This window comes from Bacillus sp. FSL L8-0358 (genome assembly GCF_038593095.1).
Taxonomy (GTDB): Bacteria; Bacillota; Bacilli; order Bacillales; family Bacillaceae; genus Bacillus; species Bacillus subtilis.
Map to the genome: position 1 here is coordinate 3,851,495 of NZ_CP151962.1, position 57,428 is coordinate 3,908,922.

Genomic DNA, 57,428 nt, shown 5'->3' on the forward strand with positions numbered 1-57,428 from the left:
GAGCGTTTTCCGAAAGCGAAGATTTTTAATACGTACGGCCCGACTGAAGCGACAGTGGCTGTCACATCGGTTGAAATTACGGATGACGTCATCAGCCGCAGCGAATCGCTTCCAGTGGGCTTCGCCAAACCAGATATGAATATTTTCATTATGGATGAAGAGGGACAGCCGCTTCCTGATGGAGAAAAAGGAGAAATCGTCATTGCAGGGCCGAGTGTAAGCCGAGGCTACCTTGGTGAGCCAGAGCTGACGGAAAAAGCGTTTTTCTCCCATGAAGGCCAGTGGGCATACCGAACTGGCGATGCCGGCTTTATTCAAGACGGTCAGATTTTCTGCCAGGGACGTTTGGATTTTCAGATTAAACTTCACGGCTATCGAATGGAGCTGGAGGAAATCGAGTTCCATGTCAGACAGTCACAGTACGTTCGCTCTGCTGTCGTGATTCCTTATCAGCCAAACGGAACAGTTGAGTACCTGATCGCTGCTATTGTGCCTGAGGAGCATGAGTTCGAGAAGGAATTCCAGCTGACAAGCGCTATTAAAAAAGAGCTTGCCGCTTCTCTTCCGGCATATATGATCCCAAGAAAATTTATCTATCAGGATCACATTCAAATGACGGCTAACGGCAAAATTGACCGAAAACGCATTGGCGAAGAGGTTCTTGTATGACGCCTTACAGCTCGTTTTTATTCTTTATACTGCTTGGCATTCTTCTTCTGCCGACGATCATTCTCGGCTTAAACGGAAAAAGATTTCAAGCATACAACATGTTCATATCTATCATTATATTGGCTTTAATTTTTTCGCACGACTTACACGGGGTCATCGCGCTGTGCCTGTTTACAATATGGCAGGTGCTCCTGATCAGCGGCTATCTGGCATACCGGCAGAAAGCGAACAGCGGCTTTGTCTTTTGCGGAGCTGTTATCGCGTCTATTCTGCCTTTATTTCTGTCAAAAATATGGCCGTTTCTTTCACACCCGCAGCCGCATCATCCGCCGCATAACCTGATCAGCTTTTTAGGTATTTCATATTTAACCTTTAAAGGCGTTCAGCTGATTATGGAAGCAAGAGACGGACTGCTGAAAGAACAGCTGCCATTGCACCGCCTGCTGTATTTCATCCTGTTTTTCCCGACGATTTCCTCCGGCCCGATCGACAGATACCGCCGGTTCGTCAAGGATGAACAGAAGGCTTGGACGAAAGAAGAATACGCCGACCTGCTGTATACGGGAATCCATAAAATCTTCATCGGTTTCCTGTATAAATTTATTATCGGCTACGCGATCAATACGTACTTCATCATGAATCTTCCCGCAATCACGCACAATAAGATTCTTGGGAACCTGCTGTACATGTACGGCTACAGCATGTATTTATTCTTTGATTTCGCCGGCTACACGATGTTTGCCGTCGGGGTCAGCTACATTATGGGCATTAAATCACCAGAAAACTTTAATAAACCATTTATCAGTAAAAATATTAAAGATTTCTGGAATCGCTGGCATATGTCTCTGTCATTTTGGTTCAGAGATTATGTGTTTATGAGATTCGTATTTTGGATGACTAAGAAAAAGTGGATCAAAAACCGTATGGCCGTCTCAAACATCGGGTATTTCCTGCTGTTTATGCTGATGGGGGTTTGGCACGGGCTCGCGCCGCAATATATCATTTACGGCCTCTATCATGCCGTTCTGATGACGTGTTACAACTTTTTCGAGAAGTGGAATAAGAAATATAAATGGCTGCCGTCCAACCGCTGGACAACCATTCTCGCGATTGTGATCACATTCCATTTCGTTTGCTTCGGGTTTTATATTTTCTCAGGAAAACCATTTCATCACCACCATTAAAGGAGATTAGAAAGCTATGGATTTTAAACAAGAGGTATTAGACGTTTTAGCAGAGGTTTGCCAGGATGACATCGTAAAGGAAAATCCTGATATTGAAATTTTTGAAGAAGGTTTGCTTGATTCTTTTGGAACAGTAGAATTGCTGCTTGCGATTGAAAACCGTTTTGATATTTTAGTGCCGATCACTGAATTTGACCGGGACGTTTGGAATACACCTAACAACATTGTAAATCAGCTGTCTGAGTTGAAATAATGAAAAAGCGTTTTTTCGGTCCAATTATTTTGGCGTTTATTCTATTCGCAGGCGCCATCGCAATTCCATCTTCATGGCTGACAGGCTTCATCACCGATAAGCGTGTGAAAGAGTCAGCAACAGCCTTGAATCCGAGTATGTTTCAAGGGCTATATTTACAAGATCAGATGCTCAAAGATCCGACATATCTTCCGATTTACGGGTCTTCTGAGCTTTCTCGGCTGGACGAGTTCCACCCATCTAATTATTTTCAGGTAAACAATGAGGGATTCACGCCATACCTTGTCGGCAAAGGCGGATCCCAGTCATTGATTCATTCTTTAAACTTCGCTGCCCATATGGATCAGCTGAAGGGCAAAAAAATCGTATTCATCGTGTCTCCGCAATGGTTTATTAAGCGCGGGTCTGATGAACAGCATTTCGCGCCGAACTATTCTGCGCTGCAAGGGCTTGATTTGGCATTTAACGATCAGATCGACCCTGAAATTAAAAAGAAAATGATGAAACGCATGCTGCGCTTCAAGGCTGTGCAAAACGATGCCATTCTTTCTGAGCTGTACAAAGCAATGGTAAACGGCCAGACGTGGAAAGTGAACGCGCTGAAACCGGCGGCGAAAGTGTATTACAGCATGCTGGAAAAGAAAGATCTGTATTATTCAACGACAGAATCATCCGGGCCAAAGCGCTATATCTCGCAGTCAGTAAAGGATAAGTCATGGTCTGAATTGAATAAACTAGCGGATCAATCAGGCAAACGCCACTCCGGTTCTAACGATTTTCACATCGACAACCCTGTCTATAAAAAGCTGAAGCCGAAAGTGCCTAAGCTAAAAGGGAAAAACAAAGGAAGATCGTATGGGGTGTCACCGGAATATGGCGACTTTGAAATGATGCTCGATATCCTGAAGGATGCGGGCGCAGAGCCTATGTTTGTCACCATTCCTGTTAACGGGAAATGGTACGATTACACAGGCTTCCCGAAAAAAGGACGCACTGACTATTACAAAAAGGTAAATAAACAAATCAGAGCGAAGGGCTTCCAGGTTGCTGATTTCTCAGGGCATGAATATGACCCGTATTTCATGAAAGACACCATCCACATCGGCTGGAAAGGCTGGGTGTATGTCGATAAAGCAATTGACGAATTTTATAAAACCGGAAAAGTCACTTCATCCTGAGCATCTCATAGGACGCGGCTGCATATTTCCTGCTAAGATTTGAAATAGTAAAGGAATCACAGCCAACTTAATTAAGAGGTGTTACATCCAATGAAGATGACAGGCAATACGGTTTTAATCACAGGGGGTTCTGCTGGCATTGGGCTTGAACTTGCCAAGCGCCTGCTGGAGCTCGGCAATGAAGTTATCATTTGCGGACGCAGCGAAGCACGTCTTGCAGAAGCGAAGCAGCAGCTCCCAAACATCCATACAAAGCAATGTGATGTTGCAGACCGTTCGCAGCGGGAAGCATTGTATGAATGGGCTTTAAAGGAATATCCGAACTTGAATATTCTCGTCAACAACGCCGGCATTCAAAAGGAAATTGACTTTAAAAAAGGGACAGAGGAGCTTTTTGTGGACGGCGATGAAATTGAACTTAATTTCCAAGCTCCTGTCCATTTATCCGCCCTTTTCACACCTCATTTGATGAAGCAGCCTGAGGCGGCAATCGTTCAGGTCACATCCGGGCTTGCGTTTAACCCGTTAGCTGTTTATCCGGTGTACTGCGCAACAAAAGCAGCACTTCACTCGTTCTCGCTTACGCTCAGACACCAGCTCCGCGACACGAGCGTGGAAGTGATTGAAATGGCACCGCCTATGGTGGACACGGGCTTAAACCAAAAATCACGCGATAAACAAGGCCTGACGTACCGGGGCATTTCATCTGAAGAATATGTTCAATATTTCTTGGACGGCTTGAAGGAAGGCAAACAGGAGATTACAAATGAACGTGTTGAAGGTCTTCGGGATGCCACTCGCGCCGATTATGACAGGTTATTCGAGCAAATGAACACGCAGGAGAATTAATTTCTCCTGCTTTTTTCATATGAATTTCTTACAAATTTGAGCAAACCTATTGCGATTATTTGTTGAAGGTATACAATAGAATATAATTATTTTCAAATAAGTTTGATAATATAAACAATTTAACAGCAGGGAGATTGACCATGACTAAACAAACGATTCGCGTTGAATTGACATCAACAAAAAAACCGAAACCAGACCCAAATCAGCTTTCGTTCGGAAGAGTGTTTACAGACCACATGTTTGTAATGGACTATGCGGCAGATAAAGGTTGGTACGATCCAAGAATCATTCCTTATCAGCCCTTATCAATGGATCCGGCCGCAATGGTCTATCACTACGGCCAAACCGTGTTTGAAGGGTTAAAGGCTTACGTGTCAGAGGATGACCATGTTCTGCTTTTCAGACCGGAAAAAAATATGGAACGCCTGAATCAATCAAACGACCGCCTCTGCATCCCGCAAATTGATGAAGAACAGGTTCTTGAAGGCTTAAAGCAGCTTGTCGCAATTGATAAAGACTGGATTCCAAATGCGGAGGGCACGTCCCTTTACATCCGTCCGTTCATCATCGCAACCGAGCCTTTCCTTGGTGTTGCGGCATCTCATACGTATAAGCTCTTGATCATTCTTTCTCCGGTCGGCTCTTATTACAAAGAAGGCATTAAGCCGGTCAAAATCGCTGTTGAAAGTGAATTTGTCCGTGCGGTAAAAGGCGGAACAGGAAATGCTAAAACCGCAGGGAACTACGCTTCAAGCTTAAAAGCGCAGCAGGTCGCCGAAGAGAAAGGATTTTCCCAAGTGCTTTGGCTGGACGGCATTGAGAAGAAATACATCGAAGAAGTCGGAAGCATGAACATCTTCTTCAAAATCAACGGTGAAATCGTAACGCCGATGCTGAACGGAACCATCCTGGAAGGCATTACGCGCAATTCAGTCATCGCCTTGCTTAAGCATTGGGGCCTTCAAGTTTCAGAACGAAAAATTGCGATCGATGAGGTCATCCAAGCCCATAAAGACGGCATCCTGGAAGAAGCCTTCGGAACTGGTACAGCAGCAGTTATTTCCCCAGTAGGCGAGCTGATTTGGCAGGATGAAACACTGTCAATTAACAATGGCGAAACAGGGGAAATCGCAAAAAAACTATATGACACGATTACAGGCATTCAAAAAGGCGCTGTCGCAGACGAATTCGGATGGACGACCGAAGTCGCAGCGCTGACTGAAAGCAAGTAAAAAAAAGCCGGCCCATTACAGGCCGGCTTTTTTCACGCTTCAATTTTGTTGAAAAACTGCGGCAGATACGCTTTGTGCGCCTCCAGCATTTCGTCTAAAATCTGTTTGGCCACAGTATCGGACGGGACAAGCGGGTTAATCGTCATGGCAAGGAGTGCAGTTTGATAGTCACCTGTAACTGCCGCTTCTGCCGCGACACGTTCAAAGGATTTGATTTGCTGGACAAGGCCGCGGACAGACACCGGCAAGTCGCCGACAGCAATTGGCTTAGGGCCGGTTTTCGTCATCACACAGTTCACTTCAACTGCGGAATCGTCTGGAATACTCGCTATTGCACCATTATTGATCGTGTTCACCGGCTGAATGTCATGTTTATCATTATAAATGGAGCTGATTAAGTTACATGCTGCATCACTGTAGTAAGCTCCGCCCCGTTTTTCCAGCTGCGGCGGTTTGATCGCAAGGTTTGGATCTTTATAAAGCTCGAACAGCTCTTTTTCGACCTTCTGTACGACTTCAGCGCGGGTGCCCTCCGTTTGTGATGCTTCCAGTTCGTGCTCCAGCATCTCTTTTGTTTTGAAATAGTAACGGTGATAGCCGCAAGGGATGACATTAAGCGCTTTCAAGAAATCCGGTTCCCATTCGGCGCCCGAGATATTTTTCATCGTCATCGCGTTTTTCGGGTCGCCCATCGCCTCGATGACTTGCTCCTTCACACTTACGCCGTCCAAGAAAACTTCCAGCCCAAATACCATATGGTTCAGTCCGGCGAATTGGACTTCTACGCGGTCCACATCTACATCAAGCGCTTTGGCTACGCCCATTTTGATGCCGATTGGAACATTACAGAGACCGACGACTTTCTTCAGGTTGGAGTAGCGAAGCAAGGCTTCTGTTACCATGCCGGCAGGGTTTGTGAAGTTAACAAGCCAAGCGTTCGGGCAAAGCTCTTCTATGTCCTTTGCGATCTCAAGGATGACCGGAATTGTGCGCAATCCTTTAAACAGGCCTCCCGGGCCGTTTGTTTCCTGGCCAATCACTCCGTATTTTAGTGGAATGCGCTCATCCTTTGCTCTTGCCTGCAAAAGTCCGACGCGAAATTGAGTCGTGACAAAGTCTGCGTCTTTCAGCGCTTTTCTCCGGTCGAGCGTAAGATGAATGTCAATCGGGACGCCAGCTTTTTCAACCATCCGTTTGGCGAGTGTGCCGACAATATTCAGCTTTTCTTCGCCCTCAGGGATATCGACGAGCCATAATTCGCGCACAGGCAGCTCATCATACCGTTTAATAAACCCTTCCACTAGCTCGGGCGTATAGCTTGAACCTCCGCCAATCGTTACAATCTTCAATCCTTTTGTCATATGCTTGCTCCCCTTTGCTCGGTGATTTTTTCATATAACTCAATGATCTCTGCAGCCATATCCTTCACTGTCATTGCATTCATTAAATGATCCTGTGCATGAACCATCAGAAGCGTCATTTCCGTCTTTTCTCCGCCCGCTTCATTTTGGATCAGCTCTGTCTGATAATGATGGGCTTTTGACAATTCTTCAGCAGCGTCTTGAAGCTTTTTCCGCGCTTCTTCTGCGTCACCGCTTTTCGCAGCGCCAATGGCCTCCATTGCGGAGCTCCTACCGTTTCCTCCGTGAAGGATGATTTGAAAAATGATTTGTTCCATTTCCTCATTCACGCGATTCACTTCCTTTCTCTACAGAGCCGCTTCTTTGTCATCTGATGCTGCAGGCGTTTGGACCAGCTCCAGATCGTTTTCTTCTTTCAGCTTCTGCTTATCCCACATTCTGAAGAATGGATAGTAGACAACAAAGGACACGGCAATATTAATGGCTTGCATGACCGCGCCTGAGACTTTTCCTCCTGTCGCCAAGTAGCCTGAAAAGATCGGCGGCATGGTCCACGGCACTGCGATACCCGCCGGTTTGGCGACAAGGCCGGTGCTCATTCCGATGTACGTGAGTGTCACTGTGACAAGCGGCGTGATGATAAACGGAAGTAAGAGCATTGGGTTCATGACGATCGGCATTCCGAATATAATCGGTTCGTTAATATTGAAGATGGCCGGGCCGACCGCAAGCTTCCCGAGCTGCTTCATTTGTTTGCTTCGGGCGCGCAGGAACATCGTGACAACCAGTGCCAATGTGGCGCCGCTTCCGCCGATATTGACCCAGATATCGAAAAATTGCTGGGTGAAAATCTTAGGAAGCTCCTCACCGGCTTGGAATGCGATCCGGTTGGCATCCATTGCGCCGTACCAAATCGGTGCCATGACGCCGCCGACAATGTTTGCACCGTGAAGGCCGCAGGCCCATAAAAGCATTTTGACGGCTTCGGCGACAAGGCTTCCTCCAAGGCTTCCTCCCAGAATGGAAAGCGGAGTCCCCAATAAAACGCTTACAATATTATGAAGGCTTTCAAACGGTGTCGCTTCAACAATCAGCCGGGCTGCCCAAATCAGGAAGATAACGGCAAAGCCGGGGATTAACGCGACAAATGACTTGCTTACCGCCGGCGGAACACCGTCCGGCATTTTGAAGACTAAATTGCGCTGGATAATGAGGCGGTAAATCTCTGTGGACACCATTGCGATAATCATGGCGACAAACAGGCCTTTGCTTCCCATGAGCGAAAGCGGAATCCCGCCGCCAACCATGATTTCTTTCGTCGCGCCATCCGGCATAAACGGCACTTGATAAGGTGTTGCTAATAAAAATGCCGCAAGGGAGATGGCTCCGGCCGACAAGGCATCAACGCCGTATTTCTCGGCGAGCCGGTAGGCGATGCCGAACGCGGCGACAAGACCCATAATTTCAAAGGTCGCGTCGACTGGGTAGGCCAGCTTTTCAGACCAGGAGCTGCCAAACGTTTTTGCCATAAACTCAGCGTATCCCGGGATCGGGAGGTTGCCAATGATGAGGAAAAAGGAACCGATGATAATCAGGGGCATCGTGAGGATGATACCATCACGCAGCGCCTGCAAATGACGCTGTCCCGCAATTCTTCCCGCTATAGGCATGACCTTTTCTTCTAAGATCTGATTGACTTTATTCACATAGCCCGCCCCTCTCTATGACACATGTCCAAGCTGTTCAGCTGATTTCAGCACTTCCGCCCCGTTGCACGTGCCATAATGGACGGTATTAATGACGTCTACCGGAACCCCCTTTGACTCTCCTAATTTTTTGAGCTGCGGAAGCATGTAACGGACTTGCGGACCGAGAAGCAATACATCCGCTTTATCGATATGATTTTGTACAGAATCGCCTGAAACTGCCCAAATGGTATAGTCTTTTCCCTGTTCCTGCGCACTTTTTTCCATCTTGCTCACCAGTAAACTAGTAGACATGCCTGCTGCACAAACGAGTAATATATTCATGTAAAAGACCCCCTAGAGTTTGATCAATTTTGTAATGTCCTGCTGTTGCTATCATCATATTATGAAATCGCTTTCATAAACACTCAGGGTTTTTCCGCAGGCAACGGAAAAAAGGTATATACAGGCTGTCAGCTCAGCATTTTTTGGTCAAACACATCCGAAAGCTCTTGATACGACCGGCATTTGACCAGCTGGTTCACCGCCGCCGGGTCATCCAAAATGCTGCCAAGCAGTTTATACATGCTTTGCAAATCCGCTTTGTTCTCCTTTTCGACACAAAGCAGACAGACAAATTGAACTCGCTGACTCTCCCAATCGATCGGTTTTTTGAGCGTACAAACGGCCCAAAACGTTGTTTTCGTCTGTGGAACAAGCGGGTGCGGGATGGCAACAAGATTGCCAAAACACGTAGGCGACATGTCTTCTCTTTCAAAAATGGAATCTATGATTTCTTCATCGGCAAAGCCGCATTCGACCGCTTTCTGCCCTAAAAATTGAATCACTTCTTCTTTTGAGCGCAGATCCTCCTGAAAAAAAACGAGTTCTTTTTTTAGGTAGCGATTGGCTTTTTCCTTTTCATCACTCAGAATAGATTCTATTTTTGTAAAGTCAGTTCCGCCTAAGATGGTGTTAACCTTCAGTACTGGTACAGGGAGCTCTTTTTTAATCGGAATGGTGCTGATGACAAAATCAATTGATTCGTAGGACATTTGATCAAGACTATAATATTCAGCCGTTCCAAGAATATCGAGCCGCTTGCCGAAATGGGAACGCAGTTTTTCGCGCAGAAGCTGGGCGCTTCCGGCACCCGATGCGCATACAATGATACAGCGTTTCGGCGGACTTTCTGTTTTTTTTCGTTCAATCGCGGCGCCAAAGTGGAGGGCCAAATATCCAATTTCGTTTTCATGAATCTCAATACCCGTTTGTTCCTTTATCACGATTCCGGCTATGATCCCGGCTTCAAAAGCGAGTGGATAATGTTCCTTGATCGCTGCCAGCATCGGATTTCGAAGATTCATGCCGTATCGGTTGCGGCTGATCGCCGGCTTCATATGCAGGGCCAAGCCGATTTTCAGCTCTTTGTCATGCAGGATGCCAAGCTTCAGTTCACGATCAACAGCTTTGATCATGGCAAGTGTCAGCTGATCGGTTTCTTCTTCTATTGAGAATGTGTCCTCTCCGCATTGTGTCATTCGTTTTGTGCCAAGGAGATGCATGGCGATGTAGGCCGTCTCGTCTTTCGGAAACGTAACGGCAAGCGCTGATTCCAGCTCTTTTACGATGGCTTCTGCAGCCCGGTATTCTTTTTGATGCAAGATATGATCCATATCTTTCGGGAAAAGAGATACATAGTTTTCCGTTCTGATCCGTTTACAGGCGATAGCGATATGGATAATGAGGTTATTCAGTCCCATGTTGGACAGAGGGATGCGGTCGTTTTTCATTTTTTTCAAGATGGCGGAACGGATGATCTCAATTTCTTCTTTTGGCAAAATATCAGCCTTTTCATTCAAAACATCTATCTCCGTTTCTCTTTCATCAACAATGTACTCCGCCATACAGTACCTTATCTGTACCTCGTCCCCGCGCAGCTTGAAGCCGTAATTCGGGCGTGTTTCCATGACAATGCGGTAAGGCAGCAGACGTTTCTTTACTTCCTTTAAATCCGTTTGGAGTGTAGATTTTGAGATAAATAGTTCTTCAGCCAGTTCATCGAGCTTGAGATAATGGTCCGCCAGCAGCAGACGTTTCATAAGATAGGCCATTCTCTCCTCCGGCAATACCGGCAGGCCCTTTTTTTGCTGAAATACATCTTGCAGCAGTGTTCTGAATACTTGCTCGTCATCAATGCGGAGCTTGTAGCCGGAGCCTCTTACAGATTGTACAAAGGCACCGTGGCCGCTTAGCACACCTTGCAGTTCCTTTATATCATTGCGGACTGTCCGCGTCGTTACGTTTAATTGCGCGGCAAAAAACGAACTTGTCACCGGGGCTTCAGCCGCCATCAGCAAGCGCAGAATATCACGAAGTCGCCCATGAAGCATGAGAAAAACCTCCTATCTAGTAGATGCAGGGATTCAGTGAATAGGCAGAAAGGATGATGAAGGGATGCGAAATGTATATAAATTCTATAATGGAGAGAATGGCAAGTCAATGAACATCCGGAGGACTAGAGGGAAAACTGACCTATAAAAAAACAGCCGGGGTCAGCCGGCTGTTCTAGATGCGGACATATTCTTTTGTTTAGACGCCTTTCGGTCCTTCATGATTTTTCGAACAATCGGGTAAATGACCGGCGCCCATTTGATAACGGTTTTGATCATCTTTTTCAAAGCTCCGATTCTCCCTTCTTTTTTCTCAACCATTCCCCTGATTGCCTCTTCCTTAAACATGCTAACGCGACACGTACCTGTTTCCCGTCACCCAGAAACGCCATGGATAATCGCGTGCCTCCCCGCTGTTGTCAATGCCGATGCGCGGGCCGGTTGAAATTGCTTCCGGTGTGTACCCGCTTTCGATGTAAAGCGGCTGTTCCGTGATCCAGCGTCCGTAGTCATTCATCGTGACGCCAAGCGCTTTCGTCAGCTTTCCAGGCCCGTTTGTCCATTCCCTCGGACTCCTGCCCGGCCTTCTCTCCTCCATTAACAGCTGGCCTTCATGCGGCTCAATCGCCCTGATTAATACCGCTTGCGGGACATCCTCTTCCGCGGCAACGACATTCAGCAATGTATGGGTGTGCATCACATATGTATATACCCGCCCAGCTTCTGCAAACATGATCTCAGTCCGCTTCGTCCGGCGGTTGTTAAAACTGTGTGCCGCTCTGTCTCCAGCCCCCATATAGGCCTCTGTTTCCACAATATAGCCTGACGCTGTGCCTTCGTCTGTTTCTTTTACAAGAAGGCAGCCCAGAAGCGATGGGGCAAGCTCAAGAGCGGTTTTTTGATAAAACGTGATGGGCAGAGGATTTTTTTCTCTTGTCACGAATCGACCTCTCCTTTTACCGATTTTTGTACATTGTACCATTCCCGAAGCAGATCAAAAAAAACGGCTGTTTTAAAATCTTTCCATTCAGGGAATATTGTTACCGTTCAAAAAAGGAGGGCCAACCATTGAAAGATGATCATCAAAACAAGCAGCACCAATCAAATGCCCAAGGGAGCGAGGAAGCGCTTTCTCATAAGACATCCGGGAAAAACGAGTCAGAGGATACCTTAACGAATAGGCAGGGGCATCCTGTTACTGACAACCAGAATGTGAGAACCGTCGGGAATAGAGGGCCTACAACACTTGAGAACTATGATTTTCTCGAAAAGATCAGCCACTTCGACCGGGAACGCATCCCAGAGCGGGTTGTTCATGCCAGGGGAGCAGGTGCACATGGATATTTTGAAGCGTACGGAAGCTTCGGAGACGAACCGATTTCAACATACACACGGGCCAAACTCTTTCAGGAAAAAGGCAAGAAAACACCGGCATTTGTCCGTTTTTCAACTGTGAATCATGGAAAACACTCGCCTGAAACATTGAGAGACCCGCGCGGTTTTGCTGTAAAGCTATATACAGAAGACGGAAACTGGGATTTGGTCGGAAATAACCTGAAAATCTTTTTTATCCGCGACCCGCTGAAATTTCCGGATCTTGTACACGCATTTCAGCCTGATCCAGTGACCAACATCCAGGATGGTGAACGTATCTTCGATTTCATTTCTCAATCTCCTGAAGCGACACACATGATCACCTTCTTGTTTTCGCCTTGGGGCATTCCGGCCAACTACCGGCAAATGCAGGGTTCAGGCGTACATGCCTATAAATGGGTGAATGAGGAGGGCAAGGCCGTTCTCGTGAAATACCATTTTGAACCGAAGCAGGGCATCCGCAACCTGACACAGAAGGAAGCAGAAGAGATTCAAGGGAAAAACTTTAACCATGCCACACAGGATTTATATGACGCGATTGAAAATGGCGATTATCCAGAGTGGGAAGTGTATGCTCAAATCATGAGCGATGATGAGCATCCTGAACTGGACTTTGATCCTCTTGATCCGACAAAACTGTGGTATAAAGACGATTTCCCATGGAAACCGATCGGCAAATTGGTGCTGAACAAAAATCCGGAAAACTACCATGCGGAAGTGGAGCAAGCTTCATTTGGAACGGGGGTGCTTGTCGACGGGCTTGATTTTTCCGATGACAAACTGCTTCAGGGACGGACGTTTGCCTACTCTGATACGCAGCGCTACCGTGTAGGCGCAAATTACCTGCAGCTCCCGATCAACTCGCCGAAAAAGCATGTCGCCACCAACCAGGAAGGCGGGCAAATGCAATATCGGGTCGATAGAGCAGAAGGACAAAACCCGCACGTCAACTATGAGCCATCCATTATGGGCGGGCTGAAGGAAGCGAAGCAGGACGGAAAAGACCATACGCCGCATGTCGAAGGTGATGTAAAGCGTGAAGCGATTGACAGAACAAACAACTTCGGACAGGCTGGAGAAACGTACCGGAGATTTACTGAATTTGAGCGGAACGAATTGATTACGAATTTGGTAAATACGCTTTCTACGTGCCGAAAAGAAATTCAGGATCAAATGATTGAGAATTTCACAAAAGCTGATCCTGACTACGGAAAACGCGTAGCAGAAGGGCTAAAAAAGGTTTCCGAGAACAACAGCAACGGGCCGATCGGCACAACTGAAACGGAACAGGCTGCAAAGCAGGCTGAACAGGAGAGCCACCCATCTGATCCGTATTAACAACAGCGAACAGGGCTTTTTTTGAAGCCCTGTTTTTTTATTTTTCTATTGAAACGCTTTCAACAATTGTGTTGTACTGGAAGGAAAGGGGTGGAGAGATACGATGGAATTACAGCAGGACTTGATTCCTCAGAAAAAAACAATCGGCGCTTTAGATCACGCCGTTTTTTTATGCATGGTATTTTGTTTCTGGTTTTCAGGCTATATTTACGTTCCTGTATTCAGTCTGTATTTGGAGGATCTGCACTTTTCATATGGCGCAATCGGCATCATTCTCGGCAGCTACGGGGTCACGCAAATCCTTCTGCGATTCCCGCTCGGCCTTGTGTCAGACATCCTGTTTTCCTTGCGCAAGCAATTGTTAATTGCCGGGTTCGGCTTTTCCGTCCTCAGCAGCCTGCTTTTTCTGATGTTTGATTCTTTCTTCTTCGTGCTGGCCGCCCGGCTTTTCGCGGGAATTACTGCTTCTATGTGGGTGATGGCGACCATTTTATACGCACATTATTTCAACAATGGCAATGCATCAAAAGCAATGGGTATCATGCAGTTTTTTACCGTCATGCCTCAGTTTGCCAGCATTGTGTTCTGCGGGCTTGCGGCAGCCCATTTAGGCAGGCAGGTCCCATTTTGGATGGCGCTGGCAGCCTCGGTCGCAGGTCTGGTGATCTGCTGCTTTATTAAGGATCCGTCTGCTCCTCCCGCAAACCGTGACACCATTCGTGTCAATCAGTACATCAAAGATACATTGCGGCTGCCAAAGCTGAAGCTTTTCACCATCCTGTCTATGACGGCCCATGCCGTATTATTTATCACAGTGTTTGGTTTTACGCCGCTTTACATGAATCAGCTCGGAATGGGCGACGCGGAGCTGCTTTGGGTGATGAGCGCCTTTTTCCTCCCACACGCAGCCGCCACATTAAGCTTTGTTTTTCTGCGGTTCACAAGCAGTATCGCTTACTCCGTGATGCTCATTAGTTTCGCTGTCACCGGGGTCTGTTTGCTATACGTTCCTTTTTCAGCTGCATTGTTCACGGTTTGCATCACACACGCCTGTATCGGGCTGGCGCTCGGCTTCGTTTTTCCTCTGCTGCTAAGCCATGTCGTCGAAGTCAGTTCTGCCCGATTAAAAATGTCAGTGATGGGGTTTTATCAATCATTTTATGCGCTAGGGATCTTCCTCGGGCCCCTTCTTGCCGGAAAAATCGCACAGCTTGTCGGGCTTGCGGGAGTTTTTTATGGAGCCGGGTCTCTGGCATTTGCCGCCTTTTTTGTAATGCTCGCGCAAAAACGTAACATGATCAATTAATAGCTTTCATACCGCCGGAATCGCCACACAGAAAACACTGCCAGAAGTATGATGCACAGAATGGAGAAAGTGAGTGACCATCCGAAAAAATCTGCCCGCTCTCCATGAAGAAGGATATGCTCCGCCTGCTTGCAAATCTCAGCCGGAAGCCACTTCGCACCATCTGGAAATAGTGAAACAGCAAAGGAAACGGCTGCTGTGAGCCCGATCCCGCAAGCGGCAGCTGCTCCGACAGACCGGAATATCGTACTTCCAGCAAGGCCGGCGGTCACAATAAATATCACCCAAAGCGCGTAAAGGCCAAGGCTTGCGGCAAAGCGGCTGAATGATGCGTCCTCAAACAGCAGCCGAACGTAATAATAAGCAAGCCCGTATCCAGCTGCAAACGACGCAATGCTGATCACGCTTTGGGTGAGCCATTTGCTCACGATATAATGGGCTGCCGTCACAGGCCGCGACATGATCAGCGATGTTACGCCTTGATTTCTTTCATTCGCCACGCTGCCCATCACGCTGAAGATGACCAGAGCCATGCCAAGCGTGTTGAATTGAGAAAGCGTGCTGACCATCACTTCAGACCCGGAGGGCATCGTAAAACTAATTTTCATGCCGTCAGGAAGGCTTCCTCCGTGTTCAATGATTTCCGGCATATAATAAATGGTCAGCGGCTGTGTGAGCCCCACGATCATCATCGCAATCGGCAGCCAGATCAGCTTGCCGCTTTTCCACCCTTCCAGCCATTCTTTCTGCAATAACGCCATCATCACCTTCATGCGTGCACCACCTTTAGATAGACGTCTTCAAGAGACTCCGTTTTCTGTTCAAAACGGGTGACGGTCAATCCCTTTCGGATACAGTCACTCAACAATGACCGGCCAGCTTGTATATCTGGCAGTTCGAAAACAGCTTGGGACGGATTCATATAGACAATAGCTGATACGTAAGGCTTCTCTTCAAGCCAGCCTTCCAGCTTCTCTTTCACTGAAAGGGTAAAAACGTTCGTTTGCTGCTGTTGTTTCAGCTCCTGTAACTCGCCTTTCCATGAAATTTCACCGTTTTTCATAATCACCACTTGATCACACACCTGCTCTGCATCGTGCAAAACATGTGTAGAAAACAGAACGGCCATATGCTTTTTCAGCTCCCGCATCATGTCCAGCACCTCGAACCGCCCTGTCGGATCAAGAGCAGACACCGGTTCATCCAATATCAAAAACTTCGGTTTATGGAGCAGTGCCTGTGCCAGACCGAGTCTTTGTTTCATGCCTCCTGAATAGCCCCCGATCCTTTTGTTCGCCGCTTCGTGCAAACCGACAAATTCCAGCATCCCGCCGATTTCCTCTTGGCATTTTCTCTTCGAAAGACCGGACAGTCTCCCCGCAAATGTTAAAAATTCATTTGCGGTCATCCACGAATAAAAAGCTGGATACTGCGGGAGGTACCCAATCAAACGCCGATCCGGCTTTTTCTCTCCTAACAGCTTAATGTTTCCGGAGGTTGGCGAAAGCAGTCCGGCCAGCATTTGCAGAGTCGTGGTTTTGCCGGCTCCATTAGGTCCTAATAGTGCGACACACTCATTTTCATTCACGTGAAAACTGACATTCTTTACAGCTTCATGATGCCTGTACGATTTGCATAATGATTCAATAGACAGCATATCGGCTTACCTTTGCTTTCTGCCGACGGTAAAAAACAAAATCGGCCCGATAATATTGATACATACGATGATTGCAGCCCACATCCACTTTGGCCCGTTCGTCCGCTCTTCTTTTATACAGCTGATGAGGGCAAACACCGCCAAAGCCAGCTGTAATACAATCAGCGGCAAAATCATTTCCCAAGAAATATTCATTGCTTGATCCCCCTTTTCTTCCGATCCGGCCTAATGACAAAAAAGTAATAACAAATCAGAGGCATCGGTGCTTGAATCAATCCGACAATCCCCCAAACCCATGCCATGCGATTACGTTTTTTCGCATCAATAAATAAAAAGATTCCCTGTGACAATACGACGAGACAAGCCGCAACCGTTATGACAATTTCTGTTTGTGTCATCTGCGTTTCACCTCACATTCGCCGAGATGCCTTTTTTTCTCAGCCGCAATCAAAATCGGCAACACCGCAAGCACACAAACCTGAAGCACAATAAACACAGCGGGAGCTTGAGTGAATGCCAGGATTGCCGCACTCACAACCATCAGCGCACAGAATACAAATAAGATGATCTCTTTCATCAGTTTTTTTCTGCGTTCAGCTTTCATTTGTAACAGCTGGTAAAGCAGTTCTTTTTGATCTGGTATAGAGGGATTGGCTGTTTGATCAATTTTCTGCAATTCTGATTTGAAATGAATTGAAAGCTTTTCTTTATTCATCGTTCCACTCCTTTCTGATTTGCTGGAGCCCTTTATGAACTCTGGATTTTACAGTGCCTTCTTTGATTTGAAGCATCACTCCGATTTCGGCGTAGGTATAGCCGTAGTAATGCCTTAATAAAACCGGTGTGCGCAGTTTAGGGTCCAGCTTTGAAAACAGATCAAGCGTCTCGCTCCATTCTGCCCCTTTCACTGACACGTCCCACTTGATCTTGCGGATTGTTTCCTCCGTAACTGTCTGATTCCGTTTCCATTCTCTCTTTCTCTTTTTCTGGTGATCGAGATAGAGCCGCGATGCAATGGAGATCAGCCATGTGGAGAATTTTGAACGGCCCTGAAAGCTTCTTAAATGGATGTACCCTTTCAGAAAGGTTTCCTGAACAAGTTCCTCGCTGAGATCAGGGTGAAGGGAAAGCTTTAACAAGTATTTATATAAGAAAGAATAGTGATAGTGGAAAAGGGCTGTAAACGCCTCGTCGTTTCCCTCTTTCGCCTGCTGGATCAGCCGCTGTTCTTCATGTGTATCCAATGACCGTGATCCCCCCTTTTTTGTTTTTCTGCCTTATGAGACGACACCGGATTCAAAAGCGTTCATCTTTTTTACAATTCTTTTCAGCCATTGACAGATCAAGCTTCCCGGCCGTTTGGCTGCATATCCTTATTTGTAAACCCCCTCATAGTCTGTTAAGCTATGACTTTATGTCGATTTCAAAAAAACATCCAATATGGAGGACGATGCATTGAAAGTAGAAAGGCGAACGATTGAATATATTCCGAATGAAGAAAGACATGGTAAAGCGAAAGATTTATTTCCCGTATGGTTCGGGGCTAATATGCATATCACCACGTTAGTGACTGGCACGATTCCCGTTGCAATGGGACTTAATCTGTTTTGGAGTGTTGCCGCTATTATTTGCGGAACCTTAATCGGTGCCATATTTATGGCGTCTCATTCCGCGCAAGGCCCTCAGCTTGGCATCCCGCAAATGATTCAAAGCCGTGCCCAATTCGGCGTAATCGGAGCGATTCTTCCCCTCTTCTTAGTCATGTTTATCTACCTTGGTTTCTTCGCAAGCAGCACGATTCTGGCGGCCGGAACCTTAAGCAGCTTTGTTCCCATCCCGGGATCATGGAGCATTATAGGCTTAAGCGCCTTATGTTTTTTACTCACCATTTTCGGCCATGATTTGATTCACAAAATGCAAAAAATCCTTTCTTGGACCTCTTTTGCTGTATTTTTTGCTGCAACGATTCTCATTTTTCAATTGCCGATTCCGGCAGGCAGCTGGATTCCCGGAGCGATTGATCTGCCAATTTTCTTGGTGGCAGTCAGCGCAGTTGCGACGTGGCAGCTTGCCTACGCGCCGTATGTTGCCGATTATTCAAGATATCTGCCAGTTAAAACACCGGCTTCAAAAACATTTTGGTACAGCTATGCAGGTACATCTGTCAGCTCCATCTGGATGATGCTGCTCGGCGCATTGCTGACAACCTCACTTCCTGACTTTACGGCAAACTCAGGCAGCCAGATTGTCCAATTGTTCGGTCCCTTCTCGTTTATTATGCTGATCATTGTGTTATTTGGGCAAATGGCGATCAATGTTTTTAACCTGTATGGGGCATTCATGTCCACGACAACAACGCTGGAGCCGTTTCTGAAATTAAAAGTCACGCCCAAAGTCAGAATCATCATGATCCTGGGTGTCACGCTTGTCGGCACAGTCTTAAGCCTACTGGGACAGAGCAATTTTATGGAGCTGTTTTTGAATTTTATCTTTTTCATCAGTTATTTCTTAATTCCGTGGACGGCAATCAATTTAGTCGATTACTACTTCGTCCGCCACGGAAAGTATCAAGTCAAAGCCATGTTCGACGTAAACGGGCCTTATGGAAAGGTCAATTGGATCACCACAATTGCGTTCGTTCTGTCTATCTTGCTGGAAATTCCGTTTATCAACACAAGCTTTTACATCGGACCGCTTGCCAAAGTGTTTGGCGGCGGAGACATTGCATGGATTATCGGCTTGGCCGTGCCTTCTGTGCTTTACTATGTATTAATGAAACCGCGTCTGAAAAAACGGGCGGGGTATCAAGAAAAGCTGTCTTCTCTCTGAAGACAGCTTTTTTATCATTCAAATCGCTTCCACACGCGGGGCAGCATGTCAGATAGCTCATGAGCGAGCAGCGTATGAGCGGAGTGCTCGTCCGTCCAGAGCTCGGCGCACGCACCATGCAAATAGACCGCGTTTAATATGGCGTGCTTTGGATCTTCATGACAGCAGAGCATCCCCAATATCATGCCCGTCAGTGTGTCACCGGTGCCGCCCTTGGCGAGCGCCCCGTTTCCGGTTGGATTGAGCCAGCAGTCTCCATCAGGAAACGCGATGACGGTTTGGTTTCCTTTTAACACAATGACAGTCTGCAGCTGAGCCGCCCATTCCTTTGCATATTCCGCTCTTTTTTTCTGCAATTCGTTCACGGGCATCCCTGTCATTCGGGAAAACTCGCCCGGGTGCGGCGTGAGGATGACGGGTGCCTCCCGTTTCGGATATGTGCGCTTCTCCAGCGCTCCGGCATCCAAAATAACAGGACAATCAGCCGTAAGCACATGATCGACTGCCTGCTGTACGCTTTCCGTTTGCGGAAGGCCCGATCCGATGGCAATGGCCCGGTACGTCTCTTCAAGCTGAGCACCCGCCGCTTTTTTCCAGCCGTCACGCCAATAGGTCGCCTCGGGCAAAACAGGAACAATTAGCGGGATTACGCTTTCTGATGTACCGATGACAAGCTTGCCGAGACCGCTCCGCATGGCCCCAAGCCCTGCAAGCAGCGCTGCGCCCGGCATGTCGTCACTTCCCGCCAGCAGCAAAGCCGTACCGTACGTGCCTTTATGGCTCTCCGCATCTCTTTCAGGAAGCGTGGCCCTTACATGCTCTTCCGTCCAATATGGAACATTCATCTCTATCCCTCCTCTGCTTTCTTTTCCTATTTTTCCTGTCCCTTTTCTTTTTCAAACAAAAAAGACAGCCTTTTAGGGCTGTCTTAGATTGTTGATAAAATCATAAAATGGTTTTCATTTTATGATTATGTCATCTATTCAGCGTGATTGAAAACCCTTGAAGTCTAGGAAGGGCGAGCATCGGAGCAGACTTTCACAGGATGTGATGACAGCGGTGTTTGGGCAGGACGCCTAAGCATTTAGCCGCTGTTCCTTAGTCATTCGTGAGCACCAACGCGCAGGACTGACAACGAATGCGAGGGTTTGTCGACACGATGAAAGACAGCCTCAGGGGCTGTCTTCTATTTTACAGGAACATCAAGGTGATACAGGCGGCTGTACCGTTCGTTTGCCGCCAGAAGCTCCTCATGGGTTCCTTCCATTTCTGTTTTGCCGTTTTCGAGAAATACGATTTTATCAGCCGCTTCCACTCCCGCGAGATGGTGGGTAATCCATAAAATCGTTTTTCCTTTCAGCACCTCAAACACCGTTTCCATCAATTCACGTTCGGTAATAGGATCGAGGCCGACTGTTGGCTCATCGAGGATGATGATCGGTGTATCCTGCAGCAAAATCCTCGCAAGTGCGATCCGCTGGCGCTCTCCACCGGAAAAACGGATGCCCGTTTCCTGTACAGAGGTATGATATCCGTCAGGCAATGACTCAATGTAGTCATGCAGCTTGACCTGCTTTGCGGCGCGGCGCACATCCTCGTCGCTTGCATCTCCGTTTCCGAGCCTGATGTTGTTCAAAATACTTGTATCAAACAGGTGCGGTTTTTGATTTAACACGGCCACCGCATCCGCAATCTGATCCTTTAGCAGCGCTGTCTCCACTCCGTTTAACGTTACAGAACCGGAGTCTGGCTTCAAGGCCCCTTCGATTAATGCAAGCGATGTAGATTTCCCAGAGCCGCTTCGGCCGAGCAGCGCCATTTTTTCTCCTTGGCGCAGCGTAAAGGAAAAGTTGTCAAGCACTTTGCTGCTGTTGTCATAAGAAAACGTCGCATCACGAAAGGCCAAGGTGACATCTTGAAGATCGAGCATTTGATCCCCTGATTCAGTTTGTGACGCCTCCGGCTGAGGAGCCACCTTGTTCATGCGTCTGATAGAATCCTGATAGCCCGACACTTCGCCTAAGGCATCCGAAAGCGGCAAAAAGGCTTCCGTCAACGGAAACACCACTAGCACAAAAGCGGCAATCATCGTTTTAGCGAGCTCGCCGTCCGCTTGCTGTCCCGCTGTCCAAAACAGCATCAGCAAAATAAGGCCGGCGACAAGGCATTGCGCAGCAAAATCCCGCCATCTCGTAAAGCATTGCTTTTTCCGTTCAAGCTCAAACCAATCATGTTCCTCTTTTTCATAGGAATCAATAAACGCATGCCGGCGTCCGCTGAACATCCAGTCGCTGACACCCATCACAGCATCTGTCAGACGGCTGTACAGCACATTCCGTCCGCTTTTCAGCTTCGCATTCTTCGCTCTCGTCACGAGCAAAGACACAACCGGAAACAATACAACAAGAACAAACAAATAAAGCGCAAGCAATATGGCAAACGGCCAAGAGAAGAAGCCGAGCACTATCACTGAGACAGCATACAGGAGCAAGGCTGAGATCGCAGGAAAAATCGTTTTTAAGAAAGCATCCTGCAAATGCTCAATATCCTCAGACAAAATACCGAGCATATCCCCCGTGCGAAAACGGGAACGCAGCATCAAAGCACCCGGCTCAAGCATATTGTAAAGGCGGACGCGCATGTCGGATACGATTTTCAAAATAATGTGATGCCCGACGAGCCGTTCCACATATCGCGATACAGAGCGCGCAATCCCAAAGGTGCGCACAGCGACAATCGGCACATAAATGAGCAGGATGTTTTCCGGCCTTGTCGCCGCCTTAGAGATCAAAAAACCCGAGGTGAACATGAGAAAAGCAGCAGAAAAAATCGTCACCGCGCCCAAAAAGATAACCAGAACAAACAGGCGGGCATTTTGCTTGATATACGGCAAAATCCATTCTTCTTTCTTCATGCTCTTTCCCCCAGTTGTGCCTTCACGAGTTTGGTATACACACCGTTTTTCGCCAGCAATTCATCGTGAGTCCCGACTTCCGCAACCCTGCCTCCGTCCAGCACGATAATTTCGTCCATATCGAGCATCCAGTGAAGGCGGTGAGTCGCGAGAAAGACGAGCTTATCCTCAAATAAATCCAACATCGTTTCTTTTATTTCATATTCTGTTTCGATATCAAGATGGGCGGTCGGCTCATCCAGCAGCAGGATCGGACGGTTTCCCAAAAAGGCGCGGGCCAGCGCGACACGCTGTGCCTGGCCGCCGCTGAGCGCCCGGCCGCCTTCCCCGATGCGCCCCTCTAATCCTTCAGGAAGGCTATCCACCAGCTCCGCCAGTCCCGCCGCAGCAGCAGCACGGGCTGTTTCCTCTGCCGAAGCGCTTGGATGGTAGAAGCGAATGTTGTTCCCAAGCTTATCATCAAAAATGTACGGATGCTGAGGGATGTAAAGAAGGTTCTTCTGCCAGCTGCCGTCCTGCAAATGGGACCGGCTTGTACCATTAACCTCAATCATCCCGCCATCCGGCTCTAAAAATCCGCCGAGAATATCAATTAATGTTGATTTTCCTGCGCCGCTTGCACCGATAATGCCGATTTTTTTCTTGCCTTTGAATGAGAGATGAATATCAGACACCGAACGGCCGACTGACACGCCTGACAGCTTCAGCTCATCCTGATCGGACCAAGCTTCGAGCTGAAGCGGCGTCTCTTCTTTAAAACCAGGCTGTGACAAAATCTCTTGAATGGTTTTTCCTGCTTCCTGGCCGTTCAGCGTTGCATGATAATCATTCCCCACTTCCCGCACCGGCAAAAAATACTCAGGTGCCAGAATAAGCGCCGTTAAAGCAGGGCCAAGCAAAATATCGCCGTCAATAAGGCGCAGGCCCAGAAATACTGCGACTGTCGCCACCGACAGCATCGTGAAAAAATCGAGGGCGAATGATGACAAAAACGCCACCCGGAGTGTGCTCATCGTTGCCTTGCGATACCGCTCACTCACATAGAAAATATTTTTGCTGTGTGACTTGCTCAAACCTAGGAAACGCAATGTCTCCAGCCCGCGAAGAGAATCAACAAAATGATTGGAAAGTCTCTGATAGGATTTCCACTGACGATCCGCTTTTCTCTGCGCGACAAGGCCGAGGAGAATCATAAAGATGATCAGAATCGGCATAGCAGCGACTAAAATGATGGCTGATGTCTGATCCTGAAAAAACACATAAATGACAACTGCCGCAGGCACAATCGCCATGCTGACCATTTTCGGCAGAAACAGCTCCAGGTAACGGCGGAACTGGATGATGCCTTCCATCGCCAGCGTCACCATTTGCCCCGTCCCCTCTTTCTTTGCAAAGCGGGGGCCTAAGCGGAACAGCTGATCGAGAAAGCTTTTCCTCAAATCAGCTCCCGTCCGGGCGGCATAATGATAGACGATTTTCTGACGCGCCACTGTCACCCCGTGCCGCGCGACAAAAGCGATGAGGAAAAAGCCGATCACCGGAAACAGGGAGGCAATGCTCTTCCCGTTGAAAAGCCCGGTTACAGCTTCACTCAGCCACTCTGCCTGCATGATAATAGCGGCTGTCTGAATCAGCGTTAAGCAAGTAATCACGGTGAGAATCCGCTTCATTCCTTTATATCGAAACAGGTCTTTTCCCATTAATAAGTCATAGGCTCCTTATGACTGACGCGCTTCCGGAAGACATAATAGCTCCAGATCTGGCTGCCGATGACGAACGGCAATAGCGTTAATGCTGCAATTGACATGACTTTAAGCGAATAATCTCCGGAAGAAGCGTTAGCTACTGTTAAATCGTATGCGCTATGAAGCGAGCTGACCATTACGCGAGGGAATAGGGAAATAAAGATCATTCCCACGGTCAGCGCCAGACCAGCGCCTGTCATCGCAAATGTCCAGCCGTCTTTTTTCTTACGAATAAATACAGCCGCGAACATAAAGCAGATGACAATCAAAACAGTGAGCGGAATGGTAATCTCGCCGCGGCGTGTAAACATGTCTGTCTGATACGCAGAAAGGGCCGCGAAGGCAAGAACCGCTACAAAAACAACACCCATTATCTTTTGCGCCATTTTCCGGGCGCGGTTTTGCAAATCACCAATCGTACGCAGCGTGATAAACATTAATCCATGCTGGAAGCAAAGAAGTGTTACCGTCACACCGCCAAGTATAGAATATACATTGATATAATCAGATACATGTGCGTGAATGTTCATGTCGGCATCAATCGGCATCCCGCGGAATAATGTCGTGAACAGCACACCAAGCACAAACGGAGGAATCAGACTGCCGAAGAAAACGACCCAGTCCCAAACCTTTACCCATTTTAAATGATCCACCTTGCCGCGGAACTCAAACGCGACCCCGCGGCCCATTAACGCAAGCAGCACTATGACAAACGGAATGTAATAACCGCTCAGCATCGTTGCATACCAGTTTGGGAATGCCGCGAAAATGGCGCCTGCGCCAGTCAAAAGCCACACTTCATTCGCGTCCCAGAACGGCCCGATCGTGTTGATCAGCACTCTGCGTTCTAATTCATTATGGCCAAGAAAACGGGTCGCCATGCCGACCCCGAAATCAAAGCCTTCCAAAAAGAAGAATCCTACAAACAATACAGCAACGAGTATAAACCAAAGATCATGAAGAGATGCCATGGTATACCTCCTGACTAAATGGATCTGTTGATACAGGCACATCATGATGATTATCATGCTCCGCACCTTTTTTAATCTCACGGATAAACAAGAAGACAAGCAGCGCGCCCAGAATCATGTACATCACACCGAATGCGATGATTGAGAATAACAAGGAACCCGCAGTTACGTTAGGCGACACAGATTGAGCCGTTGTCATCAAGCCCATAACCGTCCAAGGCTGACGTCCGATTTCTGTCATAATCCAGCCCGCGGAGTTCGCAAGAAACGGGAAGGAAATCAACGCGATCATGATGCGCAAATACCATTTGCTGTTTTCAAGCTTTTTGCGGCGGTTCAGCCAGAGGCCGCCTAACGCAGCAAGAATCATGACAACGCCTGCGCCAACCATGATGCGGAAGCTCCAGAATGTCGTTTTCACTGGCGGAATGTAGTCGCCTTTTCCGTATATTTTTTCGTACTCAGCCTGAAGGGTTTTCATCCCTTTGACACTTCCGCTGAATTTCTGATAAGCCAAGTAGCTCAAGGCATAAGGAACTTTGATTTCATTTGAGCTTTTTTCATTTTTCGTATCGATCGTCGCAAAAGCAGTCCAAGCAGCAGGGTCACCGCTGTCTTCCCATAGGCCTTCACTGGCAGCCATTTTCATCGGCTGTGATTCCATCAAGTGCTCAGCCTGCATGTGTCCGCTAAGGCCGACGCCAAGACCGGCACAAAGGCCGACGATCATTGCGAGTTTAAAAGATTGTTTAAAGAACGGCACTTCTTTTTTCTTCAGCAGTTTAAAAGCACTCACTCCGGCAATAAAGAAAGCTCCAGTGGCAAGCGCACCGAAAATGACGTGCGGGAATTCAACCCAGAGCTGAGGGTTTGTAATCAACGCGCCAAAATCATTCATTTCCGCGCGGCCGTTTTTAATCGTAAAGCCGACCGGCTCCTGCATAAAGGAGTTTGCTGTTAAAATCCAGAAAGATGACATGATCGTTCCGAATGATACGAGCCATATGCAGAGAGCGTGAATTTTCTTCGGCAGGCGGTCCCAGCCAAAAATCCATAATCCGATAAAAATAGATTCCATGAAAAACGCCAATAATGCTTCAATCGCAAGCGGAGCGCCAAATACATCTCCGACAAAACGGGAGTAATCAGACCAGTTCAGTCCAAACTGGAATTCTTGCAGAATCCCCGTTACAACACCGACTGCGAAATTTATTAAGAATAAGTGTCCCCAAAACTTTGCCATTTTGAGATACAGCTCATTTTTCTTTACAAGATAAAGAGTCTCCATCAACGCAACCATAAACACAAGCCCGATAGACATCGGCACAAACAAGAAGTGAAACAACGTTGTTGATGCAAATTGTATGCGGGCTAATACCAATTCACTCATGCTTTCTCCTCCATTTCCGGTTGAAACTGTTAATTTGCTCACTACTTCACAAATAGAACCAAAACTTTGATCAGTAATTCACAAAATAGACGAAAAAAATATTGTTCAATATTTCACAAATGTGTCAAAAAGTCGTTCAATATGATGCAAGATTGCTAGACTGACCAAATGACACAATCTCTGACTGGTTCATATTAAGTACTTTACAACGATTCATTTCAAAAATAAAGCCTAAAATACCTAAAAAGTCCCGCGCTATGTGACGGATTTTTGTCTATTTTGTTGCTTATTTATGTCGGCTGCTAGGATAAATGACCCTTTATTATCGTACATCAACACATCGTTCCTTGCGAACAAAATGCTTGCCCCGCACCAGCACTCGATTCCCAGCATTCCGTCATAAACCGATTTTAGTCAGAATGCCTCTTTCCAACTAAAACGGCAAGTGGAGAAAAGTTGAATAGTAAATTTTTAATATATTAATAATTTCAATTTTTTAGTATACTTAACATAGTGAACAATTTCACTGCATCAAGAATAGGGGAGGTTTTTCAATGGGAGAGCTTCAAACACACATGCAATTGCAAACGGATACAATTCACGAAGGGGTTCGAAAAGAGAATTGGTTTGCGAAAGCCATGAATATAAAAGTAGGCATCATACCGCTTCCTGTGTATGCCTTGCTGTTTATATTAATCACTGTTTTTGTTATGCATCACGATGTAAAAAGTGACATTTTGACATCCATCGCCGTCATGGCGTTTTTCGGGTTTACCTTTGCCCAAGTCGGCAAATCGTTACCGATAGTTCGTTCTATCGGCGGCCCGGCCATCCTAGCTACTTTTATTCCGTCCGCTATCGTGTACTATCACCTGCTGCCTAATGATATCGTCAAATCCACCACAGAATTTACAGAAAACTCAAACTTTCTATATTTGTTTATCGCCGGTATTGTCGTCGGAAGCATTCTCGGCATGAAAAGAGAAACACTCGTAAAAGCATTCATGAAAATCTTTATTCCGCTTATTGTCGGTTCTGTCACAGCCGCTATTGTCGGACTGGCTGTCGGGACATTGCTCGGACTCGGATTTCAGCATACCCTGCTGTACATTGTCATTCCGATCATGGCTGGAGGAGTCGGAGAAGGCGCTATCCCGCTGTCCATCGGATATTCTGACATCATGCCCATTTCTCAAGGGGAAGCGTTTGCACTTGTTCTGCCATCGATTATGCTGGGCAGCCTGTGCGCGATTATTCTAGCGGGATTGCTGAACCGCATCGGAAAGAAAAAACCGGAATGGACAGGCAACGGCAAAGTGGACCGCTCCGAAGAAGAGTCCCCTGCGCTGGAGGAATCACAAAGCGGCCAGCAAATGTTCAACCTTTCTTTATTTGCGTCAGGCGGTATCCTTGCTGTTTCTTTATACTTAGTCGGCATGCTTGCTCACGATTTTTTCGGTTTTCCGGCACCCGTTGCCATGCTGTTACTGGCTGTTCTAATCAAGCTGTTCAGATTGGTGCCTGCCTCAATTGAAAATGGCGCGTTTGGAGTGTCCCGCTTCTTTTCAACAGCTGTGACCTACCCGCTTCTCTTTGCGATTGGGGTATCCATGACGCCGTGGGACAAGCTTGTCGCCGCTTTTAACCTCAGCAATATTATCACGATTCTGTCTATCGTTGTGACCATGATGGCCGTTGGCTTCTTCACAGGAAAATGGCTGAACATGTATCCGATTGAAACCGCCATTATCAATGCGTGCCATTCTGGGCAAGGCGGCACCGGTGACGTTGCCATTTTAAGCGCCGCTGAAAGGCTTGAACTAATGCCTTTCGCCCAAGTGTCTACCCGCATCGGGGGCGCGATTACAGTATCCTTAACCTTATTGCTGCTTCACCAGTTTTATTGATCCCCGCAAGCAAGTTCTTCGTCAAACGAAAGAGCTTGCTTTTTTGCATGTCCATGTTTTTGCAAGTTCCCGCCTCATGCTATAGTAATAGTTGGAAATACTAGATAGAAAGGAATATGGCATGCCTATGGGAACTCATCTATTTCTCTATATGCTACTCGGGCTGGGATTTTATTTGATATCAGCCCTGGCAGCAAAACTCATTCCGGCCATAGACTTCTGGATTGATATTGTTCTATGGGTCGGCGCTGCAGTTTACATCTTCTCTCATCTCTCATTCATGGACGGCATTGTCTCAATCGCGACAATGTTCTACTGCTATTGGACCGCAATGGATCTCATTGTTTCAGAGCGTGCGGAAAAACCTTCGGGAGACTGGCAGGAAATCGAGCTTGCCAAAAACAAAACACGCCTCCTGTCAGACATTACGCTGACCGCCATTGTGTTTGCAGGGGCTGTTATTTTTTTCATCTATGGACCTGACACAAGCCCTCTCAAATATGTGATCCTTCTCGGCATAATCTCCGGCGGAGGGGCACTTGTGAAGCGAATACTGAATGTTTTTAGCGTAAAGGTTTTTTATTCAGCAGCCTTAGAAAAATTGCATATCAGCTCACACTATGAAACCCGTACATACCCGCTTTCCGATTTGAAGGACATTCAGCTTGAATCAACAGCTGATCTCTTAAAGCTCCATCCGCTACTGACGATGTATTCATCCCGTTTAGATTTGACAACAAGCTTTCAGCAAGTCATTAAACTGTCTCTTCCCGGCGAAACACTGTTTCTGACGGTGAAGGAACCGCAAAAATGGAAAACAATTCTCCAGGAATACACAGATGCAGAAAACGATGTGGACAATGTGATTTCTGTTTTGCCATTTTATCATAGAAAAAATGTGAAGCGGCTGCTCGGGAAGCTTTATTTTGCCGCCAGCGTAAAAGGGGTATCCGCTTACGCCTTATTGGTGCTCGCGTTATACGCATTACATGCCTCTCCATGGGTCATGGCTGTTGCCGTAATCCTGTATTGGGTATTCAACATGTATATGTCAGACCGTGTGTTGCGGGCGGCGATGGACGCCAAGCCTTGTCATCATCCGCATGTACAGGCAGCGGCCGATAAGATTTTCCGATCGGCCGGCATTTCCCATGTCCGCATATACGAAACGGAGAGTGATGATTACAACGGAATGGCAGTAGGCATGAATGTCGGGAGGTCAATGGTCATCCTGACAAGCGCCACACTAACACTTCCACAGCGTGTTATCGAAGGCATTCTGGCCCATGAGGCAATTCATATCAAAAAACGTGACGTTCTGTCATCACAGCTTTTGCGTTTTCTATTTCTTGGAGCTGTCGTTGGGATTTTCCTCTTGTTTGAGCAGCATATCACCCATTCCGAGGCCCACAAAATTGCGCTTTGGGCTTTCATTATGGCAATCATTATCCTGTTCCAGCTCTATCAATCCTTTTGTTCACAATGGATGGAGGTGCGTGCTGACAACCTTGGCGCATCATTGCTGGAGGGCGGTTACAAACAAATGGCTGAAGCCTTGAGAATCTTGGCGGTTCGGCAGGATGAGGACATACAGAAACAAAGTGCCTACAGCTCTGAAACAGGTGAAGACGAGCTTCAAATTGACTCTCTCACCCGTGATAAAAGCTGGTTTTTCAGATTGATTGATTTTCAGTTCGCTCCTCATCCCCCTATGTATTGGCGTGTCGGCACTTTATTGTCAAACAAAGGACATGGGGTGCTAAAGCGCTGGCTCAGAGACCGACTGAAAGAATCGATCACTTTGAAATGAAACCGGTCAGCGTTTCATCCGTATAACAGATATGGTGAAAAAAGGGAGTGACCAGAAGTGATAGTGATCTTATTGATAATAGCTATTATTGTTTTTCTTTCAGTCATTCAGCCGCAGTCATCGGAAAATAAAAGCCGCCAGCAGGCGGACAGCGGGTATTTCGGTTATTCAGATCATAGCTCGCACCATGATGGATGCGGCAGTGACGGAGGTTTCAGCGATTCCGGCTGTGGCGGCGGAGGGGGCGGCGATTAAACGCCGCCTTTTTTTATTTCATTGATTCGATGTACGCACCAAAAGCCGAGCCCGACATGCCTGGGGACACGCGCACACGATGGAGGGCATACATTCCCTGGTCTCTCGAAGCCGCGCCCGGTTCTGTCGTCACGCCCATTTGATAGCCTGTTTTTTCAGCGGCCTTCAGCGTCTCCTCATTGTAGCGCCCTACCGGATAGCTGATGATGGTGGTTTGCTGATGAAACATGTTGTCAAACAGCTTTTTCGAATCAGCCATCTCACTTTGCTGCTGTTGAGGCGTTAATCCGTTCAGTTCAAGGTGGTCAATCGTATGGCTTTCAATCGATATGCCGTGCTGTGCCATTTCCTTCATTTGTTCCTCTGTCAGATGGTGCTTATGTCCGATCGATTTGCCGATCATAAAAATCGTTGCCTTCATCCCGTACTTTTTCAGCACCGGATACGCATCTTGATAATTGTCGGTGTACCCGTCATCAAATGTGATCAGCACGCACTTCTCACTCGGTTTTTTATCCTGCGTCAGCATGAGATACGCCTCTTTCGGCGTTAATGTCTGATAGCCGTTATCATGAAGCCACTTCATATGCGCCTCGAATTCTTTTTTTGGCACACGGAGGCTGTTTCCTGAAGAAATGCTGTGGTACATCAAAATCGGCAGCTTTGCCGGTTTCTCTGTTTTGATCCATGCGGATGTATCGTCTTCTTTTTTCTGAACTTGTACTGCCTTTTTTTCCGGTTTCTTTTGTTCCGCTTTTGGCATCGGCTGCTCTGCATTCGCCTCTTGATCAGCGCAAGCCGCAAGCGCCAAACAGCTGCCCAAAAGAAAGACGCTTAAAAACAATCGTTTCATCGTTCTCCTGCTTTCTGTCTATTTCTTCCTCCTTTTTCATCGGTTTGATTCTGAGATTTTCAATAGCAAAAAACCGGACATCCCCATGTCCGGTTTTTTTGATCTTATCGAATTCTCATTTCTGTCTCACTGTCAAAGAAATGGCCTTTGTTCATATCAAATGCGACCGTCAGCTCATCGCCCGATTGAATATCGAGGCGGGCGTCGATCCGCGCAATAAAGTCTTGGTTGTCGATCTGCGAATAAATCATGATTTCAGAACCGAGCAGCTCTGCAACATTGATTTTCGCCTTAATCGAAGAGTTCTTATATGATTCCACGACAATCAATTCATCATGTATATCCTCAGGACGGATGCCGAAGATGACCTCTTTGCCGATGTAGCCTTTTTCACGCAGCACTTTCATTTTTCCTTCCGGGACGGTTAATGCCGCAGAACCGATTTTGATTAAGCCATCCGTGAGCTTTCCTTTGAAAAAGTTCATCGCCGGTGATCCGATAAACCCGCCGACAAAGACGTTTTCAGGGAATTCATAAACATCCTTCGGCGTCCCGATCTGCTGAATTTTCCCATCTTTCATGACTACGATCCGTGTCGCCATCGTCAGCGCTTCTGTCTGGTCATGCGTCACATAAATCGTAGTAGTCTGCAGTCTCTGGTGGAGCTTAATGATTTCCGCCCGCATTTGCACCCTCAGCTTCGCATCCAGGTTTGACAAAGGCTCATCCATCAGGAACACCTTTGCATCCCGCACGATTGCCCGGCCCAGCGCAACCCGCTGTCTCTGTCCGCCTGACAGCGCTTTCGGTTTACGGTGCAAATATTCCTCCAGCCCGAGAATTTTAGCAGCTTCCTCTACTCTTTTTTTGATTTCAGGCTTCGGCATTTTCCGAAGCTTGAGCCCGAACGCGATATTATCGTAGACCGTCATATGCGGATAGAGCGCGTAGTTCTGAAATACCATCGCGATATCCCTGTCCTTTGGCGCTACATCATTGACCCGTTTTCCTTCAATATAAAAATCGCCTTTCGAAATTTCTTCAAGTCCTGCGACCATTCGCAGCGTCGTTGATTTCCCGCAGCCGGACGGGCCGACGAATACGATAAATTCCTTATCGGCAATATGAAGGTTAAAGTCATCAACCGCCGGTTCCTTTTGATCATAAAATTTATAAATGTGCTCCATCCGCAATTCAGCCATCTAACATCCCCCTTTGTTATTGTAAACGCTTTCTTATATTGAGTGTAACAGCAATTCCCTCTCGCTAAAATGGGCAGCGTTCATAAAATCACCCAGCCATTTTTCGTGCATATTTCCAATTTATTCTGAACTTTCACTTTGCAGGCAGATAAAATAGGCAAGAAGCGCGCCTTTGTACGATTTGATATCTATCCCTGACCGCTCAATAAATTTATCAATCCGATATTGCAGGCTGTTACGATGCAGATGCAGCTTTTTCGCTGTTAATGTGACGTTTGAGTTGTTTTCAATAAACAGCTTAATGGTCTTCCTTAGCTCAGATTCACTTCCAAATAAAAGCTCAGCTTCTTCAGAGAGCAGCGTTTCCAATTTTTCTTTTTCTGTCTCTAATAATAGAAAAGGAAAGATCATCTCAAAGGTCACACTCTGTACCTGAGGCAGCCGTTTTTCAGCAAACAGGAAATACGCCTGTTCACGGGCGTAATGCTTTCGCAGACACTCATCCGGCTCGTAAAATCTTCCGGCGTAAAAACGGACACTGAAGTAGAAATCACTTTCAAGAACCTTTGCAAGTGATTCCAGTTCGTCCTTCTCCGCCGCCGCTTCACTTTCCTGCTCTACAATCACGCCTCTGTCCTCATGGATCCACACAATCACAAAAGACACCGGCCAAAAATGGCGAACCGCTTCCGTAAAGGACGTCCTTTCTATTTTGCCGAATAAATGAAAGTGAACAAATCTCGTCCGTTTCTTTATGTACGCCGGCAATTCCCCTCTGGAAAAAAGGAACGAAAACCACTTGTTTTCCTCAGGTGATTTCATAGACATTTGATTGCCCTCATCCGCAGGCGTCAAAAATGACTGCAGCACCAATACTTCTTTTTCACTGATCTCTGTTTTCGGAATGGAGATATATCTCTGATTGCTCTCATCAAAAAAACATAGACAGCCTTCCCTTATGCAAAGCTCCTCAGACACAATCGAACCGGGATAAATAGCCAGCAGCGATTTCATAGAGTCTCCTCTCTTATGTAAGGATCTGTATATTCAGTATAAGGCGAAACACACATGTTCTCCACTAAAAAAGAGTATATCCGGTATAGATAGACGAGAAACTGAAAGGGAAACCTCATTCGTTTACATATTGGCTTCAGCGGAAATAGAAAAGGATATGCAGGACCAAAGGAGGGTCATCTTATGAGTTTCGAAACGTTAAACAAAAGTTTTATCAACGGAAAATGGACTGAGGGAGAAAGCGGACGTACGGAGGACATTTTGAATCCGTATGACCAGTCTGTGATCACAACAGCATCTTTGGCAACGGGCAAACAGCTGGAGGATGCGTTTGACATTGCACAGAAAGCCCAAAAAGAGTGGGCCAAGAGCACGACGGAAGACCGAAAAGCCGTCCTGCAAAAAGCGCGCGGCTATTTACAGGAAAACCGTGATGACATCATTATGATGATCGCCCGCGAAACTGGCGGAACGATCATTAAATCAACAATCGAGCTGGAACAAACGATTGCGATTTTAGATGAAGCCATGACGTATACTGGTGAATTAGGCGGCGTCAAAGAGGTGCCATCCGACATTGAAGGGAAAACCAATAAGATTTACCGCCTTCCGCTTGGTGTCATTTCATCGATTTCTCCATTTAATTTTCCGATGAATTTATCTATGAGATCCATTGCGCCCGCAATTGCGCTGGGTAACAGCGTTGTTCACAAGCCTGATATCCAAACCGCTATTTCCGGCGGAACCATCATTGCGAAAGCGTTTGAACACGCCGGTCTTCCCGCCGGTGTCCTTAACGTCATGCTGACGGATGTAAAGGAAATCGGGGACGGCATGCTCACCAATCCAATCCCGAGATTAATCAGCTTTACAGGATCAACAGCAGTCGGGCGCCACATCGGTGAAATCGCCGGTCGTGCCTTCAAACGAATGGCCCTTGAACTCGGCGGCAACAATCCATTTGCCGTCCTTTCAGATGCGGATGTCGATCGTGCTGTGGATGCCGCGATTTTCGGAAAATTTATTCACCAGGGACAAATCTGTATGATTATCAACAGGATCATCGTTCATCAAGATGTGTACGATGAGTTTGTAGAAAAGTTCACCGCCCGTGTCAAACAGCTTCCGTACGGCGATCAAACCGATCCGAAAACCGTTGTCGGCCCGCTGATCAACGAGCGCCAAATCGAGAAAGCGCTGGAGATCATTGAGCAGGCAAAGGCAGAAGGCATTGAGCTTGCGGTTGAAGGAAAACGCGTCGGAAACGTGCTGACGCCGTACGTCTTTGTCGGTGCGGACAACAACAGCAAAATTGCCCAAACGGAGCTGTTTGCCCCAATCGCAACCATTATTAAAGCTGGCAGCGACCAGGAAGCGATTGACATGGCAAATGATACTGAATACGGCCTCAGCTCTGCGGTTTTCACTTCTGATGTAGAAAAAGGCGAAAAGTTCGCCCTGCAAATTGACAGCGGCATGACCCATGTCAACGACCAGTCCGTCAATGATTCGCCGAATATTGCCTTTGGCGGAAACAAAGCAAGCGGTGTCGGCCGCTTCGGCAATCCGTGGGTCGTCGAGGGAATTTACCGTGACGAAATGGATTTCGATACAGAAGCAATACCGCAAATATCCGTTCTAAATGAAAAAATCCCTCTGCTTCAAGTACAGAGGGATTTTTCTTTATTTAGATATATCTACAAACCCTTCTCCAAACACATCGCGTACATCATGAACGATCACAAACGCTTTTTTGTCGCAGCTTCTAATGATTTTTTTCAGCATAGACAGCTCCTGTTTGTTAATGACGATATACAAAATCTCTTTTGATTGGCCCGTATAATTTCCCTTCCCTGATAAAATCGTCACGCCCCGATCCATCAAGGTATTTACCTGCTCTGCAATCTCACTCTTATTTTCTGAAATGACCGTAATGGCTTTTTTCGTATTCAAACCTTCAATAATGAAGTCCATCACTTTGGTACCGATATACAGCATCACGATCGTAAACATCATTTTTTCTGCACCAATAATAAAATAAGAGCTAAATACTACGATTAAATCAAAAAACAAGAGTGCATAGCTGATATTCCAATCTAAATATTTATTAGCAATTCTGGCCAAAATCGCGGAACCGGCCGTCGTCCCGCCGACCCGGATAATCATGCCGATCCCGACTCCCGCAAATACACCTGCGAAAATCGTATTAATGATCAATTCATCAGACGGAATGCTCCACCCATGTGTCAGATGAAGAAAAAGCGAATTTGCCGCAACCGCAATGATCGTATAAACCGTTGTTTTTCCATCCAGAAACTTGTAGCCGATTAAAAGCAAAAACGCATTTAAGATAAAGTTCGTGACACCAGGAGACCATTGAAACAGATAATACAATATCAGCGTAATCCCAGTGACTCCGCCTTCCCCAAGATCATTGGGAATCGCAAATAAATTAACCGCAAGCGCGAAGAAAAAAGCGCCAATCACAAGCATTAGTACATCCAGCATTCTCTTTTTCATCACGAAAACACTCCTTCTCATTGTTCTGTTCTAGCAAATAAAAAAACCCAGGAGAACGCTCTCGAAAAAGAGCAGAAACTCCTGGGCTTTTATCCCACCGTGTCATAACAGCCAAGCTGCTATGTGTTTTCTCTCGGTCACAGTCCAATTTGCATTGCGGAACCCTAGAAAACCACTGTTTTTATCATATCCTTTTCACTTTCCAATATTAGCATTATAAGGGACGGTTCGAATTGGTTCAAGGGGTATTTGCGGAGTTTTCATCAGATAAGCTGGAAGAAAAAACGAGTTATCTATTAAAAAAGAACAGATATAACCGATAAGAAAAAAAGCATATATTTTACAAGTGAATTTAACTATAAATGATAATAATTATAAGAAATTCATAATTTTATATTGACTAAGCGAAATAATATAGGCATTATAGTACATATGTTTCGTACATTTTATTACATAGGAGGAAATATAATGGCAGGAAAACTAGTACCCTGTAAAGCTTGCGGTCAAGAAATTGCAAAGGGTGTAAAAAAATGTCCTAACTGCGGTAAAGATCAACGTAACTTTTTTATGCGACATAAAATCATTACGTTTATTCTCGCAGTTGTTGTCATCATTATTATCGGTAATATGATTGGCGGCGGAGGCGGCTCAGAAGCCACTTCCAAAACATCAAGCAGCAGCAAAGCAGAAACTGAAAAAACATACAATATCGGTGATACCGTAAAAACTGAAAAAACTGAAGTGACAGTTACGAAGGTAGAGGACAGAGATACTGTCGGTACTCAATATGTTGAAAAGAAAGCATCTGATGGTGGTACAATTGTAGCAGTTCAATATACAATTAAAAACGTATCTAAAAAGCCGATTAGCTCTTTTTCAATTCCAACTGTTAAATTAGTTGATGCTGATGGCACTTCTTATGATGCTGATATCGATGCTTCTTCAACCTATGCAACTGAGACAAAAGTTGACAACTCTAAAATATTAAGTGATCTAAATCCTAATATTAAAGTAACAGATGTGAAAGCATTTGAGGTGGACAAGGAAGCTTATGCAAAAGGCACTTGGAAACTAAAATTCAGTAATGATGTTATTGTGAAAATCAAATAACAGCTAACAAGGGTGCCTGTTCAGGCACCCTTGTTCTTTAAAAAAGGCCTTCTCTATTGAGAAGGCCTCCATTCTTATTCCGCACTCTTATACCCATTCACATTTGAAGACTGCCATCTCCAGGAATCAGCACACATTTCCTCAAGGCCGCGTTTCGCTTCCCAGCCCAGTTCCCGCTTGGCTTTCGCAGGATCTGCAAAGCATGTGGCGATGTCTCCCGGACGGCGGTCCGCAAAACGGTACGGAACCTCTTTCCCTGACACTTTTTCAAAGGCTTTGACCATTTCAAGCACGCTGTAGCCTGTGCCTGTTCCAAGGTTGTATGCATCGGCTCCTGTAGAGTTCAATACTTTTTCCAGCGCCTTGACGTGGCCTTCTGCGAGATCAACGACGTGAATATAATCACGTACGCCTGTCCCGTCTTTTGTCGGATAGTCGTTTCCGAATACGCTTAATTGCTCGAGCTTCCCGACAGCTACCTGTGCCACATACGGCATAAGGTTATTTGGGATTCCGTTCGGGTCTTCACCGATCCGTCCGCTTGGATGCGCGCCGAACGGGTTAAAGTAACGAAGCAGCGCAACGCTCCACTCATTGTCGGCTGTATGCAAATCACGCAATATTTGTTCAAGCATGAGCTTTGTCTGCCCATAAGGATTTGTCGCGCCTAATGGAAAGTCTTCCGTAATCGGCGATGTTTCCGGAACGCCGTACACTGTCGCAGATGAACTGAATACGATTTTCTTGACGCCGAATTTCTCCATGGCCTCGCATAAAATAAACGTTCCTGTCAGATTGTTATGATAATATTTGAGCGGAATCGCCACAGATTCACCGACTGCTTTTAACCCAGCAAAATGAATCACAGCTTCGATTTCATTTTCAGCAAAAACCGCATCTACCGCTTCCCGGTCCAATAAGTCCGCTTCGTAGAACGTTAAATCTTTTCCCGTAATCTCCTTGACACGGTTCAGCGCCTCAGCCGAACTGTTGGACAGATTATCAAGAACAACAATCTCGTAGCCGCTGTTCAATAATTCAACACATGTGTGGCTGCCAATGTACCCGGCACCGCCAGTAACAAGTATTGCCATGATGTAAACCCTCCTAAAAAATGACCTGTTTTCATTATATAGTGTTTAGAACCGGTCCACATCCATTTTTAAGAAGTTTAATCGTTTATTAATAGTTTTTTCATATTTTTTAGCTTAAACCCTTGCCAGCAATTCGATAGAGGCTTCAGCAAGAATGTGCTCTTTCATTTCTTGGTAGAGCTCGTTCAAGTAAAAGCCCGGCTGAAGATTCAGCTCAGCATCTAAAGCATAGACCGTCAATGTATACGCATGATCCTTGTCAGGCGGTGTCGGCCCGCAATACTGGTGAATCACCTTTGGATCGTTGCTTCCCGCAAGCGGTGAAGCAAAGCTGTTTTGCCCTTGTATCATCAAGTCCTGTCTTTCCTCACTCGCATGTTCAGGAAGCTCTCCGATGTAAGCCGGAATATTAGCCGCTGTCCAGTGAATCCAGCTGAATCCGCATACGGGAATGGCGTCATGATCGATGAAAGTAAGTGCGAGGGTCTTTGCTCCGGACGGGATGTCATCAAAATGAATCGGAAAGGAGACAAATGGGTTTCCTTCTCTCTTATATTTTTCATCCGCGTATTTTGAATACTTGTCATGTAAATATGGATTTGCTTCTACGTATATGTTCATATGAATCCCTCTCTCTCTATTTTCTCGTCCTATAGGTATACTAAACGAATCGATGTATAATCAGTGATAAACAAATACGCATGTAAACGTAACAATTTGTTATGGATAACTTGCAGTGAAGGAGATATTTCATGGATTTAAAGTGGCTGCAAACCTTTATTGCCGCAGCGGAATCAGAGAGCTTCAGGAAGACGGCTGAGCGTCTGTATCTCACACAGCCTGCCGTTTCTCAGCATATGAGGAAATTGGAAGATGAACTGGGCATGAGGTTGTTTTTGCATAGCGGAAGACGAGTCGTACTGACTGACGAAGGCAGGCTCTTTTTGCCTTATGCCAAAGAAATGATCCATGTTTACCAAGCTGGAAAGCAGAAAGTCAGCCAATGGAAACAGGGGTACAGCCGATCACTCACGCTGGCCGTACACCCCTACATTGCGTCCTATATCTTGCCTCGCTTTCTGCCAGCCTATATCCAAAAACATCCGCATGTCGAGCTTTCAACTCATGTGGCTGGATCTGACGCTATTAAACAAGCGGTGGAACACAATGAAGCTGATATTGGTTTGTCGCGGAAAGACCCGAACACCAACACTCTTTATTATCAGCATATATGCGAAGGTACGCTTTGTCTGGCGGCTCCTTTCCAAGAAAACAGGCCGGATGCTGCAGCCGTCTTAACCCGCTATCGGCTGCTAACGCATGATCATCCGTCATATGGGGATGCCTTTTTAGATAACATCCGATCACATTACCCGTCTCTTCAAATGATGGCTGTCGGGCAGACGGATACGGCTGTCCACATGATGAAAACGGGAATGGGGGCATCTTTCCTCCCTACCTACATTATCAAACAGGAAGAAGCCGAAAAAAAGCTGATGGCTGTCAGCACGCCTGCACATCTAGAATTGCCTGCGTCCCAAACGTTTATGATGTGGAAAAGAAACAACGAAGACATTCAGCATTTTCACGCCATGTTACATGACTTTATGCAGCGCGAACAAGTATAGCAGCTGAAAAATCAATCTGCCGGTTGACGTTTTCCTTTCCCTTTTTCGCTATGCTTAATGCAGAAAGGATTTGATGACATGGCGATGAGCCCTTATATTTTTATTGTATTGATTCTTATTATTTTATCGATGTATCGAGAAAGAACGGTAAAGCCCGGGAAGTTGCTGATCATTCCGCTGCTGCTCTTATGGGGCGTATCATCATCGTTTCAGCCGGCGTATTTTCATTCCGTATTACATGTGGCGATCAGCGGCATTTTATTACTGATCGGGCTGGCCTGCGGGTTTGGCATTGGGAAGATGGTAAATGTGCGGATTCACCCGGAAACAGGAAAGGTCACTTCACGCGGCTCACTTGGGAGTGTTATCCTCATTCTAGTGATACTTTCTTTGCGCATGGCCGCGAGAACATGGCTGCCTGAGAGCAACGAGATGTTTATTGCCATTATTCATTCTATGTTCTTCGTTCCCCTCGGCACCATTACAGCCCGCAACATCATGCTTTACAAAGCATACAGACGGCTGACCGCCGGCAAAGTATCCATTCAATAACCGAAAGAAGGACCAGCATGAACGGACAATCTCCGGCTCGGCACTACAAGAAGCTTGTGCCGAGCCTTATTCTCATTTTGAATTGCATACAATTTTTATCTCATCCAACTAAGGCTGATCCCATTTTGTTAGCATTTGTATTTGCGGTATACTTAGCATTCATTTGGATCATTCCCTATGTGGCATCCACCGCTGTTAGTTTGAGCATATTCGTCGGGCTTTGGATCCTGACCGTTTTTCTTTGGGCTGTTTCCGGCCAAGAGCAGGGAGCCGCCTTTTTTTTACTCGTATTTTTAATGGTTTATGCAGCCATAAAGCTTCCTGCACGGCTGTCTTTGATCCTTACAGTGTGCCTAATTGGGGGCAATGCTTTCTTTTTGTATTCTGTTTTTGACAGCAGCTGGGACGATATCATCAGCAACATCTCGATCATGATCGGGCTCTACGTCTTCTTCTCCTCCATGCGTTTCAGACGAGAAGCGAGAAAGGAGGCTGAACGGAATCATGCTGAATTGGCAAAAATGCATGTGCAGCTGGAGCATGCTCATAAAGAACTCCAGAAAGCGCATGCAGAGCTGCAGGAGGCTTCTGTTCTTTCATTAAGGTACGCGGTCCTTGAGGAGCGTACAAGAATTGCCCGCGACATTCATGACAGCATCGGTCACGAGCTGACTTCTGTGATTGTTCAGCTTCAATCCCTTCCCTATATCCTTAAAAGCAGCAAGGAGGATTCAGAAAAAGTCATTCAAAATGTACTGAGTGTCGCCAGGGAATGTCTTCAAGAAGTACGGTCTGTCGTTCACCAAATGGGCCGTAGTGAATCGATGGTGGGGCTTACCGCTTTGCGGGGGCTCATTCATCAAGTGGAGGAACGGAGCGGCTTGCACGTTTCTTTAGATACTGCCGGACTGTCAGAAGAGTCTTGGCCTCCAAACGTGAGCGAAACGATCTACCGCATCTTGCAGGAAGCGCTGACCAATATCATTCGTCACGCTGACGCTTCTCATGCGGCGGCCGTCATTTCTAACGACAAGTCCCATCTCTATGTCACAATCACCGACGACGGACAATTCACCGGCAGCCTTACTTATGGATTTGGCCTGACAGGAATGAAAGAGCGCGCAGAAAAAGCAGGCGGTTCCCTTACTTTCAGTGCCGTACAGCCGAGCGGCCTGAAAATTGAGCTGTCATTGCCGCTCATGACAACGAATAAGGAGCAAAAAGATGAACAAAGATAAAATACGCGTCGCGCTTGCCGATGATCAGCCGCTTGTGCGTGAAGGCTTCCGCTACGTCATCAACGCACAGACGGATATGACGGTTTCTGGCGAGGCCGGCGACGGTCACGATATTATAGCACTCGCAAAACAAACAAAACCCGATGTCATCCTCATGGATGTCCAGATGCCGCATTGCTCAGGCATCGAAGCGGCAAAAGACATTATGTCCGCACTTCCAAATACAAAGATAGTCATTTTAACCACCTTTGACACGGAAGAATACGTATTTGAAGGCATCCGTGCGGGCGCAGTCGGCTATCTGCTGAAGGATACACTTCCTGAAGAGTTGATAGATGCGATTCGCGCTGCGGCGAGAGGCGAGGCGATTTTTCGTACAGTCACAGCTGCTAAAATTATCAGTGAGACATTTCGGGCGAAGCAACAGCCTCATGCCGAAGAACTGGCAGAGCCGTTCACCAAAAGAGAGCTTGAGGTTCTTCAGCAAATGGCCTACGGACTGAGAAATGAGGATATTGCTGAAAAGCTTTTCGTCAGTGAAAGCACTGTGAAAACCCACGTGCACCGCATCCTGCAAAAATGCAATGCCCAAGACCGGACACAGGCAGTCGTTTTTGCCATTCGAAACGGTATTGTGCAATAGAAATCCCTCATCCCGCCATGCTAAAATAAGACAAAGGAGATGATTGGAAATGAAAGAAGAAATCATTGAACGGTTTACTACATATGTAAAAGTCGACACACAGTCCGATGAATCCGTTGACACTTGTCCCTCCACACCCGGCCAATTGACATTAGGAAACATGCTCGTTGATGAATTGAAGTCCATCGGCATGCAGGATGCAGCTATTGATGAAAACGGCTATGTCATGGCAACTCTTCCCTCCAATACTGAAAAAGACGTGCCGACAATCGGCTTTCTCGCTCACGTCGACACCGCTACAGATTTTACCGGCAAAAACGTGAATCCGCAAATCATCGAAAGCTATGATGGAAAAGACATCGTTCTTAACGAACAGCTGCAGGTCACCCTGTCACCTGATCAATTCCCTGAGCTGTATGGCTATAAGGGCCATACACTCATCACCACAGACGGCACCACCCTTCTCGGCGCAGACAATAAGGCCGGTATCGCTGAAATCATGACAGCCATGGATTACCTCATCAAACACCCTGAAATCAAGCACGGCACAATCAGGGTCGCCTTTACGCCTGATGAAGAAATCGGAAGAGGGCCGCACAAATTTGATGTGAAACGGTTCAATGCTTCCTTTGCCTACACGGTTGACGGCGGGCCGCTCGGCGAGCTTGAATATGAAAGCTTCAATGCAGCTGCCGCAAAAATTACGATTAAAGGCAACAACGTACATCCCGGAACAGCTAAAGGAAAAATGATCAACTCTGCGAAAATCGCGATGAAGCTGAACAGCCTGCTGCCGGCAGACGAAGCGCCTGAATATACGGAAGGCTATGAAGGCTTCTTCCACCTGCTGTCGATTCAAGGAGACGTAGAGGAAACAAAGCTCCACTACATTATCAGAGACTTTGACAAAGAGAATTTCCAAAACAGAAAAGAAACAATGAAGCGTGCCGTTGAAGAACTTCAAAACGAATACGGGCAAGACCGGATTCTGCTGGATATGAACGACCAATACTACAATATGAGAGAGAAAATTGAACCTGTCATCGAAATCGTCAACATTGCCAAGCAAGCGATGGAAAACCTCGGAATCGAACCGAAGATTTCTCCCATCCGCGGCGGCACCGACGGATCGCAGCTGTCCTACATGGGGCTTCCGACGCCAAACATCTTTACAGGCGGGGAAAACTTCCACGGCAAATTTGAATACATCTCAGTTGACAACATGGTCAAAGCCGTAAATGTCATCGTTGAGATTGCAAAGCAGTTTGAAGCGCAAGCGTAATGCCAAAAGCCAGTCCAAAAAAGGACTGGCTTTTTTGTGTGAAAGTGAAACATTTTAAACGCGTCCTCCGTAAAACAAGTATCAACAAATGAGGAGGAAAAACAATGACAAAACATGCAATCGCTGCCAAGAGTCTCTTGAAAAAATGGATCATTTCCAGGCCGCTTAACATGCAAAAGAAATCCAGCCCATTTCAAAAAATCAGAAAAATGTTCAAACGCTTCTTCAAATAAAACATTCAAATCCCCTAAATACAATCCGTATTCACCCGTACCGCCCAAATGCTCCGTAATTTGGGTTTTTTGTGTTCAATTCCGCAAAATAGGGTATAAACCAAACAAGCAAGAAAACAGCACCCAAAAACAGGTAATTAGAATTACGTAAACTTAGGTTAAAAGTTATATAAAGGAATTTATTTTATCGTCGATAGTAACTATAGAACCAATCATCAACAAGAGCAAACAGCGTAATTCAAGACTATTTTCAGGTCATCAGGTTATACTGTTTTAGAGGGACAGTTTCTCGTTATTTATTGATTTAGAATTTTTTGAATACTTTTTGACTTTTTATCCGTACAATAGAGAGTACCAAAACTTTTTTTGGGAGGTATGTAATATGATCCTATTTATTATCATCGCATTATGCGGCTATCTTCTTTTTTCTTTCAGCAAGGACAATCGCCGCAAACCGCAAAAGACAAGCCCTCTGCCAGCAGCCGCACCTCATCACAACAACCTAATCGACCTTGACGCCATCCGCCAAAAACGCCGGATGCATCTTTCCTAATTCTATATTTCAAATGAAAAGGCTGCTGAATCACGCAGCCTTTTAAAATTGTTTTGATTTAGAGCCTGAAACCTTTTCGCCACCTATCCGTAATTTCATACAAGGCAAACCCAAAGGAGACTTCAGCAATGATCGAGTTATTTATGAAACAAAAAATGTTCTCATTTAAAGATGCATTTCACATTTATGACCGGGATGAACAAGAAACATTCAAGGTGGAGGGGCGTTTTTTCTCGTTAGGAGACTCATTACAAATGACAGACTCATCTGGGAAAACGCTCGTTTCCATAGAACAAAAACTAATGTCTTTATTGCCGCGCTATGAGATTTCAATTGGCGGGAAAACAGTTTGTGAGGTAACGAAGAAAGTAACGTTTTTCAAACCGAAATTTGTGATTTCCGGGCTTAACTGGGAAATCGATGGTGATTTATGGAGGGATGAATTCCAGCTGACGGACGGGGAAAGTGTCCGGATGTCAGTGAGCAAAAAGTGGCTCAGTTGGGGTGATTCCTATCACTTGCAGATTGCAAACGAGGAAGATGTTCTGATTTGCACTGCCATCGCTATCGTGCTTGATATGGTTTTATATAACGATGAAGATGAAAGTATTTTCTAAAAAGCATTGACAATTGATGCAAAAGTAATAATATTAAGATAATTGAAATCTGAATATGAAGTTGTACCTTATCAAGAGAGGTGGAGGGACTGGCCCTATGATACCCGGCAACCGCTGTTACAAACAGAATGGTGCTAAATCCTTAAGAACATTGCGTTCTTGCAGATGAGGCGGAGATTTGATCGTTCAAGCTCTTCCTTCACAAAGGAAGAGCTTTTTACATGCTCAATATTTCAGAAAAGAGGCGAATAACATGGCTCAACAAACGAATGTTGCAGGACAAAAAACAGAAAAACAACGCAAAGCACCTTTCCGCGCCGATCATGTCGGCAGTTTACTGCGCTCCGCTCCGGTGAAGGAAGCCCGGCAGAAAAAAGCGGCCGGCGAGATCACAGCGGAACAGCTTCGTGATATCGAAAATCAAGAGATCACCCGCATCGTGGAAAAACAAAAGGAAATCGGTCTCGATGTGGTAACAGACGGGGAATTCAGGCGTTCCTGGTGGCATTATGACTTCCTGGAAGGGCTTGACGGTGTGGAACCGTTCATCCCGGCTGAGGGAATTCAGTTCCATAACACAAAAACGAAAGCGCGCAGCATCAAAGTGACGGGAAAACTCGATTTTACGAGCCACCCAGCGCTTGCTGATTATCAATTTTTACATGAGATTGCCGGTAACGCGACGCCAAAATTGACCATTCCCAGCCCAAATATGCTGTTTTTTGGCGAAAAGGCGGATAAAGGGATTTATGACGATCAAGAGGAATACTTTCATGATCTGGCCCAAGCGTACAAAAAAGCAATCAAAGCCTTCTATGATGCTGGCTGCCGTTATCTCCAGCTTGATGATACGTCATGGTCTCTCTTCTTTGAGGAAAAAGGCAGAGAGGTTGTCCGGGCGCTCGGCGGTGATCCAGAAACATTGCCAGCCATATTTGCCAAAACAATTAACGATGCCGTCGCAGACCGGCCTGACGATTTAACGATCACAATGCACATTTGCCGCGGCAACTTCCGCTCAACATGGGCGGCATCAGGAGGGTACGACGCTGTAGCGGAAACGATTTTGGACGGCTTAAACCTTGACGGCCTTTTCTTGGAATACGATGATGACCGCTCCGGAAACTTTGATCCGCTCCGTTTTGTGAAGCGCAAGGATCTGCAAATTGTGCTCGGCTTGATCACATCGAAATACGGCGAGCTTGAAAATCCTGAGGATGTGAAACGCCGCATCAATGAAGCCGCGCGTTTTGTCAGCTTGGACCAGCTATGCCTGAGCCCGCAGTGCGGTTTCGCCTCTACAGAAGAAGGCAACCTTCTGACAGAGGAGCAGCAATGGGCAAAGCTTCGCCATGTCATCGACATTGCCAACGATGTGTGGAGATAATCTATCATTGACAGAAATAGAAAATGTGTGAATAATAGATACTATCAGAAAATTTCATAAAAAGGTTTTCCTTATCAAGAGAGGTGGAGGGACTGGCCCTGCGATACCCGGCAACCGCTGTTTAACAGAATGGTGCTAAATCCTTTAGAGCAATGATTGCTCTTGAAGATAAGGTTGAGATTGTCACGCAAGCTCTTCCTTATCCAAAGGAAGAGCTTTTTTATATTTGAATGGAAAGAAGGAATGGACAACATGTCACACCAAACAACACCCGCAGAACAAAAATCACTTCAAAGAAAAAAACCGCCGTTTCGCGCGGATCAAGTCGGAAGCCTGTTGAGATCTGAGCCCGTTAAAAAAGCGCGGCTGCAAAAAGCGGCCGGCGAAATGACCGCTGAACAGCTTCGCCAAATTGAAAACGATGAAATCATCCGCATTGTGGAAAAACAGAAGGAAACCGGCCTGAACGTCGTGACAGACGGTGAATTCCGCAGAGCATGGTGGCACTTTGATTTCCTGGAAAACTTAGATGGCGTTGAGCCGTTTACTCCTGAGCACGGAATCCAATTCCATAACGTACAGACAAAAGCACGCGGCATTAAAGTCACAGGTGATATCGACTTTTCAACTCACCCAATGCTTGAAGATTATTCGTTTCTCCATAGCATTGCCGGTGACGCGACGCCAAAGATGACGATTCCAAGCCCGAATATGCTGTTTTTCCGCGGAAAACTGGAAAAGGATGCGTATAAAAAAGATTATCACCTTTTCCAGCATGATGTATCCAAAGCATATAAAAAAGCGATTCAAGCGTTTTATGACAGAGGCTGCCGCTACCTCCAGCTTGATGATACAGCGTGGGCCGTTTTCTTATCAGAAAAAGGCTTAAAACAAATCGAAGCGTTCGGAACAACGCCTGATGAGCTTCGCCAGCTGTTTGCGAAATCGATTAACGACGCGATTGCAGACCGCCCGGATGACTTGACGGTAACCATGCATATTTGCCGCGGCAACTTCCAGTCCACTTGGACAGCGGAAGGCGGCTATGACGCAGCCGCCGAAACCATTTTTGACGGCTTGAATCTTGACGGACTTTTCTTAGAGTATGATGATTCACGCTCAGGCGGATTTGAGCCTCTCCGTTACGTAAAACGGTCTGATCTTCAGCTTGTTCTTGGCTTAGTGACATCTAAATTCGGTGAGCTTGAAAATCCGGATGACGTGAAACGTCGTATCGAAGAAGCGTCCCGTTATGTAAGCTTAGACCAGCTTTGCCTCAGCCCTCAATGCGGATTTGCTTCAACTGAGGAAGGCAACAAGCTGACTGAAGAACAGCAATGGGCGAAGCTCCGCCATGTGGTTGAGATCGCTAATGATGTTTGGAAATAAGCAAAGAAAAAACACACTTGATTCCCTAGCGGAGCAAGTGTGTTTTTTTATGTCACTGTGCGGTGTAGCCCCCATCAAGGACGACAGCCTGCCCAGTGACGCCCTTCGCCTTCTCGCTTGCCAAAAACACGGCATAATCCGCAATTTCCTTGACGGAAAGCAGTCGCTTTTGCGGCACAAGCGGAAAAATGACTTGTTCAAGTACAGAGTCGTAAGGGACATTTCTAGTTTTCGATAGATCGCTAAGCTGATTGCGTACAAGCTGGGTATCGACATAACCCGGGCAGAGCGCATTGACTGTTATGCCGTGGGGCGCGCCTTCCAGCGCCCCGACTTTTGTGAGTCCAATGACGCCGTGCTTGGCGCTATTATAAGCGGATTTCCCTGCAAAGCCGACTAATCCATTAACAGACGCGATATTAATGATTCTGCCAAACTGCTGTTTTTTCATGATCGGAAAAACATGCTTCATTGCAATAAAGGGCGCCGTCAGCATGACCTTGATCAGCTGTTCAAAGGTTTCTGTCGGAAACTCTTCAATCGGAGCGACGTGCTGAATACCGGCATTGTTCACCAAAATATCCAAGCGGCCGTATCGTTTTTGGATGACGTTCACCGTATCAGCAACTTGCGCTTCCTTTGTCACATCATACGGAATGGCCGCCGCGTCCAAGCCTTCTTCTGCAAGCTTGGAGGCTGCTTGTTCACATGCTTCCGGACGGAGGTCTGAAACGATGACGCTGGCGCCTTCCCGGGCGAATTCTCTTGCCATTTCGAATCCGATTCCGCCGGCAGCCCCTGTCACCAAGGCGACTTGTTTTCTCATGTCAAACACCTTCCCATTAAGAATTGAGTACAGACTGGCTTACAGCGAAATCAGCTTCTGTTTTTTCATAAACCTCTTCAATTGTGACACCATCCTGAAGCTCCGTCAGTGTCATGCGGCCGTTCACAAAATCAAATACAGCCAAATCCGTAATCAGCCTGTGTACGACTTTCTGGCCTGTCAGCGGAAGGGAGCATGTTTTTTTCACCTTTGATTCACCATGCTTATTGACGTGCTCCATGATGACAACGATTCGTTTCGCCCCGTTGACGAGATCCATGGCGCCGCCCATTCCTTTTACCATTTTGCCCGGGATCATCCAATTGGCCAAATCCCCCTGCTCCGAAACCTCCATTCCGCCGAGAATAGCCAAATCGATATGCCCGCCTCTTATCATCGCGAATGACTCAGCGCTGTCAAAATAAGAGGCGCCCGTCACTTCAGTGATCGTTTCCTTTCCCGCATTGATCAAATCCGCGTCTTCCGTTCCTTCCAGAGGATAGGGGCCGATTCCGAGCAAGCCGTTTTCCGACTGAAGCATGACGTGAACGCCATCGGGTATCTCATTTGCGACAAGCGTCGGCATTCCAATCCCGAGATTCACATTCATGCCGTCCTTGATTTCTTGTACAGCCCGTTTGACCATTCGTTTTCTCGCTTCCTTCACTTGGCCTCACCCTTTCCCGATGCTTGCTGAACTGTTCGTTTTTCAATCCGTTTTTCTTGGCTCGCGCCAAGCACAACATGCTGTACGTAAATTCCCGGCGTATGGATGTGATCTGGATCGAGCTCTCCTGCTTCCACGATTTCTTCCGCCTCGGCAATCGTGATCTTGCCTGCCATGGCGGCAATGGGATTGAAATTTCTCGCCGTTTTCCTAAAAACCAAATTGCCCATGGTGTCCGCTTTCCACGCTTTGACGATCGCCACATCGCCGGTAATGCCTCGCTCAAGCACATAAGTCCGGCCGCCGAATGTTTTATGTTCTTTTCCCTCGGCTATGGAGGTGCCGACGCCTGTCGCCGTATAAAATCCCGGTATACCTGCACCGCCTGCACGAATTCTCTCAGCAAGCGTTCCTTGGGGAACAAGCTCGACCTCAAGCTCTCCGCTTAAAAACTGCCGCTCAAAAATTTTATTTTCACCGACATAGGAAGCGATCATTTTCTTGATTTGCTTGTTAGCCAGAAGCAAACCAAGCCCCCAGTCATCGACTCCGCAGTTATTGCTGACAACGGTTAAATCCTTTACTCCCTGATCTCTTATAGACAAAATGAGCTGTTCAGGGATGCCGCACAGCCCAAACCCTCCCGCGATCAGCGTATCCCCATCATGAATCAGTTTCGCAGCTTCCTTGCTTGATGACAGCACTTTTCCCATATTGATGCCCCTTTCGTTTTCTTCTACACTAGACCAGTCAGGCTGTAAATCGCGATCACAGCAAATACGGCAGCCGTTTTAATGAGCGTGATCGCAAAAATATCGCGATAGGATTGCCGGTGGGTCAAACCCGTCACGGCCAGAAGCGTGATAACGGCGCCATTATGCGGCAGTGTATCCATCCCGCCTGATGCCATTGAAATGACCCGATGCATCACCTCTGGCGGAATATTGTAAGCCTGAATCGCCTGTAAGTATTGTTCTGACATCGCGCTTAATGCAATGCCCATTCCTCCTGAAGCCGAGCCGGTGATTCCCGCCAGCGCAGTTGTCGTAACGGCGCCATTTACAAGCGGATCGGTAAAAGTATGTGAAATTCCGCTGCTCAGCTTATGAAACCCCGGCAGCGCGGCGATAATACCGCCGAACCCGTACTCGGCACCCGTATTCATAGATGCCAGCAAGGCGCCGCCAATCCCTTCATTAAGCCCTTCCTTCAATTGGGCAAACACACTTCTCCAATCAAATAAAATCGTTGTGATGATGCCAATCACTAAAGCAATCTCCACCGACCAAATAGCAGCCGCTGAAGAAATATCAAGCCTGCCGAACTCCTTTAATCCTATGGAAGAAAAATCAAATCCATTCGGATACCACTTTGGCAGGTAAATGGTGAAATATTTATTCACTGCACCGACGAGAATAAGCGGGACAAAGGCAAGCGCGTGCCGAATCGGGCTTTTGTCCGGTTCAGCCGCGGACTCAATCGATTCAGGAGCAGCATTCTGCGTATCAAAACCGCCATAGCCTTCGCCAGATGCCTGCGCTTTTTTCCGCCTTGATTCCAAATAGAGCATCCCAGCTGCCAGCACAATCACTGCGCCCATCAAGCCCAGCCAAGGGGCGGCATAAATGTCTGTTTTGAAAAACGACGTCGGGATGACATTTTGGATTTGCGGCGTTCCCGGAAGCGCGTCCATCGTAAACGTAAAAGCACCTAAAGCAATCGTTCCCGGGATGAGGCGTTTGGGTATGTTTGCTTCTTGGAACATGTTTTTCGCAAAAGGATATACGGCAAATACGACAACAAACAGGCTGACACCGCTGTACGTCAAGACAGCGCCCATCAACACAATGGCAAGTATCGCTCTTTTTGCCCCGACAAGCCGGACAATTGTTTTCGCGATTGATGCCGCAAGCCCGGCCATTTCAACGACCTTTCCAAAAATGGCACCGAGCAAAAACACTGGGAAATACAGTTTAATAAAACCCGCCATCTTCTCCATAAAAATTGATGAGAAAAAAGGAAGCACATGGCTTGGATCTGTCAGCAGCACCGCGAATAACGCGCAAATCGGCGCAAACAATATGACAGAAAATCCCCGATACGCCGTAAACATCAGCAAACCTAACGCCAATAGAATGATGATCAGTTCCACACACACATCCCCCGTTTCCGCGAACTAGAAAGCGTTTACAAAAACCTGTCCGCATCGGCTGTTTCCGTCCCCTTTCCATATATGTACGAGAAGCGTGGGCCAACTATTCCGATTAAAAAAGGAAAGCTCCCTTTTTTCGGAGCTTTCCTCTGCCATTCATTTCATTCCTATTAGGATATCAACATCAACCGTAATATCGGCTGTTTTCATCTCTTTCAGCAGGCTGACTCGATCTTTCAGCGCCGACCAGGCAAGCGGCGTCATCTTGAGAAGCCAGTGGATCGCCTGCTGGTCAAGCGTTTTAACATAGCGCAGCCTGACAGGACGGCTGTGTGCTGCATTTGCTGCAAAACGCTCAACAGCTGCCGCATTGGAATACGTGCGCCTTGGTGAATCAGTATATAAAAATTGCCTTAATTCTATTAAATAGTCGCTTCGCGGCACTACTTTTACGAGCATGCCATCATTCTTCAGCAGTCTATGAAACTCTGCATAATTGGACGGCGAAAAAATAGACAGAACAACATCAAATTGGCGATCATGAAAAGGAGCACGCGCCACATCGGCAACAGCCCACATCTGATCTTTGAATGCCTTAGAAGCTTTTAAGATCCCATCTTTCGAAAGATCTATGCCGGTTCCTATCGCTGCTTTCCCTGCATAATCAAACCCGCAAAGCGCATTCAAATGAGAACCCTCACCGCAACCGCTGTCCAGGATGGTGAATGCCTCATGACCAGATGTGGGATGACTGATGAGTTCTGCAATCGCATCATGGAGCGGGTCAAAAAAACCACATTCTCCAATCAGCCTGCTCCTCGCTTCAAAAAGCTCGGCATTGTAACTGGTTTTGACCGGCTTCGTCAGAAAGTTCACGTAGCCGTGCCGAGATAGATCAAATGTATGTCCTCGTTTTGTACAAATCAAGCTTTTCCCTGATGCCGCATCCATAGAAGAATCGCAGAGCGGGCATCGAAACATGCTGAAATCAACTGTTCGCTTCATGATAAAAAACACCCCATTCATTCATTTTTAGATAAATGAAAAAGGCATAGACAAATAAACCTAGGCCTATCTCAAAAATTGGCCAGGTCTGGCAGTTTGTCTACACCTGTCATTATCTATAACGAATGAATTGGATAATCATGAAAAAAACTCCCTTTCTGCTGTATGGGTTTCCCCGTTTCCATCATACAACAAATATCCAGGAGCTGGAACCTTATAGTGAAGAAAAATCAGTACTGACATGCTGGTATCCCGCCAACATCATATCAGCATAGCAATCCAGCATGTTTTTCCTTTATTTTCTCATTTTAGAATATAAATTTTATTATTGTGAAAATAGTTAAAAAGGTTGATTTTCAAAAAGTGAAAGGATAAAATACTGCTATCATCTTAGAAAAAGACATTCTTGTATATGATCAGTAATATGGTCTGATTGTTTCTACCTAGTAACCGTAAAAAACTAGACTACAAGAAAGTTTGAATAAATTTGAACGAGTTGAAAAGGACAAGTTCTTTTCTGTTTGCTCTTATTTTTCACACTTTCTGCACTTCCAGAATTTGTGAAGGATAAGAGCTTTTTTTGTTTCCATAATAACCCTCATAGGAGTTGCTATCATGTACTTTTTACTAAACCTTGTCGGTCTCATTGTGATTATGGCAGTTGTATTCCTATGTTCTCCGCAGAAAAAGAAAATCAAGTGGCGCCCGATCATGACGTTAATTGTTCTGGAATTGCTGATTACTTGGTTTATGCTGGGAACAAAAGTCGGAAGCTGGGCCATCGGTAAAATCGGTGATTTCTTCACTTGGCTGATTGCTTGCGCCAGTGACGGTATCGCGTTTGCCTTTCCGTCAGTGATGGCGAATGAAACAGTAGACTTTTTCTTTAGTGCGCTTCTTCCAATTATCTTTATCGTCACATTCTTTGATATTTTAACGTATTTCGGCATTTTGCCTTGGCTGATTGATAAAATCGGATGGGTGATTTCAAAGGCTTCCCGCTTGCCGAAATTAGAAAGCTTTTTCTCTATTCAAATGATGTTTCTGGGAAATACCGAAGCACTTGCGGTTATCCGCCAGCAGCTAACGGTTTTAAGCAACAACCGCCTGCTCACATTCGGCTTAATGAGCATGAGCAGCATCAGCGGCTCCATTATCGGATCTTATCTTTCAATGGTGCCTGCGACATACGTGTTTACAGCCATTCCTTTGAACTGCTTAAACGCGCTGATTATCGCAAACCTGCTGAATCCTGTTCACGTGCCGGAGGATGAAGATATCATCTATACACCGCCTAAAGAAGAGAAGAAAGACTTTTTCTCTACGATTTCTAACAGTATGCTTGTCGGCATGAACATGGTTATCGTTATTTTGGCAATGGTGATCGGATATGTCGCATTAACGTCAGCAGTTAATGGCATTCTTGGCGTTTTCGTACACGGCCTGACCATCCAGACGATTTTTGCTTATCTGTTCAGTCCGTTCGCATTCCTGCTTGGATTGCCAGTGCACGATGCGATGTATGTTGCTCAGCTGATGGGCATGAAATTAGCAACGAACGAGTTTGTTGCGATGCTTGACTTGAAAAACAATCTCAAATCCCTTCCGCCTCACACCGTTGCGGTGGCGACGACATTCCTGACATCCTTTGCAAACTTCAGTACTGTCGGCATGATTTACGGCACGTACAATTCGATCCTTGACGGAGAAAAGTCAACGGTCATCGGGAGAAACGTGTGGAAACTGCTCGTCAGCGGAATTGCGGTATCTTTATTAAGCGCTGCGATTGTCGGCCTGTTTGTGTGGTAGAAACATTGAGCCATATCCCTTTTCGGATATGGCTCTTTTGATTATTGATAAATAGAGGCTGGAACCTGCACATCCCGGATTCCCGCTGCATAAGGCCCCAAGTCATACTGGCCAAAGACGATGGCGATCCCGTTTGCCGTAAAGTAAAACATTGTGTCTTTGTTTAGGGTTATATCCTCTTTCTTAACATCAGGGAAAAACAGCTCATCGTGTTTTTTGATATAGCTATATAGATAATCTCTCGTTTTGCTGACTTTTGTTTTGGTGTTCAGAATCTGATCCAGCGTCACCCGCTTTTGTGCTTTCAAGTCATAGTTGAAGGACTGGACAGACGTTAAACCGTGGGCGCCCCCTGAATAGATATAATTGAGTGTTTGAATGCTGAGCTTGCCTGCCGCATTGTATTTGACGCTGAAGGATGTTTGATATTCCGTTTTAAAGCCCTGCTGTTCGCCTGCTTTTTTGTTTTTCAGGTATTCCTGATACGATTGTTCAATGTAGGCTTCCAGCTCTTGAGTGATTTTCTTTTCAAACACGGCATTCCCGATGTGATGCACTTGTGGATACGTTAACTCCTTGATATTTTTGTACGTATGGGTGCTGACAGTCGGTGTTTTCGCGACTGCTTTTAAAGATGGAGCCGCATATGCAAATACGGAAAAAAGCAAGACTGCAATCCCCGCGGCTTTCAGCATGTTATTCCATTTCATACAATCTCCTCCTTTGATGTCGTTGTTTATCATTCCCTTATTTAAGCAATACACACTTTTATAGACTGATTAAATCGAAAGAAGTTTCTAGGTCTAACAGCATGATTTTTCCAATAAAAAAAGAGACACAGGATGTCTCTTTTTTACTGTTTGCGCCCAGAAATCGCTTCATGAACGGCTTGTGCCAAATCTGTATTTCCGAACATCTCTAATACCGCAATGACAGTCTGGTCCGGAATGTGCTCTGCTTCGTGTTTTGGCACGACCAGATCGTCCATGGTTTTTTTCAAGCTTTCATTCAGCTTTTGCTGCGGATACGCTTTGGCGTACATCTCCACCGGATCAAGATCATGGTTTACACACCATTGGGCAAACACCAAAATCATCATATTTTCATCGCGTTCGTAAGCTTCAGCGAGCTGTTTTTCGTTCATTTGTCATGCTCCTTATGAAAAGTATCTTCCTTAAAGATACAGGAGCCGATCAAATTCGTCTATCCCAATGGCGATGAGCAGAAACCGCATCGATAAATGCCTTGCTGAAAGCGGCGTAGTCAGGTTCTTCTTCAGCTGTTACGATGCCTGGTCCCTCTGTTGTCCCGACAGAGGATTGAAGAAGGTCAATTCCTTCATTTGCCGCACCGATCGCCTTATAGTGATCGTAAGCTTCTCTGATAAACGCCATCGCTTGTTTGTTGTCTTTTAACTCCGGCCCTCCTGCGGCATAGACGGCATCATACAGAACAGAATCAACCGTCAGGAACGTGCCGCTGGCCTCAAGCTGCTGTCCGCTGCCGCTTGTCATATACCCCAGATTTTGACTGATGATATCCACTGTGATTCCTTCTTGCTTTAAGGCTTCCAGCACTGTTTGCACTTCTTTTTCATAAAATCCGTTTCCGGCGAGTACAGCGACTTTTCTGGTTGACGCGGTTTTCACTGTACGGGCTTGGCTTAACGCAGGCGAAGTAAGGATTTCTTTAGATGCTTTACGCTTCGCGGGCGCCGCCACGCCTACTCCTTTGGCGATTTCTTCCGCTAAATCTGCATCGACATTGCTGAAGACATCAACGACCTGCCGCTGTACGTCCTTGCTTTTGACCTTCCCGACCTCGAAGCAGAAAGCAGAAATGATGTGCTGTTTCTCCACAGGAGACATGCTGTTCCAGAAAAGCTTCGCCTGTGAGTAATAATCGTTGAAGCTGTCGCTTCGCTGCCGGATTTTTTTGCCCTCGACTTTTTCCTGATATTGGACGTAGCCGCCTTCTTCAGCTGTCGCAGGCGACGGATCATTGTTTTGCAGTGAGTTTTTATGATAAGCGACAGGTCCCTTATTGATCGTCATCCGGTGATAGCCGTCGTATTGATTGTTATGGAATGGACATACCGGCCGGTTAATCGGAATCTCATGGAAGTTCGGGCCGCCAAGACGGATGAGCTGTGTATCTGTATAAGAGAAAAGCCGTCCCTGCAGGAGCGGGTCATTTGTAAAGTCGATGCCCGGCACGACATTTCCCGGGTGGAATGCGACTTGTTCTGTTTCCGTAAACACATTATCCTGGTTGCGGTTCAGCGTCATTTTCCCAATGATTTTCACCGGCACAAGCTCTTCCGGCCACAGCTTAGTCGGGTCAAGAATATCAAAATCAAACTTGAATTCATCTTCCTCATCAATCATCTGCACGCCGAGCTCGTATTCAACCTTGCCGCCGTTTTCAATTGTTTCCCACAGGTCACGGCGGTGGAAATCCGGATCTTTCCCTGCAATTTTCTGCGCTTCATCCCATACGAGAGAATGCACGCCGAGCACCGGCTTCCAGTGAAATTTCACGAACCGTGCCTTTCCTTGTTCATTGACAAAACGGAACGTGTGCACGCCGAAGCCCTCCATCATTCTGTAGCTGCGGGGGATGCCTCTGTCAGACATCGTCCACATCACCATGTGGGCAGACTCAGGGTTATTGGCGACAAAATCCCAAAACGTATCATGGGCAGTCGCGGCCTGAGGCATTTCATTGTGTGGCTCAGGCTTAAACGCGTGAACCAAATCCGGAAATTTGATTGCGTCCTGAATGAAAAACACCGGAATGTTATTTCCCACAAGGTCATAGTTTCCTTCTTCAGTATAAAATTTTGTCGCAAAGCCTCTGGCATCCCGCACCGTGTCTGCGGAGCCTTTAGAACCCGCAACCGTAGAGAAACGGACAAATACCGGTGTCTTCACCGAAGGGTCCTGAAGAAATTTGGCCCGTGTGTACTCGGTCATTGGTTCGTAAACCTGAAAAAAGCCATGCACGCCAAATCCGCGCGCATGCACAACGCGCTCCGGAATCCTCTCATGGTCAAAGTGCGTCATTTTCTCCCGGAAGTGAAAATCCTCCATCAGCGTCGGGCCGCGAACCCCGGCTTTTAACGAATGCTCATCCTCTGACACCCGCAAGCCTTGGTTTGTCGTCATTTTCTTCCCGCTGTTATCGGTCCTGTACTGCTCAAGCTGCTCGTCCTTTGAGTGTTCATTTACACGTTTGTTTTGGTCATCACTCATGTCTGTTCCCCCTTTTTAAAACGAAACATTCTACAGCACATTTACCCGTGGCGTTCTTCATATAAACTGCTAATCCGCTCATTAGGATTTTTGGTCTACA

Annotated in this window: 56 protein-coding genes, 1 pseudogene and 4 riboswitches (1 of these 61 cut by a window edge); of the genes and pseudogenes, 25 read left to right on the forward strand and 32 right to left on the reverse strand. The window is 46.5% G+C overall.

Annotated features, from left to right (window positions below; all coding sequences use genetic code 11):
- The 6 genes from dltA to NYE49_RS19795 all read left to right on the forward strand — a co-directional run.
- Positions 1 to 669: the end of a D-alanine--poly(phosphoribitol) ligase subunit DltA gene (gene dltA, locus NYE49_RS19770; protein WP_047183394.1), read on the forward strand. 843 nt of this gene lie to the left of the window's left edge; the window shows 669 of its 1,512 coding nt (coding positions 844-1,512); the start codon falls outside the window, past its left edge; the stop codon is at positions 667 to 669.
- Positions 666 to 1,853 (forward strand): D-alanyl-lipoteichoic acid biosynthesis protein DltB, encoded by a 1,188-nt coding sequence (gene dltB, locus NYE49_RS19775; RefSeq protein ID WP_003227327.1) that lies wholly within the window; start codon positions 666 to 668, stop codon positions 1,851 to 1,853. Before dltA ends, dltB begins: the two co-directional genes overlap by 4 nt.
- Before the next feature lie 16 nt (positions 1,854 to 1,869).
- Positions 1,870 to 2,106 carry a D-alanine--poly(phosphoribitol) ligase subunit DltC gene (dltC, locus tag NYE49_RS19780; RefSeq protein WP_003227325.1) on the forward strand — a complete coding sequence of 79 codons (237 nt, stop codon included), beginning with the start codon at positions 1,870 to 1,872 and terminating at the stop codon, positions 2,104 to 2,106.
- Positions 2,106 to 3,284, forward strand: coding sequence for a D-alanyl-lipoteichoic acid biosynthesis protein DltD (gene dltD, locus NYE49_RS19785; RefSeq protein ID WP_047183395.1), 1,179 nt, complete (start codon positions 2,106 to 2,108; stop codon positions 3,282 to 3,284). The genes dltC and dltD overlap by 1 nt, the downstream gene beginning before the upstream one ends.
- A gap of 90 nt (positions 3,285 to 3,374) precedes the next feature.
- Positions 3,375 to 4,133 carry an SDR family oxidoreductase gene (locus NYE49_RS19790; protein ID WP_174616688.1) on the forward strand — a complete coding sequence of 253 codons (759 nt, stop codon included), beginning with the start codon at positions 3,375 to 3,377 and terminating at the stop codon, positions 4,131 to 4,133.
- Positions 4,134 to 4,273: 140 nt separating this feature from the next.
- Positions 4,274 to 5,365, forward strand: coding sequence for a branched-chain amino acid aminotransferase (locus tag NYE49_RS19795; protein WP_015385020.1), 1,092 nt, complete (start codon positions 4,274 to 4,276; stop codon positions 5,363 to 5,365).
- 32 nt (positions 5,366 to 5,397) lie between these two features.
- On the opposite strand, the gene licH is transcribed toward NYE49_RS19795, so the two are convergent.
- The 7 genes from licH to NYE49_RS19830 form a co-directional block, all read right to left on the reverse strand.
- Positions 5,398 to 6,726, reverse strand: a complete 1,329-nt coding sequence (gene licH, locus NYE49_RS19800; RefSeq protein ID WP_047183397.1) for a 6-phospho-beta-glucosidase LicH — start codon at positions 6,724 to 6,726, stop codon at positions 5,398 to 5,400.
- A complete protein-coding gene (licA, locus tag NYE49_RS19805) occupies positions 6,723 to 7,055 on the reverse strand; it encodes a PTS lichenan transporter subunit IIA (RefSeq protein ID WP_047183398.1) in 333 nt (110 codons plus the stop codon). The genes licH and licA overlap by 4 nt, the downstream gene beginning before the upstream one ends.
- A gap of 18 nt (positions 7,056 to 7,073) precedes the next feature.
- Complete coding sequence (licC, locus tag NYE49_RS19810) at positions 7,074 to 8,432, reverse strand: PTS lichenan transporter subunit IIC (RefSeq protein ID WP_015250911.1); 1,359 nt, start codon at positions 8,430 to 8,432, stop codon at positions 7,074 to 7,076.
- A 15-nt stretch (positions 8,433 to 8,447) separates the two neighbouring features.
- Positions 8,448 to 8,756 carry a PTS lichenan transporter subunit IIB gene (gene licB / locus NYE49_RS19815; RefSeq protein WP_003218755.1) on the reverse strand — a complete coding sequence of 103 codons (309 nt, stop codon included), beginning with the start codon at positions 8,754 to 8,756 and terminating at the stop codon, positions 8,448 to 8,450.
- A 128-nt stretch (positions 8,757 to 8,884) separates the two neighbouring features.
- Complete coding sequence (gene licR, locus NYE49_RS19820; RefSeq protein ID WP_041518112.1) at positions 8,885 to 10,804, reverse strand: transcriptional regulator LicR; 1,920 nt, start codon at positions 10,802 to 10,804, stop codon at positions 8,885 to 8,887.
- A 162-nt stretch (positions 10,805 to 10,966) separates the two neighbouring features.
- Positions 10,967 to 11,125: a hypothetical protein gene (locus tag NYE49_RS19825; RefSeq protein WP_009968374.1), complete on the reverse strand. Its 159-nt coding sequence runs from the start codon at positions 11,123 to 11,125 to the stop codon at positions 10,967 to 10,969.
- Positions 11,126 to 11,153: 28 nt separating this feature from the next.
- The gene (locus tag NYE49_RS19830; protein ID WP_003227303.1) at positions 11,154 to 11,744 is read right to left on the reverse strand and encodes a DNA-3-methyladenine glycosylase; all 591 of its coding nucleotides are present in this window, start codon (positions 11,742 to 11,744) and stop codon (positions 11,154 to 11,156) included.
- 128 nt (positions 11,745 to 11,872) lie between these two features.
- On the opposite strand from NYE49_RS19830, the gene katX reads away from it, so the two are divergent.
- Positions 11,873 to 13,516, forward strand: a complete 1,644-nt coding sequence (gene katX, locus NYE49_RS19835; protein WP_015385023.1) for a catalase KatX — start codon at positions 11,873 to 11,875, stop codon at positions 13,514 to 13,516.
- A 103-nt stretch (positions 13,517 to 13,619) separates the two neighbouring features.
- Positions 13,620 to 14,822, forward strand: coding sequence for an MFS transporter (locus NYE49_RS19840; RefSeq protein WP_342410676.1), 1,203 nt, complete (start codon positions 13,620 to 13,622; stop codon positions 14,820 to 14,822).
- On the opposite strand, the gene NYE49_RS19845 is transcribed toward NYE49_RS19840, so the two are convergent.
- The 6 genes from NYE49_RS19845 to sigY are packed head-to-tail and all read right to left on the reverse strand — an operon-like array spanning position 14,819 to position 17,723.
- Positions 14,819 to 15,595: an ABC transporter permease subunit gene (locus NYE49_RS19845; protein ID WP_342410677.1), complete on the reverse strand. Its 777-nt coding sequence runs from the start codon at positions 15,593 to 15,595 to the stop codon at positions 14,819 to 14,821. The genes NYE49_RS19840 and NYE49_RS19845 overlap by 4 nt on opposite strands.
- Positions 15,592 to 16,479 carry an ABC transporter ATP-binding protein gene (locus NYE49_RS19850; RefSeq protein ID WP_342410678.1) on the reverse strand — a complete coding sequence of 296 codons (888 nt, stop codon included), beginning with the start codon at positions 16,477 to 16,479 and terminating at the stop codon, positions 15,592 to 15,594. Before NYE49_RS19850 ends, NYE49_RS19845 begins: the two co-directional genes overlap by 4 nt.
- Positions 16,480 to 16,485: 6 nt before the next feature.
- Positions 16,486 to 16,674 (reverse strand): sigma Y negative regulator YxlE, encoded by a 189-nt coding sequence (gene yxlE, locus NYE49_RS19855; RefSeq protein WP_003227293.1) that lies wholly within the window; start codon positions 16,672 to 16,674, stop codon positions 16,486 to 16,488.
- Positions 16,671 to 16,877 carry a sigma Y negative regulator YxlD gene (gene yxlD, locus NYE49_RS19860; RefSeq protein ID WP_015385026.1) on the reverse strand — a complete coding sequence of 69 codons (207 nt, stop codon included), beginning with the start codon at positions 16,875 to 16,877 and terminating at the stop codon, positions 16,671 to 16,673. Before yxlD ends, yxlE begins: the two co-directional genes overlap by 4 nt.
- The gene (locus NYE49_RS19865; RefSeq protein WP_047183402.1) at positions 16,874 to 17,194 is read right to left on the reverse strand and encodes a YxlC family protein; all 321 of its coding nucleotides are present in this window, start codon (positions 17,192 to 17,194) and stop codon (positions 16,874 to 16,876) included. Before NYE49_RS19865 ends, yxlD begins: the two co-directional genes overlap by 4 nt.
- On the reverse strand, positions 17,187 to 17,723 hold the full coding sequence (gene sigY / locus NYE49_RS19870) for an RNA polymerase sigma factor SigY (RefSeq protein ID WP_015385028.1): 537 nt from the start codon (positions 17,721 to 17,723) through the stop codon (positions 17,187 to 17,189). Before sigY ends, NYE49_RS19865 begins: the two co-directional genes overlap by 8 nt.
- 211 nt (positions 17,724 to 17,934) lie before the next feature.
- Here sigY and NYE49_RS19875 point away from each other — a divergent pair, with 211 nt between their 5' ends.
- Positions 17,935 to 19,308 carry a cytosine permease gene (locus tag NYE49_RS19875; protein ID WP_047183403.1) on the forward strand — a complete coding sequence of 458 codons (1,374 nt, stop codon included), beginning with the start codon at positions 17,935 to 17,937 and terminating at the stop codon, positions 19,306 to 19,308.
- Between the two features lie 14 nt (positions 19,309 to 19,322).
- Here NYE49_RS19875 and NYE49_RS19880 read toward each other — a convergent pair whose 3' ends face one another.
- From NYE49_RS19880 to cydA, 5 genes are all read right to left on the reverse strand, one after another.
- A complete protein-coding gene (locus NYE49_RS19880; protein WP_047183404.1) occupies positions 19,323 to 20,153 on the reverse strand; it encodes an NAD(P)H-hydrate dehydratase in 831 nt (276 codons plus the stop codon).
- A 341-nt stretch (positions 20,154 to 20,494) separates the two neighbouring features.
- Complete coding sequence (gene cydC, locus NYE49_RS19885; RefSeq protein WP_047183405.1) at positions 20,495 to 22,222, reverse strand: thiol reductant ABC exporter subunit CydC; 1,728 nt, start codon at positions 22,220 to 22,222, stop codon at positions 20,495 to 20,497.
- Complete coding sequence (gene cydD, locus NYE49_RS19890; protein ID WP_047183406.1) at positions 22,219 to 23,922, reverse strand: thiol reductant ABC exporter subunit CydD; 1,704 nt, start codon at positions 23,920 to 23,922, stop codon at positions 22,219 to 22,221. Before cydD ends, cydC begins: the two co-directional genes overlap by 4 nt.
- Entirely contained in the window at positions 23,922 to 24,938 is a 1,017-nt protein-coding gene (gene cydB / locus NYE49_RS19895) for a cytochrome d ubiquinol oxidase subunit II (protein ID WP_047183407.1), read from the reverse strand. The genes cydD and cydB overlap by 1 nt, the downstream gene beginning before the upstream one ends.
- Entirely contained in the window at positions 24,922 to 26,328 is a 1,407-nt protein-coding gene (cydA, locus tag NYE49_RS19900) for a cytochrome ubiquinol oxidase subunit I (protein WP_003243795.1), read from the reverse strand. Before cydA ends, cydB begins: the two co-directional genes overlap by 17 nt.
- 554 nt (positions 26,329 to 26,882) lie before the next feature.
- Here cydA and cimH point away from each other — a divergent pair.
- The 3 genes from cimH (at position 26,883) to NYE49_RS19915 (ending at position 30,300) form a co-directional block, all read left to right on the forward strand.
- Complete coding sequence (gene cimH / locus NYE49_RS19905; RefSeq protein WP_342410686.1) at positions 26,883 to 28,235, forward strand: citrate/malate transporter CimH; 1,353 nt, start codon at positions 26,883 to 26,885, stop codon at positions 28,233 to 28,235.
- 121 nt (positions 28,236 to 28,356) lie between these two features.
- Positions 28,357 to 30,045, forward strand: coding sequence for a M56 family metallopeptidase (locus tag NYE49_RS19910; protein WP_342410687.1), 1,689 nt, complete (start codon positions 28,357 to 28,359; stop codon positions 30,043 to 30,045).
- 57 nt (positions 30,046 to 30,102) lie between these two features.
- Entirely contained in the window at positions 30,103 to 30,300 is a 198-nt protein-coding gene (locus tag NYE49_RS19915; RefSeq protein WP_041520077.1) for a hypothetical protein, read from the forward strand.
- A 13-nt stretch (positions 30,301 to 30,313) separates the two neighbouring features.
- Here the strand turns inward: NYE49_RS19915 and NYE49_RS19920 are convergent, their stop codons facing one another.
- The 3 genes from NYE49_RS19920 to NYE49_RS19930 all read right to left on the reverse strand — a co-directional run bounded on the left by NYE49_RS19920 (position 30,314) and on the right by NYE49_RS19930 (position 33,369).
- On the reverse strand, positions 30,314 to 31,153 hold the full coding sequence (locus NYE49_RS19920) for a polysaccharide deacetylase family protein (RefSeq protein ID WP_038829093.1): 840 nt from the start codon (positions 31,151 to 31,153) through the stop codon (positions 30,314 to 30,316).
- 104 nt (positions 31,154 to 31,257) lie between these two features.
- A complete protein-coding gene (gene msmX / locus NYE49_RS19925) occupies positions 31,258 to 32,355 on the reverse strand; it encodes a maltodextrin ABC transporter ATP-binding protein MsmX (RefSeq protein ID WP_047183410.1) in 1,098 nt (365 codons plus the stop codon).
- A 120-nt stretch (positions 32,356 to 32,475) separates the two neighbouring features.
- Positions 32,476 to 33,369, reverse strand: a complete 894-nt coding sequence (locus NYE49_RS19930; protein WP_217000442.1) for a PucR family transcriptional regulator — start codon at positions 33,367 to 33,369, stop codon at positions 32,476 to 32,478.
- Positions 33,370 to 33,552: 183 nt separating this feature from the next.
- On the opposite strand from NYE49_RS19930, the pseudogene NYE49_RS19935 reads away from it, so the two are divergent.
- A pseudogene (locus NYE49_RS19935) lies at positions 33,553 to 35,011 on the forward strand (aldehyde dehydrogenase family protein).
- A gap of 41 nt (positions 35,012 to 35,052) precedes the next feature.
- Here the strand turns inward: NYE49_RS19935 and NYE49_RS19940 are convergent.
- Positions 35,053 to 35,889, reverse strand: a complete 837-nt coding sequence (locus NYE49_RS19940; protein ID WP_003242615.1) for a YitT family protein — start codon at positions 35,887 to 35,889, stop codon at positions 35,053 to 35,055.
- A gap of 76 nt (positions 35,890 to 35,965) precedes the next feature.
- Positions 35,966 to 36,068, reverse strand: a riboswitch (guanidine-I (ykkC/yxkD leader).
- 388 nt (positions 36,069 to 36,456) lie between these two features.
- On the opposite strand from NYE49_RS19940, the gene NYE49_RS19945 reads away from it, so the two are divergent.
- Positions 36,457 to 36,999: a DUF4352 domain-containing protein gene (locus tag NYE49_RS19945; protein WP_120028571.1), complete on the forward strand. Its 543-nt coding sequence runs from the start codon at positions 36,457 to 36,459 to the stop codon at positions 36,997 to 36,999.
- 74 nt (positions 37,000 to 37,073) lie between these two features.
- Here NYE49_RS19945 and galE read toward each other — a convergent pair whose 3' ends face one another.
- Together galE and NYE49_RS19955 are read right to left on the reverse strand one after the other, a co-directional pair.
- Complete coding sequence (gene galE, locus NYE49_RS19950) at positions 37,074 to 38,093, reverse strand: UDP-glucose 4-epimerase GalE (RefSeq protein ID WP_069322994.1); 1,020 nt, start codon at positions 38,091 to 38,093, stop codon at positions 37,074 to 37,076.
- 114 nt (positions 38,094 to 38,207) lie between these two features.
- Entirely contained in the window at positions 38,208 to 38,714 is a 507-nt protein-coding gene (locus tag NYE49_RS19955; protein ID WP_015385045.1) for a YbhB/YbcL family Raf kinase inhibitor-like protein, read from the reverse strand.
- Positions 38,715 to 38,845: 131 nt separating this feature from the next.
- On the opposite strand from NYE49_RS19955, the gene NYE49_RS19960 reads away from it, so the two are divergent.
- From NYE49_RS19960 to NYE49_RS20005, 10 genes are all read left to right on the forward strand, one after another.
- Entirely contained in the window at positions 38,846 to 39,721 is an 876-nt protein-coding gene (locus NYE49_RS19960; protein WP_047183413.1) for a LysR family transcriptional regulator, read from the forward strand.
- Between the two features lie 78 nt (positions 39,722 to 39,799).
- Positions 39,800 to 40,273 carry a DUF1453 family protein gene (locus NYE49_RS19965; RefSeq protein ID WP_047183414.1) on the forward strand — a complete coding sequence of 158 codons (474 nt, stop codon included), beginning with the start codon at positions 39,800 to 39,802 and terminating at the stop codon, positions 40,271 to 40,273.
- 17 nt (positions 40,274 to 40,290) lie between these two features.
- Positions 40,291 to 41,511, forward strand: a complete 1,221-nt coding sequence (locus NYE49_RS19970) for a sensor histidine kinase (RefSeq protein ID WP_015483897.1) — start codon at positions 40,291 to 40,293, stop codon at positions 41,509 to 41,511.
- Entirely contained in the window at positions 41,498 to 42,154 is a 657-nt protein-coding gene (yxjL, locus tag NYE49_RS19975) for a two-component system response regulator YxJL (RefSeq protein WP_047183415.1), read from the forward strand. Before NYE49_RS19970 ends, yxjL begins: the two co-directional genes overlap by 14 nt.
- 49 nt (positions 42,155 to 42,203) lie before the next feature.
- Entirely contained in the window at positions 42,204 to 43,436 is a 1,233-nt protein-coding gene (gene pepT, locus NYE49_RS19980) for a peptidase T (protein ID WP_047183416.1), read from the forward strand.
- 104 nt (positions 43,437 to 43,540) lie between these two features.
- Complete coding sequence (locus tag NYE49_RS19985; RefSeq protein WP_003227241.1) at positions 43,541 to 43,669, forward strand: hypothetical protein; 129 nt, start codon at positions 43,541 to 43,543, stop codon at positions 43,667 to 43,669.
- 298 nt (positions 43,670 to 43,967) lie between these two features.
- Complete coding sequence (locus tag NYE49_RS19990) at positions 43,968 to 44,222, forward strand: hypothetical protein (RefSeq protein ID WP_080344241.1); 255 nt, start codon at positions 43,968 to 43,970, stop codon at positions 44,220 to 44,222.
- A 128-nt stretch (positions 44,223 to 44,350) separates the two neighbouring features.
- A complete protein-coding gene (locus NYE49_RS19995) occupies positions 44,351 to 44,839 on the forward strand; it encodes an LURP-one-related/scramblase family protein (RefSeq protein WP_047183417.1) in 489 nt (162 codons plus the stop codon).
- A 65-nt stretch (positions 44,840 to 44,904) separates the two neighbouring features.
- Positions 44,905 to 45,011: riboswitch (SAM riboswitch) on the forward strand.
- Positions 45,012 to 45,092: 81 nt separating this feature from the next.
- Positions 45,093 to 46,226 (forward strand): 5-methyltetrahydropteroyltriglutamate--homocysteine S-methyltransferase, encoded by a 1,134-nt coding sequence (locus NYE49_RS20000; protein WP_047183595.1) that lies wholly within the window; start codon positions 45,093 to 45,095, stop codon positions 46,224 to 46,226.
- Positions 46,227 to 46,294: 68 nt separating this feature from the next.
- A riboswitch (SAM riboswitch) is annotated at positions 46,295 to 46,401 on the forward strand.
- Between the two features lie 77 nt (positions 46,402 to 46,478).
- The gene (locus NYE49_RS20005; protein ID WP_047183418.1) at positions 46,479 to 47,615 is read left to right on the forward strand and encodes a 5-methyltetrahydropteroyltriglutamate--homocysteine S-methyltransferase; all 1,137 of its coding nucleotides are present in this window, start codon (positions 46,479 to 46,481) and stop codon (positions 47,613 to 47,615) included.
- Positions 47,616 to 47,667: 52 nt separating this feature from the next.
- On the opposite strand, the gene NYE49_RS20010 is transcribed toward NYE49_RS20005, so the two are convergent.
- The 5 genes from NYE49_RS20010 to NYE49_RS20030 form a co-directional block, all read right to left on the reverse strand.
- On the reverse strand, positions 47,668 to 48,441 hold the full coding sequence (locus NYE49_RS20010) for a 3-hydroxybutyrate dehydrogenase (protein WP_015483900.1): 774 nt from the start codon (positions 48,439 to 48,441) through the stop codon (positions 47,668 to 47,670).
- A gap of 16 nt (positions 48,442 to 48,457) precedes the next feature.
- The gene (locus tag NYE49_RS20015) at positions 48,458 to 49,108 is read right to left on the reverse strand and encodes a succinyl-CoA--3-ketoacid CoA transferase subunit B (protein WP_003243049.1); all 651 of its coding nucleotides are present in this window, start codon (positions 49,106 to 49,108) and stop codon (positions 48,458 to 48,460) included.
- Positions 49,105 to 49,821, reverse strand: coding sequence for a succinyl-CoA--3-ketoacid CoA transferase subunit A (locus NYE49_RS20020; protein WP_014481335.1), 717 nt, complete (start codon positions 49,819 to 49,821; stop codon positions 49,105 to 49,107). The genes NYE49_RS20015 and NYE49_RS20020 overlap by 4 nt, the downstream gene beginning before the upstream one ends.
- A 23-nt stretch (positions 49,822 to 49,844) precedes the next feature.
- Positions 49,845 to 51,260 carry a GntP family permease gene (locus NYE49_RS20025; RefSeq protein WP_015385055.1) on the reverse strand — a complete coding sequence of 472 codons (1,416 nt, stop codon included), beginning with the start codon at positions 51,258 to 51,260 and terminating at the stop codon, positions 49,845 to 49,847.
- Positions 51,261 to 51,416: 156 nt separating this feature from the next.
- Complete coding sequence (locus tag NYE49_RS20030; protein ID WP_342410692.1) at positions 51,417 to 52,265, reverse strand: methyltransferase domain-containing protein; 849 nt, start codon at positions 52,263 to 52,265, stop codon at positions 51,417 to 51,419.
- Positions 52,266 to 52,651: 386 nt separating this feature from the next.
- Positions 52,652 to 52,753: riboswitch (purine riboswitch) on the forward strand.
- A gap of 127 nt (positions 52,754 to 52,880) precedes the next feature.
- Between NYE49_RS20030 and NYE49_RS20035 the strand changes: the two genes are divergently transcribed.
- A complete protein-coding gene (locus tag NYE49_RS20035; protein ID WP_014478419.1) occupies positions 52,881 to 54,074 on the forward strand; it encodes a NupC/NupG family nucleoside CNT transporter in 1,194 nt (397 codons plus the stop codon).
- 41 nt (positions 54,075 to 54,115) lie between these two features.
- Here NYE49_RS20035 and NYE49_RS20040 read toward each other — a convergent pair whose 3' ends face one another.
- The 3 genes from NYE49_RS20040 to NYE49_RS20050 form a co-directional block, all read right to left on the reverse strand.
- A complete protein-coding gene (locus NYE49_RS20040) occupies positions 54,116 to 54,784 on the reverse strand; it encodes a DUF3298 and DUF4163 domain-containing protein (protein ID WP_047183421.1) in 669 nt (222 codons plus the stop codon).
- A gap of 143 nt (positions 54,785 to 54,927) precedes the next feature.
- The gene (locus NYE49_RS20045; protein WP_015385058.1) at positions 54,928 to 55,218 is read right to left on the reverse strand and encodes a hypothetical protein; all 291 of its coding nucleotides are present in this window, start codon (positions 55,216 to 55,218) and stop codon (positions 54,928 to 54,930) included.
- A 49-nt stretch (positions 55,219 to 55,267) separates the two neighbouring features.
- Positions 55,268 to 57,328, reverse strand: coding sequence for a catalase (locus NYE49_RS20050; protein ID WP_342410695.1), 2,061 nt, complete (start codon positions 57,326 to 57,328; stop codon positions 55,268 to 55,270).
- Positions 57,329 to 57,428 lie beyond the last annotated feature (100 nt).

Bases quoted from the DNA above. Each gene is read 5' to 3' on its own strand.
- dltB (WP_003227327.1), top strand. From the start codon at position 666: ATGACGCCTTACAGCTCGTTTTTATTCTTTATACTGCTTGGCATTCTT.
- dltC (WP_003227325.1), top strand. From the start codon at position 1,870: ATGGATTTTAAACAAGAGGTATTAGACGTTTTAGCAGAGGTTTGCCAG.
- dltD (WP_047183395.1), top strand. From the start codon at position 2,106: ATGAAAAAGCGTTTTTTCGGTCCAATTATTTTGGCGTTTATTCTATTC.
- NYE49_RS19790 (WP_174616688.1), top strand. From the start codon at position 3,375: ATGAAGATGACAGGCAATACGGTTTTAATCACAGGGGGTTCTGCTGGC.
- NYE49_RS19795 (WP_015385020.1), top strand. From the start codon at position 4,274: ATGACTAAACAAACGATTCGCGTTGAATTGACATCAACAAAAAAACCG.
- licH (WP_047183397.1), bottom strand. From the start codon at position 6,726: ATGACAAAAGGATTGAAGATTGTAACGATTGGCGGAGGTTCAAGCTAT.
- licB (WP_003218755.1), bottom strand. From the start codon at position 8,756: ATGAATATATTACTCGTTTGTGCAGCAGGCATGTCTACTAGTTTACTG.
- licR (WP_041518112.1), bottom strand. From the start codon at position 10,804: ATGCTTCATGGGCGACTTCGTGATATTCTGCGCTTGCTGATGGCGGCT.
- NYE49_RS19825 (WP_009968374.1), bottom strand. From the start codon at position 11,125: ATGGTTGAGAAAAAAGAAGGGAGAATCGGAGCTTTGAAAAAGATGATC.
- NYE49_RS19840 (WP_342410676.1), top strand. From the start codon at position 13,620: ATGGAATTACAGCAGGACTTGATTCCTCAGAAAAAAACAATCGGCGCT.
- NYE49_RS19845 (WP_342410677.1), bottom strand. From the start codon at position 15,595: ATGAAGGTGATGATGGCGTTATTGCAGAAAGAATGGCTGGAAGGGTGG.
- NYE49_RS19850 (WP_342410678.1), bottom strand. From the start codon at position 16,479: ATGCTGTCTATTGAATCATTATGCAAATCGTACAGGCATCATGAAGCT.
- yxlE (WP_003227293.1), bottom strand. From the start codon at position 16,674: ATGAATATTTCTTGGGAAATGATTTTGCCGCTGATTGTATTACAGCTG.
- yxlD (WP_015385026.1), bottom strand. From the start codon at position 16,877: ATGACACAAACAGAAATTGTCATAACGGTTGCGGCTTGTCTCGTCGTA.
- NYE49_RS19865 (WP_047183402.1), bottom strand. From the start codon at position 17,194: ATGAATAAAGAAAAGCTTTCAATTCATTTCAAATCAGAATTGCAGAAA.
- NYE49_RS19880 (WP_047183404.1), bottom strand. From the start codon at position 20,153: ATGAATGTTCCATATTGGACGGAAGAGCATGTAAGGGCCACGCTTCCT.
- cydC (WP_047183405.1), bottom strand. From the start codon at position 22,222: ATGAAGAAAGAAGAATGGATTTTGCCGTATATCAAGCAAAATGCCCGC.
- cydD (WP_047183406.1), bottom strand. From the start codon at position 23,922: ATGGGAAAAGACCTGTTTCGATATAAAGGAATGAAGCGGATTCTCACC.
- cydB (WP_047183407.1), bottom strand. From the start codon at position 24,938: ATGGCATCTCTTCATGATCTTTGGTTTATACTCGTTGCTGTATTGTTT.
- cydA (WP_003243795.1), bottom strand. From the start codon at position 26,328: ATGAGTGAATTGGTATTAGCCCGCATACAATTTGCATCAACAACGTTG.
- cimH (WP_342410686.1), top strand. From the start codon at position 26,883: ATGGGAGAGCTTCAAACACACATGCAATTGCAAACGGATACAATTCAC.
- NYE49_RS19910 (WP_342410687.1), top strand. From the start codon at position 28,357: ATGCCTATGGGAACTCATCTATTTCTCTATATGCTACTCGGGCTGGGA.
- NYE49_RS19920 (WP_038829093.1), bottom strand. From the start codon at position 31,153: ATGAAACGATTGTTTTTAAGCGTCTTTCTTTTGGGCAGCTGTTTGGCG.
- msmX (WP_047183410.1), bottom strand. From the start codon at position 32,355: ATGGCTGAATTGCGGATGGAGCACATTTATAAATTTTATGATCAAAAG.
- NYE49_RS19930 (WP_217000442.1), bottom strand. From the start codon at position 33,369: ATGAAATCGCTGCTGGCTATTTATCCCGGTTCGATTGTGTCTGAGGAG.
- NYE49_RS19940 (WP_003242615.1), bottom strand. From the start codon at position 35,889: ATGAAAAAGAGAATGCTGGATGTACTAATGCTTGTGATTGGCGCTTTT.
- NYE49_RS19945 (WP_120028571.1), top strand. From the start codon at position 36,457: ATGCGACATAAAATCATTACGTTTATTCTCGCAGTTGTTGTCATCATT.
- galE (WP_069322994.1), bottom strand. From the start codon at position 38,093: ATGGCAATACTTGTTACTGGCGGTGCCGGGTACATTGGCAGCCACACA.
- NYE49_RS19955 (WP_015385045.1), bottom strand. From the start codon at position 38,714: ATGAACATATACGTAGAAGCAAATCCATATTTACATGACAAGTATTCA.
- NYE49_RS19960 (WP_047183413.1), top strand. From the start codon at position 38,846: ATGGATTTAAAGTGGCTGCAAACCTTTATTGCCGCAGCGGAATCAGAG.
- NYE49_RS19965 (WP_047183414.1), top strand. From the start codon at position 39,800: ATGGCGATGAGCCCTTATATTTTTATTGTATTGATTCTTATTATTTTA.
- NYE49_RS19970 (WP_015483897.1), top strand. From the start codon at position 40,291: ATGAACGGACAATCTCCGGCTCGGCACTACAAGAAGCTTGTGCCGAGC.
- yxjL (WP_047183415.1), top strand. From the start codon at position 41,498: ATGAACAAAGATAAAATACGCGTCGCGCTTGCCGATGATCAGCCGCTT.
- pepT (WP_047183416.1), top strand. From the start codon at position 42,204: ATGAAAGAAGAAATCATTGAACGGTTTACTACATATGTAAAAGTCGAC.
- NYE49_RS19985 (WP_003227241.1), top strand. From the start codon at position 43,541: ATGACAAAACATGCAATCGCTGCCAAGAGTCTCTTGAAAAAATGGATC.
- NYE49_RS19995 (WP_047183417.1), top strand. From the start codon at position 44,351: ATGATCGAGTTATTTATGAAACAAAAAATGTTCTCATTTAAAGATGCA.
- NYE49_RS20000 (WP_047183595.1), top strand. From the start codon at position 45,093: ATGGCTCAACAAACGAATGTTGCAGGACAAAAAACAGAAAAACAACGC.
- NYE49_RS20005 (WP_047183418.1), top strand. From the start codon at position 46,479: ATGTCACACCAAACAACACCCGCAGAACAAAAATCACTTCAAAGAAAA.
- NYE49_RS20010 (WP_015483900.1), bottom strand. From the start codon at position 48,441: ATGAGAAAACAAGTCGCCTTGGTGACAGGGGCTGCCGGCGGAATCGGA.
- NYE49_RS20020 (WP_014481335.1), bottom strand. From the start codon at position 49,821: ATGGGAAAAGTGCTGTCATCAAGCAAGGAAGCTGCGAAACTGATTCAT.
- NYE49_RS20030 (WP_342410692.1), bottom strand. From the start codon at position 52,265: ATGAAGCGAACAGTTGATTTCAGCATGTTTCGATGCCCGCTCTGCGAT.
- NYE49_RS20035 (WP_014478419.1), top strand. From the start codon at position 52,881: ATGTACTTTTTACTAAACCTTGTCGGTCTCATTGTGATTATGGCAGTT.
- NYE49_RS20040 (WP_047183421.1), bottom strand. From the start codon at position 54,784: ATGAAATGGAATAACATGCTGAAAGCCGCGGGGATTGCAGTCTTGCTT.
- NYE49_RS20045 (WP_015385058.1), bottom strand. From the start codon at position 55,218: ATGAACGAAAAACAGCTCGCTGAAGCTTACGAACGCGATGAAAATATG.
- NYE49_RS20050 (WP_342410695.1), bottom strand. From the start codon at position 57,328: ATGAGTGATGACCAAAACAAACGTGTAAATGAACACTCAAAGGACGAG.